Annotated in this window: 53 protein-coding genes and 1 pseudogene (2 of these 54 only partly in view); 17 read left to right on the top strand and 37 right to left on the bottom strand. The window is 60.4% G+C overall.

Annotation, left to right across the window (positions count from 1 at the left end):
- Positions 1 to 6: the final stretch of a DUF4192 domain-containing protein gene (locus tag TV39_RS09060; protein ID WP_043480738.1), read on the top strand. It extends 1,026 nt beyond the left edge of the window; 6 of the gene's 1,032 nt are visible here — the last part of the coding sequence; its start codon lies beyond the left edge, outside the window; it ends in the stop codon at positions 4 to 6.
- A gap of 10 nt (positions 7 to 16) precedes the next feature.
- On the opposite strand, the gene TV39_RS09055 is transcribed toward TV39_RS09060, so the two are convergent.
- The 5 genes from TV39_RS09055 to TV39_RS21375 form a co-directional block, all read right to left on the bottom strand.
- Positions 17 to 1,201, bottom strand: coding sequence for an alpha/beta hydrolase (locus tag TV39_RS09055; RefSeq protein WP_043480736.1), 1,185 nt, complete (start codon positions 1,199 to 1,201; stop codon positions 17 to 19).
- On the bottom strand, positions 1,194 to 1,643 hold the full coding sequence (locus tag TV39_RS09050) for a hypothetical protein (RefSeq protein ID WP_043480735.1): 450 nt from the start codon (positions 1,641 to 1,643) through the stop codon (positions 1,194 to 1,196). The genes TV39_RS09055 and TV39_RS09050 overlap by 8 nt, the downstream gene beginning before the upstream one ends.
- Positions 1,640 to 2,668, bottom strand: a complete 1,029-nt coding sequence (locus tag TV39_RS09045) for a hypothetical protein (RefSeq protein WP_043480732.1) — start codon at positions 2,666 to 2,668, stop codon at positions 1,640 to 1,642. The genes TV39_RS09050 and TV39_RS09045 overlap by 4 nt, the downstream gene beginning before the upstream one ends.
- Complete coding sequence (locus TV39_RS09040; protein ID WP_052500538.1) at positions 2,665 to 3,153, bottom strand: hypothetical protein; 489 nt, start codon at positions 3,151 to 3,153, stop codon at positions 2,665 to 2,667. The genes TV39_RS09045 and TV39_RS09040 overlap by 4 nt, the downstream gene beginning before the upstream one ends.
- A 256-nt stretch (positions 3,154 to 3,409) precedes the next feature.
- Positions 3,410 to 3,901 (bottom strand): hypothetical protein, encoded by a 492-nt coding sequence (locus TV39_RS21375; RefSeq protein WP_052500537.1) that lies wholly within the window; start codon positions 3,899 to 3,901, stop codon positions 3,410 to 3,412.
- 71 nt (positions 3,902 to 3,972) lie between these two features.
- On the opposite strand from TV39_RS21375, the gene mobF reads away from it, so the two are divergent.
- The 3 genes from mobF (at position 3,973) to TV39_RS09020 (ending at position 10,632) form a co-directional block, all read left to right on the top strand.
- The gene (gene mobF, locus TV39_RS09030) at positions 3,973 to 7,545 is read left to right on the top strand and encodes a MobF family relaxase (RefSeq protein WP_052500536.1); all 3,573 of its coding nucleotides are present in this window, start codon (positions 3,973 to 3,975) and stop codon (positions 7,543 to 7,545) included.
- A 2,135-nt stretch (positions 7,546 to 9,680) separates the two neighbouring features.
- Entirely contained in the window at positions 9,681 to 10,373 is a 693-nt protein-coding gene (locus TV39_RS09025) for a helicase associated domain-containing protein (protein ID WP_235347319.1), read from the top strand.
- 4 nt (positions 10,374 to 10,377) lie between these two features.
- Positions 10,378 to 10,632, top strand: a complete 255-nt coding sequence (locus TV39_RS09020; RefSeq protein WP_043480723.1) for a hypothetical protein — start codon at positions 10,378 to 10,380, stop codon at positions 10,630 to 10,632.
- Between the two features lie 86 nt (positions 10,633 to 10,718).
- Here TV39_RS09020 and TV39_RS09015 read toward each other — a convergent pair whose 3' ends face one another.
- The 3 genes from TV39_RS09015 to TV39_RS09005 all read right to left on the bottom strand — a co-directional run bounded on the left by TV39_RS09015 (position 10,719) and on the right by TV39_RS09005 (position 13,408).
- On the bottom strand, positions 10,719 to 10,898 hold the full coding sequence (locus TV39_RS09015; protein ID WP_043480720.1) for a hypothetical protein: 180 nt from the start codon (positions 10,896 to 10,898) through the stop codon (positions 10,719 to 10,721).
- A 158-nt stretch (positions 10,899 to 11,056) separates the two neighbouring features.
- Positions 11,057 to 12,799, bottom strand: a complete 1,743-nt coding sequence (locus TV39_RS09010; RefSeq protein WP_160292492.1) for a hypothetical protein — start codon at positions 12,797 to 12,799, stop codon at positions 11,057 to 11,059.
- A gap of 420 nt (positions 12,800 to 13,219) precedes the next feature.
- A complete protein-coding gene (locus TV39_RS09005; RefSeq protein WP_043480715.1) occupies positions 13,220 to 13,408 on the bottom strand; it encodes a hypothetical protein in 189 nt (62 codons plus the stop codon).
- 238 nt (positions 13,409 to 13,646) lie between these two features.
- Here TV39_RS09005 and TV39_RS22250 point away from each other — a divergent pair, with 238 nt between their 5' ends.
- The 3 genes from TV39_RS22250 to TV39_RS08995 all read left to right on the top strand — a co-directional run bounded on the left by TV39_RS22250 (position 13,647) and on the right by TV39_RS08995 (position 15,002).
- The gene (locus tag TV39_RS22250; RefSeq protein ID WP_160292491.1) at positions 13,647 to 13,811 is read left to right on the top strand and encodes a hypothetical protein; all 165 of its coding nucleotides are present in this window, start codon (positions 13,647 to 13,649) and stop codon (positions 13,809 to 13,811) included.
- 67 nt (positions 13,812 to 13,878) lie between these two features.
- Positions 13,879 to 14,475 carry a hypothetical protein gene (locus TV39_RS09000; RefSeq protein WP_043480712.1) on the top strand — a complete coding sequence of 199 codons (597 nt, stop codon included), beginning with the start codon at positions 13,879 to 13,881 and terminating at the stop codon, positions 14,473 to 14,475.
- A 245-nt stretch (positions 14,476 to 14,720) separates the two neighbouring features.
- Positions 14,721 to 15,002, top strand: a complete 282-nt coding sequence (locus TV39_RS08995; RefSeq protein ID WP_235347318.1) for a hypothetical protein — start codon at positions 14,721 to 14,723, stop codon at positions 15,000 to 15,002.
- Between the two features lie 629 nt (positions 15,003 to 15,631).
- Here the strand turns inward: TV39_RS08995 and TV39_RS08990 are convergent.
- Positions 15,632 to 16,189: a hypothetical protein gene (locus tag TV39_RS08990; protein WP_043480706.1), complete on the bottom strand. Its 558-nt coding sequence runs from the start codon at positions 16,187 to 16,189 to the stop codon at positions 15,632 to 15,634.
- 122 nt (positions 16,190 to 16,311) lie between these two features.
- On the opposite strand from TV39_RS08990, the gene TV39_RS08985 reads away from it, so the two are divergent.
- From TV39_RS08985 to TV39_RS08970, 3 genes are all read left to right on the top strand, one after another.
- Entirely contained in the window at positions 16,312 to 16,620 is a 309-nt protein-coding gene (locus tag TV39_RS08985) for a hypothetical protein (protein ID WP_043480703.1), read from the top strand.
- Between the two features lie 150 nt (positions 16,621 to 16,770).
- Entirely contained in the window at positions 16,771 to 17,817 is a 1,047-nt protein-coding gene (locus tag TV39_RS08980) for a hypothetical protein (RefSeq protein ID WP_043480700.1), read from the top strand.
- A gap of 616 nt (positions 17,818 to 18,433) precedes the next feature.
- Positions 18,434 to 18,721 (top strand): hypothetical protein, encoded by a 288-nt coding sequence (locus tag TV39_RS08970; RefSeq protein ID WP_043480696.1) that lies wholly within the window; start codon positions 18,434 to 18,436, stop codon positions 18,719 to 18,721.
- Between the two features lie 38 nt (positions 18,722 to 18,759).
- Here TV39_RS08970 and TV39_RS08965 read toward each other — a convergent pair whose 3' ends face one another.
- On the bottom strand, positions 18,760 to 19,386 hold the full coding sequence (locus tag TV39_RS08965) for a hypothetical protein (protein ID WP_144406370.1): 627 nt from the start codon (positions 19,384 to 19,386) through the stop codon (positions 18,760 to 18,762).
- Positions 19,387 to 19,438: 52 nt separating this feature from the next.
- Between TV39_RS08965 and TV39_RS08960 the strand changes: the two genes are divergently transcribed.
- From TV39_RS08960 to TV39_RS08950, 3 genes are read left to right on the top strand one after another with little or no spacing between them, the layout of a single operon-like run.
- Entirely contained in the window at positions 19,439 to 19,930 is a 492-nt protein-coding gene (locus TV39_RS08960) for a hypothetical protein (protein WP_043480691.1), read from the top strand.
- Positions 19,869 to 20,945: a Clp protease N-terminal domain-containing protein gene (locus TV39_RS08955; RefSeq protein WP_082049585.1), complete on the top strand. Its 1,077-nt coding sequence runs from the start codon at positions 19,869 to 19,871 to the stop codon at positions 20,943 to 20,945. The genes TV39_RS08960 and TV39_RS08955 overlap by 62 nt, the downstream gene beginning before the upstream one ends.
- On the top strand, positions 20,942 to 21,916 hold the full coding sequence (locus TV39_RS08950) for a hypothetical protein (protein WP_144406369.1): 975 nt from the start codon (positions 20,942 to 20,944) through the stop codon (positions 21,914 to 21,916). Before TV39_RS08955 ends, TV39_RS08950 begins: the two co-directional genes overlap by 4 nt.
- 225 nt (positions 21,917 to 22,141) lie before the next feature.
- Here TV39_RS08950 and TV39_RS22245 read toward each other — a convergent pair whose 3' ends face one another.
- A complete protein-coding gene (locus TV39_RS22245) occupies positions 22,142 to 22,300 on the bottom strand; it encodes a hypothetical protein (protein WP_160292490.1) in 159 nt (52 codons plus the stop codon).
- 702 nt (positions 22,301 to 23,002) lie between these two features.
- Between TV39_RS22245 and TV39_RS22050 the strand changes: the two genes are divergently transcribed.
- A complete protein-coding gene (locus TV39_RS22050) occupies positions 23,003 to 23,593 on the top strand; it encodes a hypothetical protein (protein WP_144406368.1) in 591 nt (196 codons plus the stop codon).
- A 631-nt stretch (positions 23,594 to 24,224) separates the two neighbouring features.
- Here TV39_RS22050 and TV39_RS22045 read toward each other — a convergent pair.
- From TV39_RS22045 to TV39_RS22235, 16 genes and pseudogenes are all read right to left on the bottom strand, one after another.
- Positions 24,225 to 26,120 (bottom strand): hypothetical protein, encoded by a 1,896-nt coding sequence (locus tag TV39_RS22045; protein ID WP_144406367.1) that lies wholly within the window; start codon positions 26,118 to 26,120, stop codon positions 24,225 to 24,227.
- A 238-nt stretch (positions 26,121 to 26,358) separates the two neighbouring features.
- Positions 26,359 to 27,987: a hypothetical protein gene (locus tag TV39_RS22040; protein ID WP_235347317.1), complete on the bottom strand. Its 1,629-nt coding sequence runs from the start codon at positions 27,985 to 27,987 to the stop codon at positions 26,359 to 26,361.
- Positions 27,988 to 28,052: 65 nt separating this feature from the next.
- Positions 28,053 to 28,844, bottom strand: coding sequence for a hypothetical protein (locus TV39_RS22540; protein WP_235347316.1), 792 nt, complete (start codon positions 28,842 to 28,844; stop codon positions 28,053 to 28,055).
- A gap of 249 nt (positions 28,845 to 29,093) precedes the next feature.
- Positions 29,094 to 29,396 (bottom strand): annotated as a pseudogene (locus TV39_RS22845) (site-specific integrase); the annotation flags it as partial.
- A 577-nt stretch (positions 29,397 to 29,973) separates the two neighbouring features.
- Positions 29,974 to 30,507, bottom strand: coding sequence for a hypothetical protein (locus TV39_RS08930; RefSeq protein ID WP_144406365.1), 534 nt, complete (start codon positions 30,505 to 30,507; stop codon positions 29,974 to 29,976).
- Between the two features lie 72 nt (positions 30,508 to 30,579).
- The gene (locus TV39_RS08925) at positions 30,580 to 31,386 is read right to left on the bottom strand and encodes a zinc finger domain-containing protein (protein ID WP_043480679.1); all 807 of its coding nucleotides are present in this window, start codon (positions 31,384 to 31,386) and stop codon (positions 30,580 to 30,582) included.
- A gap of 111 nt (positions 31,387 to 31,497) precedes the next feature.
- Positions 31,498 to 32,646, bottom strand: coding sequence for an AAA family ATPase (locus TV39_RS08920; protein WP_043480678.1), 1,149 nt, complete (start codon positions 32,644 to 32,646; stop codon positions 31,498 to 31,500).
- Positions 32,636 to 33,409 (bottom strand): DUF6414 family protein, encoded by a 774-nt coding sequence (locus tag TV39_RS22380; protein WP_052500535.1) that lies wholly within the window; start codon positions 33,407 to 33,409, stop codon positions 32,636 to 32,638. Before TV39_RS22380 ends, TV39_RS08920 begins: the two co-directional genes overlap by 11 nt.
- 34 nt (positions 33,410 to 33,443) lie before the next feature.
- A complete protein-coding gene (locus TV39_RS08910) occupies positions 33,444 to 35,990 on the bottom strand; it encodes a DEAD/DEAH box helicase (protein ID WP_200890982.1) in 2,547 nt (848 codons plus the stop codon).
- A 354-nt stretch (positions 35,991 to 36,344) separates the two neighbouring features.
- A complete protein-coding gene (locus tag TV39_RS22375) occupies positions 36,345 to 37,358 on the bottom strand; it encodes a hypothetical protein (RefSeq protein ID WP_052500534.1) in 1,014 nt (337 codons plus the stop codon).
- A 113-nt stretch (positions 37,359 to 37,471) separates the two neighbouring features.
- Positions 37,472 to 38,467: a PASTA domain-containing protein gene (locus tag TV39_RS08900; protein WP_043480677.1), complete on the bottom strand. Its 996-nt coding sequence runs from the start codon at positions 38,465 to 38,467 to the stop codon at positions 37,472 to 37,474.
- Positions 38,468 to 38,555: 88 nt separating this feature from the next.
- On the bottom strand, positions 38,556 to 39,353 hold the full coding sequence (locus tag TV39_RS21365; RefSeq protein ID WP_144406364.1) for a hypothetical protein: 798 nt from the start codon (positions 39,351 to 39,353) through the stop codon (positions 38,556 to 38,558).
- 563 nt (positions 39,354 to 39,916) lie between these two features.
- Positions 39,917 to 40,366 carry a hypothetical protein gene (locus tag TV39_RS08885; RefSeq protein WP_235347315.1) on the bottom strand — a complete coding sequence of 150 codons (450 nt, stop codon included), beginning with the start codon at positions 40,364 to 40,366 and terminating at the stop codon, positions 39,917 to 39,919.
- Positions 40,367 to 41,126: 760 nt separating this feature from the next.
- The gene (locus TV39_RS22840) at positions 41,127 to 41,405 is read right to left on the bottom strand and encodes a helix-turn-helix domain-containing protein (protein ID WP_200890981.1); all 279 of its coding nucleotides are present in this window, start codon (positions 41,403 to 41,405) and stop codon (positions 41,127 to 41,129) included.
- A 2,033-nt stretch (positions 41,406 to 43,438) separates the two neighbouring features.
- A complete protein-coding gene (locus tag TV39_RS22240) occupies positions 43,439 to 43,594 on the bottom strand; it encodes a hypothetical protein (RefSeq protein WP_160292488.1) in 156 nt (51 codons plus the stop codon).
- Positions 43,595 to 44,945: 1,351 nt separating this feature from the next.
- Entirely contained in the window at positions 44,946 to 45,296 is a 351-nt protein-coding gene (locus TV39_RS22235; protein ID WP_160292487.1) for a hypothetical protein, read from the bottom strand.
- Between the two features lie 345 nt (positions 45,297 to 45,641).
- On the opposite strand from TV39_RS22235, the gene TV39_RS08865 reads away from it, so the two are divergent.
- On the top strand, positions 45,642 to 46,073 hold the full coding sequence (locus TV39_RS08865) for an SHOCT domain-containing protein (RefSeq protein WP_043480672.1): 432 nt from the start codon (positions 45,642 to 45,644) through the stop codon (positions 46,071 to 46,073).
- Positions 46,074 to 46,164: 91 nt separating this feature from the next.
- Here the strand turns inward: TV39_RS08865 and TV39_RS08860 are convergent, their stop codons facing one another.
- From TV39_RS08860 to TV39_RS08820, 9 genes are all read right to left on the bottom strand, one after another.
- Positions 46,165 to 46,503 carry a hypothetical protein gene (locus tag TV39_RS08860; RefSeq protein WP_043480671.1) on the bottom strand — a complete coding sequence of 113 codons (339 nt, stop codon included), beginning with the start codon at positions 46,501 to 46,503 and terminating at the stop codon, positions 46,165 to 46,167.
- 315 nt (positions 46,504 to 46,818) lie between these two features.
- Positions 46,819 to 47,331, bottom strand: a complete 513-nt coding sequence (locus TV39_RS08855) for a single-stranded DNA-binding protein (RefSeq protein ID WP_052500532.1) — start codon at positions 47,329 to 47,331, stop codon at positions 46,819 to 46,821.
- A 62-nt stretch (positions 47,332 to 47,393) separates the two neighbouring features.
- On the bottom strand, positions 47,394 to 48,557 hold the full coding sequence (locus TV39_RS08850) for an ArdC-like ssDNA-binding domain-containing protein (protein WP_144406362.1): 1,164 nt from the start codon (positions 48,555 to 48,557) through the stop codon (positions 47,394 to 47,396).
- 89 nt (positions 48,558 to 48,646) lie between these two features.
- A complete protein-coding gene (locus tag TV39_RS21360; protein ID WP_052500531.1) occupies positions 48,647 to 49,156 on the bottom strand; it encodes a hypothetical protein in 510 nt (169 codons plus the stop codon).
- Positions 49,143 to 50,954 (bottom strand): type IV secretory system conjugative DNA transfer family protein, encoded by a 1,812-nt coding sequence (locus tag TV39_RS08840; protein WP_043480669.1) that lies wholly within the window; start codon positions 50,952 to 50,954, stop codon positions 49,143 to 49,145. The genes TV39_RS21360 and TV39_RS08840 overlap by 14 nt, the downstream gene beginning before the upstream one ends.
- Before the next feature lie 9 nt (positions 50,955 to 50,963).
- Positions 50,964 to 52,424 (bottom strand): hypothetical protein, encoded by a 1,461-nt coding sequence (locus TV39_RS08835; RefSeq protein WP_043480668.1) that lies wholly within the window; start codon positions 52,422 to 52,424, stop codon positions 50,964 to 50,966.
- Positions 52,421 to 53,911, bottom strand: a complete 1,491-nt coding sequence (locus TV39_RS08830; protein ID WP_043480667.1) for an SCO6880 family protein — start codon at positions 53,909 to 53,911, stop codon at positions 52,421 to 52,423. Before TV39_RS08830 ends, TV39_RS08835 begins: the two co-directional genes overlap by 4 nt.
- Positions 53,904 to 55,295 carry a type IV secretion system protein gene (locus TV39_RS08825; RefSeq protein WP_043480666.1) on the bottom strand — a complete coding sequence of 464 codons (1,392 nt, stop codon included), beginning with the start codon at positions 55,293 to 55,295 and terminating at the stop codon, positions 53,904 to 53,906. Before TV39_RS08825 ends, TV39_RS08830 begins: the two co-directional genes overlap by 8 nt.
- Before the next feature lie 12 nt (positions 55,296 to 55,307).
- On the bottom strand, positions 55,308 to 55,595 hold the full coding sequence (locus TV39_RS08820; protein WP_043480665.1) for a hypothetical protein: 288 nt from the start codon (positions 55,593 to 55,595) through the stop codon (positions 55,308 to 55,310).
- Positions 55,596 to 55,824: 229 nt separating this feature from the next.
- On the opposite strand from TV39_RS08820, the gene TV39_RS22835 reads away from it, so the two are divergent.
- Complete coding sequence (locus TV39_RS22835; RefSeq protein ID WP_082049581.1) at positions 55,825 to 56,337, top strand: HNH endonuclease; 513 nt, start codon at positions 55,825 to 55,827, stop codon at positions 56,335 to 56,337.
- Positions 56,338 to 56,421: 84 nt separating this feature from the next.
- Here the strand turns inward: TV39_RS22835 and TV39_RS08810 are convergent, their stop codons facing one another.
- On the bottom strand, positions 56,422 to 56,997 hold the full coding sequence (locus TV39_RS08810; RefSeq protein WP_043480663.1) for a terminase small subunit: 576 nt from the start codon (positions 56,995 to 56,997) through the stop codon (positions 56,422 to 56,424).
- Between the two features lie 641 nt (positions 56,998 to 57,638).
- Between TV39_RS08810 and TV39_RS08800 the strand changes: the two genes are divergently transcribed.
- A protein-coding gene (locus tag TV39_RS08800; protein WP_043480661.1) for a hypothetical protein crosses the window boundary here: on the top strand, positions 57,639 to 57,671 show its beginning. The gene runs 207 nt beyond the window's last position; only the first 33 of its 240 coding nucleotides appear in the window; the start codon lies at positions 57,639 to 57,641; its stop codon lies off the right edge, out of view.

The raw sequence follows: 57,671 nt of genomic DNA, 5'->3' as shown, positions 1-57,671 counted from the left end.
TCATAGGCCCGCAGGATCATAGGAATATGGACGACGACGGCGGGACGTTCAGGAGCCAGTTCTCCACCGCTGCGTCCCAGCCGTCCGGGTCGGAATTCCACTCCTGCGTATGCTCCGCGGAAGGAAAAGTGAGCAGCATTGCCAGCTCAGGGCGCCGGCTCACGAACTCGCGGGAAATGGCAAAGGGCGTCGAGCGGTCCGCTTCATTGTGGATGACAAGGAGTGGAACACTCAGTTCATCCGCCCGCGCCAAAAAGTCCAGCGCATGAAAGCTCAACGGAGCATCCAAGCCCGTGATCCAACGCATCCTGGATGAACTCAGCATCTGCAGTCCAAGCCGCGCAACCCAACCGGGAAGTCCACCGGACCGGGCGTTGGCCAGCAGCGTGCTGCTCCAGTCGATAACGGGGGCATTGAGCACGAGCCGGGAAATGAGGTGCCGGAACTCCGAAGATGCCGCCAGCTGGAGAGCGATCGAGGCACCGAGGGACCAGCCGAAAAGCACTATCTGGTGTGCACCTTGCCCGACGGCATACGACACCGCAGCTTCAACATCGCGCCATTCGGTCTGCCCCAGGTGATACCTACCATCCGACGATGCAGGCGAATCGCGGTCGTTCCGGAGTGAAACAACCAGAGATGTGTATCCCAGCCGGTCCGCGACGGGCACGCCCCGGAGTGCGCCGGCTTTCGATCCGCCCAAGCCATGGATATGCATGGCCCACGTGGAAGCATCCCGCGACGCGTCTGTCGGTGTGAACTTCCAGGCGGGCGCAATTCCGTTCTCCACTGGAATCTGAACGTCAGAGTATGGCAGCCCTAACGGTTCCGGCGTCGAATAGACGTATCCGCTCCAAATGCCGGCCTTTGCAGTCCAGAGATCGCCGGAATCAACCCGTTCAACGACGCGGGTTACCGTCCCCGCCGCATCGTCAGAGGAGACGATCTCTCCGATGCAGGCATGCCCTGTGCCGTTGGCAAACCAGATGCTGTAGCGGCCTGGTGCCGTGGTCCGCTCCGATGCCGACAATTCCACCATCAACGTTTCGTCGGCGTCGTGGAACACACGACGGATTTCCAGATCTTCTTTCCGCAGCGTCTTTGGCACCACAACTTCCCGAGCAAAATAGGCCGCCACGAGGATGGCGGCAGCGCCGGCGATGCCACAGCCTATGGCCACAGCTATGGCGGCCCTACGCATCGGCGTCGCCCTCGGGAGCTTTCAAGCGTTCGTCTATGGCCTTGCGTAGGCGCAGTAGGGTCTCCGGAGAAATCCCTTGCAGTTGTCTTGCAGCGAAGTTTCTCACCCGGTTTTCCCGCAGGGTGCGGAGTAGTTCGAGCTGTGCCTCCACCAAGTCGGGTACCTCGCCGTCGTCGTCCAAAAGGTATCCGGGGTCAACGCCGAAGAATTCGGCGAGGTTCCTCAAAAGCTGCGGGTCCGTGGCCATGGAACTGTCGCCGGCACGCATGTAGGCCCAGCGGGAGCGAGACAACGGTGTTCCGCGGTCCGACATGTGCTTGCTTATCTGCGGATATGTCAGGGGCGCTGAACCCTGGGCCTCAAAAAGATCCAGGAGGAGATTCAACTTCCGCGCGAGTCTCGCCTGCGGCTGCTCGGGGATCCCAGCGTCGCTGTCGGTCACGGCGTCGTGTCCCCCTTCCGTGAAAGCCACAGTGGTCGGCGCCCCATTGCTGCCAACCGGGTCCCGAGATGCCGCTCCGCTTCTCGGAGAACATCCAAATCATTCTGACTCAGCGATTGGGCAAGGTGCGGGTCCACGAATAATGCGTCCTGGATCTCCACCAGCATCCGATGCAGCCGCCGCTGGGGTGCATCGTGGCGGTCAATAGTAGTTTGAGCCAAATCCAACCGGATCTCGGATCGCTCCGACGTGATTCTGTCCCAGACACCAAACAGCCGCTCGACGAGAACAGCTGCGGCCCGGGCATCCGATCTCCGCTCTAGCCGACGTGCGACGGGCGGCAAGGCCAGGCCCACGCAAAGGAAAACCATGGCCCCCACCAGCGCGGCGTCGTAGACGTAGGAGAGACGCGTCATGGCCTCAAGCTCCCCCAGGAGATGAAGAATGTTCATCCCCAACACGGCAAGGACCACCACTACAGCCAACGCGCAGCCCAGGCCGATCAACACAAAAGCGACACGGAAGTACGGCCTCGCCATCTCGCCGCGGAACCTGAAACAGGTAAAGCCGGTGATGGCCACAACCACGCCGATGTAGAGGAACTGAACACTTGAGTACACGGCCGCCGGCCACTGGCTTCCGAAGTCCCTCATGAATGCAGTGGAGGTCCGCGGAGCATCAACCAGACTGAAGCTGACGATGAGGGCCACAACCACAATCCCGAGAACCGAAAGCCCTGCTCTGCTGTGAATGTCCACCGTCTCGCTAACATCGGCGGCGCGAAGGATCGCACGGGACAGGAAGTAGATACCGACAACCATGAAGATATTGGCTATGAGATCCAGGAGATTCCGGCTGCCGAGGACGTGGTCTCCCGCGATATAGATGCTGTCAACGTTGAGCGTGAGTGCAGTGGCGATGGTTAGGGCCGCCACCAGGATGCTCTTGTCTTTGCGCCGCTTCAGATCCGGCAGGAGGCACAACGCCAGACACCAGATCACGGCTGCTGCAATGTCCTGAATCATCCGAAGATCCGTTCAAACGACCGCGGCTCGAGGCTGCTGTCCCGGATTGCAGCGGCAAAGAGATCGGCCAAGGTTTCGGCAGCGGCCTCGATATGGTCCAGGAAGTCACTTCGCCCCAGGATCCGCGACACCTTATCGCCGGACAGGTTGGGAAACAACGTCTCCGCATAGTTTGAGGACACCACGAGCTCATCGTGTCGGAGCACCATGTGGCCCAGTTCGTGGAGGATGAACTGCTGCCGATGTAGTGGCGACGACGTCGGCGCGTGCAGGATGATCTCCGTGTTGTCTGTGGACAGCCACAGCCCGCAGACCGACCCTCCGTTCAGGGACTCGGAAACGTCGACCTCAATCCGCCGACGCCGGAGGTTCTCAACGATCGATATCAGCCGCTCCAACGAAAGACGGCTCGGCAGATTGAGTGCCAAAAAGCCTTCTACAGCGCATCGCGCCGGCGAATATTTGGCGGAAGCTGTGCCGTCCATCGGAACCCCATCCTGCGGCCGCCGGCGTTTGCCGCACGGTCGCCATCTGATTTATCGGTCCGCTCGTCCTGGACCATCAAGAGACGCCTCAGTTCCATTGAACGCCCAGGCTCTGGACATGTCCAGAGCCCATCAGACCGATCGACTCCCTGGCCTGCTGCTCCAGGCGACTCAAGCCTCGGACGGCACCCGGCCCCCACGAACCTCACACCTCTGGCATCCAAGGCATTCACCGTGAGCGCGGACTCACGGCAAGTCATGTCGTCAGTAGAGATCTCAAAGATGAACCAACGTGAGCGGGAAGAAGTGCAGGGAATGTGGCGAGAGGTTCGAGCCGTCGCGCTCGTCTCAGCGCTTCTGTTCCACGCGCTGCGCCAACAGACAACGCGATCGACGACGGCGGCAGGCGGCTGCCGCAATGGGCCCGGTTCCTGCTGCGGCAGTTCGACGCCGGGGTTTCGATTCGAAGCTCGGCCAAATGGAGACTCACCGCAAGGCGTCGGTAAGGCCGGCTGCTGATCTGGCCAGCAGCCGACAACGCCAAGAATCCCTCCGCAACCAACTCCGGTCCCAAGCTGTAGACATCGACCGGCTCGAAGCCGAGAACACCGAGCATCGCGAAGTCATCCGAAACCTTCGTTCCGACGTCGCGCGCCTTCAATCTATTCAGCAGACAGATGCTCATGATCTGGTCCACCTCGGCGGCAAGCTGCTGGCCCTGACCCAGGCAACCGGAGTCGAGCTCCACGACAGCACAAAAGCACTCTTCCGCCGCCGAGGCTGGACGGCCACCAAACGGAACCCAGAAAGCCAAAGCCAATGACCATGTCCATCGCCCGGCTCTCCGCTCAGTCGGGCCTGAAGTATCTCTTCAAGACCACCATGATGGACGATCTGACAATCACCCCAGCCGACGCGACCACGTACTACATGAAAGCCGGAACACCGCAGGGCCGCTGGCTCGGGTCCGGCGTGCGAGGCATCAACCGGACTGCCGGGGACGTCGTCACGGAATCGGACGCCAAGGCAATCTTCGATCACGCCACTCACCCGGACTCCGGCGCAACTCTGGGCCGCCCCCACGGCCACCCCACCATCGTGCAAAACAGCCAGGGTCGCACAGAGACGCGGCACGCCGTCGTCGGCCTTGACCTGACTTTCAGCGTCCCCAAATCGGTGTCCGTCCTCTGGGCGCTGAGCCCCCGCACACTCCAAGACCAAATCCTCGAGACCCACCACCAGGCGGTCAATGCCACCCTTGAGTGGCTGGAGACTTACGTCATCCACACAAGGGCCGGCCGCAACGGTGTCGCCCACCTCGGCACACGTGGAGCTATCACTGCTGCCTTCGACCACTGGGAGTCACGTGCTGGGGATCCGCAGCTCCATACGCACATGGTCATCGCCAACCGCATCCAGCGCATCACTGACGGCGCATGGGTCACGCTCGACTCACGGACTCTGTACAAGGCCGCGGTAGCTGCCAGCGAGCACTACAACGGTCTCCTCTTCGACGCCCTCCACCGTAACCTCGGCACCGACACGGACATCCGCTTGCCGGCCGCGAGCAGCCGCAACCCCAGCCAGCAACTGACCGGCGTCGACGATGCGCTGATCCGCGAATTCTCCAACCGCTCGCGTCTCATCGATCTCGAAACCGACCGGCTCGTGGCCGAATGGACCGCCAGTCACGGCACTCCCCCAACCGCGACAACCACCATCAAGCTCCGACAGCAGGCAACACTTTCCACCCGGACCGCCAAACCGGAAACAGCCATCCCCCTCCGCCAGCTCTCCGCCCAGTGGAGCGCACGGGCGGCCGCCCAGGGCTTCGAATCCCGAGAAGTGCTCGCCAACACCATTAGGTGCTCCCGGGCAGCGCCCTTCCGCACCTGCGACTTCACACCAAGCTGGGTGGACGCGGTGGGCTCCCTGACCCGCGAGCGCGTCGCCACGAAGCGCGCCACCTGGAATCGGTGGAACCTTCTGGCAGAAGCCGAACGTGTCTGCGCCGAAATCCGCTGCCACACACCGGCGGACCGACACACCCTGATCGATGCCATCGCCACCGCTGCCGAAACCCAGTCCGTCCCACTCAATGAGTACCGATACACCCTCCCTGCGAACGCCCAGGCCGATCTCCGCTTCGCAGGCCACAGCATCTTCGACTTCCACGGCTCCCGCCTCTACACGGACGCTGCCACTCTCGCCAATGAGGACATCATCTTGGAAGCAAGGAACGACGACGACGGCCCGGCAGTGAGCGCCGTCGTCGCCATGGAATCACTCGCCAGCTACAAACACGGCGGCCGGCTCGATCTGCACTCCGACCAACTGTCGGCGGCAGCAAACGTTCTGCTCAGCGGCCACCGGCTCGACGCCGTCGTCGGTCCAGCCGGAACCGGCAAGACGACCACCCTCGGTTCGGTCAAGGCTGCCTGGGAAGCTGCGTTTGGCGCCGGTACCGTGGTCGGGCTGGCGCCGGCGGCTGCGAGCGCCGAGGTCCTTGGGCGGGAGCTTGCACTGACTACGGAGAATGTCGCCAAGTGGCTGTACGAGTCTGTCGGCCAGGGCGCCGGCAACCGGGCTGCACAGTTCTTCGACACCGAGCAGCGGCTGGCCAATCACGTGGCGCCCAGAGGCCCGCACGCCACTCGCCTCGTCCAGAGAGCCACCCGGCTTGCTGCCGAACAGGACAGGTGGCGTTTTCATCCCAACCAGCTCGTGGTCGTGGACGAGGCCTCCATGGTGTCCACCCTTCAACTGGCGGCATTGGTAGAGCAGGCGCGCGACGCCGGGGCTAAGCTGCTCCTGGTTGGAGACCCGGGGCAGTTGGACGCCATCGACGCCGGCGGTGTCCTCGGCTGGCTGGACCGACAAGGCAAAACAGTGCGGCTGAGCACGATTTGGCGGTTCAAGGAGGCTTGGGAGCAAGACGCATCGCTGAAGCTTCGTGCCGGGGACTTCGCCGCCATTTCCGACTACGACAGCCACGGGCGCATTGAGCACGGCGTGTATCTCGAGATGGTTGACCGGGCGTACCTCCGATGGCAGGCCGACATCCACAGCGGCAAGACGTCGATTCTCATCGCGGCCGACAATGATACGGTCGGCATGCTCAACCAGCGCGCCCAAGCAGATCGCGTCGTCCAAGGTGCCGTAGATGCGGAGAAATCGGTAGCGCTCAGCGACGGACTTCACGCCGGTGCTGGCGACACTGTCATTGCCCGCCTCAATGACCGCAGCATCACCGACAGCTGCGGTGACTTCATCCGGAATGGAGCCATGCTCGACGTCGTCCGTACGGGGCGGCGCGACGGCTCACTCACGGCGGTTCGCCGGGACAACGGCGCAACGATTTGTTTGAGCCGTAACTATGTTGAGGCTTCGGTTGAGCTGGGTTATGCGACGACGGCCCACCGTTCGCAGGGCATCACCGTGGACACCGGCCACACCGTAGTGACACAGGGCCGACTGACGCGTGAACTGCTGTACGTGAGCATGACGCGGGGACGCGCAGGGAACCATGCCTATGTCAGCGAGAATGACCCCCTGGATGACGAGCCCCTGGATCCCGCTTTGCAAGCGTCGTGGCGCGAGATCCTGGGCGAGGTCCTTGCGGCCGAAGGCGCCGAAAGGACGGCCCACGAAGTCCGTGATGCCGAGCTTTCGAAGGCGGACAGCCTGGAGCGCCTGAGTGCTGAGTACGACCATCTCGCGCAAATGGCCGCCTCTGATGATCTGGCCGGGTTCATCGAGACTCACTCAACTGGCGGAGCTTCAGCGCTTCAGCAATCTACTTCGTGGGGCGCAGCTGTAGCTGCGTGGCGCAGGTCAGTTGGAGTCAGCCGTCCAAGTGCCCAGCGTGTTGTCGCTGCGGCACTGGATAAAAATGCGTCCGCCCGAGATACCGCGGCAGTCATCCATTCCCGGCTGCGGCAGTTCATTGCCGCGATGTCTGCCGGCGCAATTGATCCATTGACCGAGGTTCTCCGGACTGCTCGTCCCGACGTCGCCGACATGGTCAGCCAAGTACGGGACCGGATGCAGCACAGGCGCGATCATGTCATCAGATCCGCACTGATGAACGACGCCGCTTGGAAACGGAACCTGCTGGAAGGTCTGGGTCCTTTCGTCTATCCAGATGAAGCAACTGCTGTCATCCGGCAAGTCGCCATCTACAGGGACCGTTGGGGCATCCAGGATTCGTCCCTTCCCCTTGGTCCGCTTCCGGCCGCCTACGAGTGGGAGCAAGTGGCGCAGCGAGCAGATATGGGTCGCCTCATCGATCAAGCAGCTCTTCCCTCCCCCAGTCCTGTGGAGGCTCCGACGTGGACGGATGACCCGAAGACTTGGGAGGCCCGCCTTATCAATGTCGGCTGGCAACTCTAAACTGGTCGAGAAGGTAATCCATGGATACGAACCCAGTCCTGAAGCCGAAACTTGCGACACCTGCTTTGCTTGTGAGCAGCGTGGCGATAGCTGTGTGCGTCGTCTATCTCGTCGGAGCGGCGGCCGCCCATGGGCCGACTAACTTGTTCTTGCTACTGATCGTAGCTATTTCACTCCTCGCGGCCGCAGTCGCCGGGGCGGTCTGGTTGGTCCGAGCACGGCGGCGGCGTTCATGGGTGGCTGGCGCTACCGAAAAGTGGGATCACTTCAACGACATGAAGCGAAGCAGTGGCACGACGGCAGAGGTCACCGTTGTGAGCGTTGACGCCCTCGAACCCACAGGGTCGTGGATCACCATCAAATGGAACCGCTTCGACCACGTTCAGCCAGCATGGATCGCAGCTCTGCCGGAGCCGATCTGGCCTGGATCGGTTCTGCTTATTTCGCCGGATCCGGCACAAGTCCGACCTGGAGCACCATGGCCGTCAACTTATTACATACGGGCTTCAGATTCCCTGGCCTGGGCACCTGGCAGCGAGGCTTGATCAAGACTCGAGCCCGACCCTCGGAGCGCGTGAATGGCTGGAGCCGTCATTATCATCCTCGTGCTCAGGGGGTGAGGTCCCAGTTAGCCAAGCGCACCGGATGCATGGGCAAGATTGGCGTGGAACGGCCGACAGTGGGAGAGTGCAGACATTGGTGACACCATCAGGGATAGTGCAATCATGACGTGTACTAGATCATTAGGCTATGCCCGCCATTGGAATCGTCTCACTCGTAATGAAAAGGTCATCACTTCGATTCTGATAGGAAGCTCGGGATAGACCCCTAGAAACCATGGTTTTTGGGGGGGTCTTTTCGCTGGCTCTTGACAAATGTGGATTCCTGAGAGTTCCCTCGATTTTCGCGCGATTCCCAACGTCTTCGTCATTTTTTCGTCACTGCTTCCAAGGCTTCAGGGCAGAGACGCGGGACCGGCTCGGTGCAGCCAAAAAGCTTCGTACATGCCTGTAGGCTAACTGCACGGGTGGAGTTCGGCACGTCGTAGCTGAGTGCCCTCCCGACGTCGTAGCTGCCGACCGTCGCCACGTCGTGTGCTGCGAGGGCCAGCATGGCCCATGCTGTTCTGGAGGTCATGCAGGGCGGTCCCTGAATCCAATGCCAGTGTCGCGAACGTGTGTGGCCTGACCCGCCACTCGATGCCAGCCGGTCGCGCCAGCCGTTGTACGGTAGGAACGCCTCAGGTGATGCCCACTGCCTGCCCTGCCAGCTCCCGGTCCGTGGTTCCAAGACAGGCGTTCAGTGCCTCCATGGCGGAAGCCGGCACCGCCGCCTTGCCACCCTTCCCGCCCTTACGCCGGATGCCCGGCGTCTTACACCCGGCGTCGTGGCCGTAGTCCGTACTGGCGCCCGGGGCCTAACAGCTGAGACCGAGCCTGCAGACTAGGAGATCACCCTCCTCGAAGTGAACCGTTGCCCGGGATGACGGACCACTCGCGATCCAGATTTGCGCCGCTGCGGCCGTTCCCTAGCGGCAGTGGATTCTCACAGAAGGACGACGATGCTTTGGACGTCGCGCAGGACAATGCAGACGGCCATTACCGCGCTCGTAGTTTGTGGTGGGGGCTGGTGCTTAACTTCGCTGCGCTGGTCGTAACCAAGAGCGTCGGTGGCGCGGTGGCTTGGGCTAACCCGAACGAATTTCAGGGACAGGCGCAGGATTCCGGAAACGATACTGTTCGACCAGCATCGCTATTCGCCGTCCAGAGAAAATCTTACCGAGGCAGCGTGGGAGACATGGCCCGACGTAACCGGCAGCTGGAGGCTAAGGCGTGACGCAGTTCCGCTCATGCTCACGCAACGTGAGGCCTGAGAGGAACATCCCGCTGCGGTGCGCGGCTTTGCCACAACACCCGGGGGTTCCGGACAGAAGGCTCAACAACAGGCGGCGAACAGACCAAATCTGGCCGGGCGCGCCCAGCGGGGCAGCCCAGCCGTACCCTCGCGGCCAGCGTGCAGTGCGCTAAACGGGTCGTGCCCCCGGCGGGCGAGGAACCCCTCATGCAAAGTTCAAACTGGCCCTTACACGGCAAGGCTCGCCGCGCGAATTACAGGTCGGTGGCAGGATGGCATCTGTGACGAGCAGAAGCCAGCGACGCGCCCCTGATGCTGAGTGGGTTCTGATGTACCGGAAGGGACTCACCCGTGCACGGATCGCTGAGCTCGAGAAGGTTCCGATCAGCACGGTCGCCTACCACCTCGCCGTCGCCAGGGCGCAGGATGCGGGGCTGCAGGAGGCGCACGAAGTGGCGGCCGGAGGAGCGCCGGCGGCCCGGGTCACCGTACAGACGATGCAGCGGATGAACGATCTCATCGCCATGGTCCGGACCGAAGGCAGATACCCCTCCTCCAAAGCCGATGCAGCGGCGGAACGGTCGCTGGCCGTATGGCTGCAGCGGCGCCGCCGCGACGCCGCCGAAGGACGCCTCGCCCCGGAGGTCCGGGACGGGCTGGCGTGCCTACCCGGATGGCCGGGCATCCCGCGCACGGTCGCCGACGAGGAACGCTGGCAGCGGGTTCTGTGCGATCTGGCCGAATACCTGGCGGCGGGCCAGGATTGGCCCCGCCATAAGAATACGGACACGGAGACGGAGCATCATCTGGGCGTGTGGTTGCACGCCCATCGGTACAAGCTACGTCGCGGCGAACTCGACCCGGCCAAGGAGAAGGCCCTGGACGCAGCTGTGCCGGGCTGGTCCGCTGGCCGGCCCCGGGGCAGAAAAGCGCGTCCCGCACCGGACAGGCAGGGCGAGCCGGGGCTAGATTGATCCTGTGAGCGACGAACTGGTGATCAGACAGGTCTGGCCGGCCCCGCACGGGCATGCAGTTCTCTCACCGTTCGAGGCATCAGAGGACTTCACCCAGGCCTACTGGCAGGCCAAAGAAATCATCGCCACCTCCCCAACTGACCTTTTCTACACCTTCACTAGCGCCGGGCAGGAAGTCGTCCGCCTGGCCGTCGTCGATCACGCGGACCTTGATCCCGGCTTTCTTCTGAGAATTACAATATGGGGGTGCTTTTGGTGAGGCTGCTTGAGAAAGCGGACTTAGAGTTGGCAGACTCCAGCGGTGGTCGCAACGGTTAGTAGGGGTTTAGGGCTCCGCCGCTCAGGCTACTTGACGAGGCGCAGTGCCGGGCGACGGAACCGGAGAAGCGCGCCGGGCTGGAGGAAGAACACGGTCGGGAACGCGAGGAGTGCCAGCAGCGACAGTCCGTTGAAGACCGGCTGGCTGATGCCGATGGCAAGTGCGGAAGCGAGGATCAGGATCTGAAGTGCTTTGCGGGTTCTCATGCCGTTGATGTGTGCGGCGCTTCACCCTCACGTCACCGTCGCCGCCGCGACCCACTCGAACTCGATTACGGCCGCATTTCCCTGCCTGGCATCAAGGTAGCGGTCACTCCGCGACTTTGATTGCAGACCGGATCGCGCGCGGCCGAAGTTCCTCAGACCTAATCGACCTGCAGTGACATGATCATTTGCTCGACGGCAATACGGTCTGACGTTTTCATCCAAGCTTCCGCTTCACCCATCGAGGCGAATGACTTTACCGCACGCCACGCGAACCAAGCTGAGTTCCCGTCTCCACTTTCCACATTAACGACGGTCTCGACCAAAGCGAGCTGCATGGAGGTGGGGGGCTTTGAGGGGTTTCCCAGGATGGTCATCACCCGGACCGGCGGGTCCCATTTTGGATCAAAAACAGGATAACTTTCGAGGCTCTGTCCAGCCACAGGTGTAGCTTCGCGGTAGTCGAGGGCAAATGTGTAAGGCCGCAGCTGGCAGGGGGAGCATCCGTTCATCGATGTCTTGAGGTCCACACTTCCTACCGCTGGCGGTTGCAGGAGTCGCACAGGAGCGATCATGTTCCGAACCGGTTGAAAGTCCAAGGGAAAATCTAATGCGGCAATTTCTTGTCCGGCTGAGTCTTTGACCTTCAAATTGCCATACTGGTCGGGCACGACCCGCCAGTCGCTTCGGTGCTTGAAGCTGTACGGCATCCGGAACTTCTGAGACGCGTTGTTGTACCGCTCCTGTGTAGCTGACTCGTAGGTCTTATCGAGGAAACTTCCCTCAGCCTTCTTCCGAGCTTCAATCTGACTCTTGATTTCAGCCAAGGACGGGCTGAAGGTCAGTTGTCGCAAGAAAGGATCCAAGGTGAGGTCGCCTATGACTGCCCCAATCGAGTACGTCCCCTTGATGAGGGCGTACCAGCCGCCGGCGGCGCGGATCACTCCCCCAATCCTTTTCCCCGCAGCGACCGATTCATCCCACGACGCCGCCGGATTCATCTTCAGCCATGCTTTAGCGGAGGAAACGGCGATGGCATCTTTCCGGTCGTTCAGGCAGGGCAGCAAGGCGCCGAAGGCGTTGGGTACGGATTCCCCGGCAGACCCGACAAGGTTGCCTCCGCATTCGAGGAGCGAGGTCATGATGAAGACCCCAGCCATGTTTCCAGCCGCTTTTCCTTCGGCTGCCTGGTACATCAGCCCGGCCACTGTGTAGGTGATGGTGGAGTCGACCTGTATCAGCGGCGTGTTCTGGTTCTTGCTGTAGAACTCCATGAGCTGCTCGCGGTCAAAGCCGAAGCGGTACTCGCCCAGTGGCTGTAGAAGGTACTTCTCCCCAAGTTGATTCGAGGACGTCGCTGTCTGGGCCGCCATTTGGGTCCAAGTTAGTGGAGAAAGGTTCTGCCAAAGGTCACTCCATGCCCATGCCGGTTTGATTGCCGTCATGAGTGACCCGGCGCTTGGGCGATTCATTTTCAGCCGGACTTCCATGATGTCGCGGTTGTTGCCGTCGGTCCCGACACACCACAGGATCGGGGCGTTGATGTTGTCCTCTGAATACGACGGGTCGGCCCACTCCGGCACACCGCCGCTGCACTTTGGCGGGTCGGTTTTGTCCCCGGTCACCTTGCCAATGCCGTTGTATAAGGATTCGATCCAGTTGTAGTCAGAGAAGTGCTTCACATGGCTGGTCAGGGTGAGTCTGTCCGCGGACAGAGAGCTCTCGATGGGTTCCCAGGCTTGGTCTGCAGGGTTCCAGTAGACAACGGTTCCGACACGGTCCTCGGCGAGGGGTGCATCCAGCCTGAACGTGACGTCCGCCCCGCTCTCCGGGAAGTCCCCTGATGCCATGGCCAGGGAGACTCCTTCATGCAGTTGGGCTCCGGACGGCAGGGCGTCTGTCATCTCGTGGCTGCTCTGCAGGGGCTCGACTTTTGCCTTCAAGCTCGCGGGTGCCCCGGGGAACACCACCTCGACCTTCGGCTCATCAGCGTTTGACGATGTTTTGGTTTCCCACGGCCAAGAGCAAGAGGTAAGCGCTACAGCAAGAACAACTAATATGCATCCGACGCGGATGCTCTTTCCTCGCAAGGATGTGCGGTCTCTCATTGATTCCCCCATTGAGCATCGCCGGCGCTTGATGTGGCAACGAAAGCGCATTTTCGCCTGATCATACGGCACTAACCGTGGGCCTCATCCCTGGGCGGCAAAGGTTACGTGAGGGCGGGAGTTGCCAGTCCAGACAGCCTTGAGCTCAATGCCAAGGACAGCAAATTCACGGCTGTTGTCAGCGCCCCTGGCGCCGCTGCCCTCCAACCCCATCGGTCAGCTGTATTCGTGACGCAGGACAGCACGGAGCTGGGCGTTGCGGGTGCTGACCCGGCTGGTCTTGCCCACCTTATGGTGGCGGGTGTTCTGGTTCGCGTGGACGCCGGCGGCACCCGCTCCGGCAAGCCGCCCCCGCGTTGGTGCAGGTTCGGTGACGTGGGTGTGGCGGTTCTTCAGGGCAGGCATGGCAGGTCTTCTCAGGGATACAAAGGGAAGCGTCTGCTTCCACGCTGATGATATGTACGGCAGCGGCGGCCGCCGGCGCCACGCCTGTGAGGGCCTCGTTCACTGGCACGCCTTGTCAGGACCATACGCTGAAGGGACGACAATCAGGGACGACTGAAAGAAATCAACGTGAGCACCTCTGAGATGACCGAATTGACTGTCGACGGGAGCGCCCTGCTGCGCGGCCAGGACGTGCGGGGTGCGGGTCGGCTCCGTGAACCTGGGGACGCGCATCGTGGATGACCTGAACGAGGGCGGCACCATGGTCTGGGTCGTCTTTGGCGGCGCTGTCCCGGGGCGCATGTTCATTCCCGAGGACGAGGCGCAGTACACCGTCCTGCCGCCGACATCCTTGCAGGACTAACAGGCCGGTTGACGCCGCAGCCTGCGCAGTCCACTGATCGGTGCCCGCCGGGATCTACAATCACCGTATGGGCAGTTTTGATGGCATGGGGGCCCTCGAGTCAAGGCTTGAGGAAGCGCGACGGAAAAAAGTCGAGCAGGAAAGAAGGGCAGCTGCTGAGGCTGCCGCCCGACAAGCCGACCGGGACTCCCGCGACGGCGAGTCTTCAGAGCTGGTCAGGGAGTTTATAGCACGGGCCAGAAAGCTTCAGATTCGACCCACCCACCGGCTGCTTGGCTCAGTCGAACAGACCTGGGCCGGGGGTGGCGGCTTGGACTCGACCGCATACCTTAAGTCGGAAAAGATTCTGGACAGGACGACAACAAATTGCTGGCATCTGGGCGGGCAACCGTTAGGTAAAAAATCCATCGCCTACCCCGACGGTCTCTCGTTTCATTACTACCTGACAGAATCGGGAATGAATCTTATCCCCCAGGAAAGTAATGGGACGAGCAGGTTCGCTTTCATCAAGGCCGAGATGAGGGCAAAGCGAATCGTCACCTGGGTCCCCCGGAAGCCTCATGTTGACGACGTCGTAAAGAGCATTTGGCCCTACGAATCCCAGGTGGACGTCATGCTCGGGGACGCCATGGTGGAGTTCTTCCAGGACCATCCAGGTTCCTAGGCAGCGGCCTTGGGCTTGACTGAGCGTTCGGCGATTCTGCGAGCAAGCTCCTCGTCCGATGCCACGATCCGGGCAGTGACTTCGAGCCGCCCCTTGCAGCCGAAGCTTTATCGCGCACTGTTCGCGGCCGGCAGGCGCGCGGACTCCGCAAGGTGACTCCTGATTAGTGCCTAATACAAGTGGCTCTGGACAGGCTGCGCTGCATAGCGCATTCCGCGAAAGCGAATCGGCTGCTACGTTCAACCATGCGCGTATACATTCAGCAGGACGCTGGTGACATGACGGCGTACTACCCCCTGCAAAGCTTTGAAATGCTCGTCATCCATCGCAATGGAAACCAGTCATGGATCAAGGCTGCTTTCCCCAATATCGAGAGGAATCCGCCCTCGTTCAGCCTGGTGGAAAACATCGATGAAGCTACAGCGACGCAGGCGATGGACGAACTGCTGTCGTTGACAGAGCCCAGCGATGCCGGAGCAGTTGTGATCAGCTGGGACGGGAGCCACTTCACTCGACGCAGCCTGTGACCTGCCGGGCAGAACTGTCAGTGCCATGAACAGCTGTCACAGGCGGCGTCACTGAAAGGTACGGACCTTGAAGGTGGTCTCCGGGAGGGCCGAAGCATGTTCGAGCTCAACTCCTACGCTCCGCCCGGGGTCGTGGAATCAGACGCGGACCGATGCCTCCTGGCTTCCCTGGAGTTCCAATCGGTGATCGTCTCTTCGTCTTCTGGTGGGCGCCTCCACCTGTCAGGGATCCTGACCGCAGCCGAAACGTAAGGACAGGACGTCCACGATCGGATCGCCGCGGGCGCCCTGCTGGAGGAGATTGCGGAGCTTGCGGGCGACTACGACGACATCCGGTACCTGCCGCCCCGGTATGAACCGCTGAGTGACTACTTCGGCTGGGAAGCAACGGTCCGGCTCATCCCCCGGGACAGCAAGTAAGCACCACCGGCCGCCGGCCCAACCCGGCGGCACCCAACGGCTGATAGTTCAACCAGGCGAGGGCAAAGCAGGGCACAGGGCCGGATTCTAGACACTCACGGCACCGCCGACATTGCCAGCTCCAGAACACCGCGAGTAGTCGCGAAGATGAGGTTCAAATCCTCGAAGCCGACCAAAAGACAGCCCGCCGAAACACGCCGGGCCGTTGCCTACTTCCCGTCTGACTCCGAGTGGGCACCGTAGAGATGTGCCAGGTCGTTGAGCGTCTGCAAGGCCATGTCCCGGGCCTGAGAGATCGCATCCCTCCGCTCTTCGACGTTCAGACCGTCATCGAGTCCGCCTTTCAGCAGTGCGGCCGAGAACTCCTGGTCCTTCTTCAGGTCTTTCAGGTGCTCAAGCTGCAGCCTGTCACGGACGGAGTGGGCCTTGAAATACAAAGTTGTCACTGCCAGAAGTGCATAGGCGACATGCTTGCGCTCCCACCAAAGCCGCCTCTTCCAAGCGAGACGGAAGAAATCCCTCGCGTCATGTGCTGCCGGCGCCGACACCGTGCCCACGTACACCTCAGCGTGAGTGCCCCACTTCTTGGACTCCACCCACCGATAGCCAATGGGGATAAGACGACCACGCCTGGTGCGGTACTGGGCGGAAACGCTCAAGAAAGTGCTGCCGATGCCCGAATAGCCCACTTCAATATCGGCCAGCTTCTCGTGTTTGCAGGCCTCAATGAACTCCTGTACGTCCTTGTCCCACAGACGATCAGTCATGCCGTTTTCCATAGTCCGCTTCCCCCTGATTCAACGATACCGGCCGTGATCGACGGAGGGATCCGGCGACTCGCCCGGAAGCGCGGGGAGGTGCTGGGCCGCCGCCGCACACATGAGCTGGCATGAGCATCCACATCCGCAATATCCCCAACGACGACCTCGTCACCCTCGGACCGCAGCTGTCCGGCCTGCACGTCCAGACCAGCTCCACCGACCACAACGGCCGCCCCGTCTCCGGCACCATCCAGGACGCGAAGCTCATGGATGACCGTCTCCGAATCGCAATCAAGCTGACCCGCTACGTGAACGGACAGCACGTCCTGGACAACATCACCGTCCCGGCCGGCGCCGACCCCCTCGGACACCCGTGGCGCACCGCCGTCCACGTCCGCGAAGGCAGTATCTTGTTCGCAGCACTCGAGGCGGCCTGACCCATGGACATCACCAAATTCATCTTTCGCATCCTCTTCAAATGCCTTGCCTTCCTTGCCCTGTGCACCGCAACCTACAAATGGTGCGATTCTGATTAATTAGTAAAAACGCCTTCCAAAATCAGGATAGTAAGGCCATGATCTTTGAACATGGGCGACAAAATATTCCTGGCGACCGTTATGACCGAGTCATCCCTCACTACAGAGCAGTTAGGGGCGTTGGCCGAGCATGGGTGGGAGCCAGTGCCCAACCCATCAGAAGACCATCCTGCGAGTCTTCTTTTTCGACAAGCCCAGAGCGACGAGGGCGAGGCTGTCGGCCAGTTTGCAGATTTGATCAAGGACGTACGCCTGTCAGGAATACGGGGCCTCGTATGGACGCCTTTTGAAAACTCGCGAGGCTATGCCTACATAACAAGGCCAGAAGAGGCCGGGGCCTTTTTTAAGGACCTCTTTGAAGCGTCACAGGCACCGGGGAAGCCTGGAGACCCGCCAAAACCAGACGACGCTGCCGAAAAGCGTGCGCAAGAAGACGAAAAGCCAAAGAAAGCGGCCGCTCTACACGCAGAAACCTTCCCGGCCATCCCGGAGTACGTTTGGAAATCCCTTAAGCCAGACACCAAGGATGAGCTCGCAAAGAAACTTGTCGAGTACACCATCAACCGGCCGGACGCGGCGGCATACGCTAGCAGCTTTGAGGATGCAGCCCTCTTCGTCCACACGGAAGCCGGGGAACGGGCAAACCTGGCAAAGAAGATCCTCGAACAGAAGCACGGCATGACTGCTCAGCATGTCAGGGGCGAGACGCTGGTCAACGACTCCCAAGAACAGCGTGTCGAACTCATGAAAAAGGCGGTCGCGGCCGCAGGTGAAATTAATGAGCATCTGATCAAGTGGCGGGACCTTTCAGGGAGTGTCCTACCCCTGTTGATAGCAACTACCATCGCGGCCGGTGTATTCGTACTGGCCTCGCTCGGGTTGGTTTTTGTCGGCCGCATCAGCGGATGGGAGATGGCGGTCTTGGCCTTCGTATTTGCTTTGATGGCTGTCTCGCCAGCGACCCTCCTGCTCATCGGCCGGCCATTGAAAGGTTTGGACGAGTGGAGCCCGAACAAGCAGGCGGAGAAGGCAGAAGAGGCCTCAAAGGAAGAACCTGCAAAGGACAAGGGCAAGTCCGAGGAGAAGGCAGACAAGTAGATCCTCACAAAATCTCCGCACCACGTCGCTGGTTGAGGGGATGAACAATAGAGCGGGGAGGTCCGCGTTCCTCTCCGCACACATGTTGAGCATGGAACAACTAATTGCCGAGCTGGAGAGCCTCCTTGCACGCCATGCTTCCTCGCCCAACCCCGATTTCTATGGTTTGCTCGGCAGCCTGAATATCATCGTGCAAGTAGTCGAGGCAGCGCCTTGTGAGTACCACAACCGGCACATCCTGGGGTGGGACTCTACCTGGTTGGACCTCGAGGAATCCCAGGTCGCCCATGTTCCGAGAAAGGTCCACCCCGTCGAACGACGCCCGATCGCGCGCGTGGGGGACAGTCACAGAGGTGCCTCAAGTTTCCCTTTGAAGATTGGCCCCTGCCTGAAACGCTGAGCGGATTCGCCATCCATGGAACTCCACGACGCCTACGCGCGCGACGAGGAATGGACCCGGACAGCCAGTGCATGAGGCGTATGTTCCGTTGTTCCTGGAGTCACTGAACGACGCCATCCCCGCCCTGAACGACCGCTGGAACAAAGGCTGCAGGATCGGCCCATTCCTTGACTCTATTGCCGTCTCCGATGAATTGATGCGGCCAGGGAGTCCGCTTTGAAAACGGCAGAGGTGAAGCTGGGGAGCTTCAACACCCACTCTCGCACACATGAGTACTTCGTCGCCGTCAACCGCGGCGGGCTTCCCGTGACCGCGGCCGGCCGCCATCTGGATTTCAACCGGGCACGCAACGCGGCGGACGCCGCCGGCGCCCGCGTCCACATCGTCGTACCCCCGGTCAAAGCTGTCACCGCCGAGACAGCTGCCGGAATCGAAGTGACTCTCGCCGAGCACATCGTCTGGGAACCCGTACCGCTCGAAACACGGGTTGAAGTCGTCGCCTAGCCCTCAGTCAGGCGCCGGGGCACGGCTGGCCTTACGGGTCAGTCGTCCCCTCGTTCGGCGCGGACGAGCGTCTTGGCCAGAATCTCTTCGGCATTGCGGGGCAGATACGTGGAATTCACATGTTGTAAATACATAAACCCTCTGACGCGACCCGGGTCGACGTTACGCGGCAGCCCGTCCACTTCACCCGAACACATGCCAGTCCCCCCGGAGCAGAGATTGATCCACGGCCCCTCCCTCATCACCACAAATCTTGTGCGTGAAACTCCCCAGTCATCGACGTTGTCTGGGTCAGAAACTTCCCATCCCTCACCGATTAGCTCCTGGAAGCGGTGAATCGTCTTCGAATGGCCAGAGGCTTCTCTTATCCTCTCAACGCTCCCCGCAATGACAATCGTCAGTGGTTGGTAACCCATGGCGTCTGCCCGGTGGCTGAACTCGCTAGAAAGCTCAGTCATTCGTTCGATGGCTGTGGCCGCAGTTCGTCGCCATCCCTCTGCGGCCTGCGCGTCATCATCGATCTTCTCTTGAACCGAGCGTCTGGCACTAGCCATCACGCCGTCGAAGCCGCCGACCGGCGGCGCTGCACCTGCAGCTGCTGCTGCCTTCTCGCGTGCTGCTTGCTGCCGCGCTTCGAAGGCTGCCGTTCCGTCCGAGAATCCCATGGCGCAATCGTAGGCGATGAGGGCAGTGCGGCGCTCCGTACACATGACGAGCATGAGCCATACAGCTGACCCCCGCGCCAACGGCATCTCCACCGTCGACTACTGCGCGCTGTTGCCCCGCCGCCGGTACACGCACGAAGCCCGCGGCCGCGTCCTGCTGTTCCCCCGCGCCGGCCTGGTCGTTGTCCCGTTCGAAGAGCTCAAAGGCGGCGGCTGGTATGTCGCCGTCATCGAAGGGCACGGCGCCTACCCGGTCGGCGGCTACCACCTGCACGCCTGCGACGCGGAAATCGAAACGGCTGTCGAACTCACCTTGGGCGAACCCGTTCCCGACGCCATGGTCAGCACCACTGCGGAAACCGACGCCCTGGAGGACGGGGTTTTCATTCGGACCCGCGCCCACGGCGGCCTGAGCAAGGAGACCGTCGACGGTGAAACCAAATCGACCCGCACCATCCTCAGGAAGGTATCGCTGCGAACGGATGAGCTCGCCGACCAGCTCCCCGTCGTCGTCCGTTGCAGCAAGGAGACCGCCGGTATTTGAGAAGTTCAACGACACCGCCCGGGCCGCCATCCTCATGGCCAAGGACATCGCCGAGTACCGCGGCATGGACCACCTCAGCACCGGACACATGCTGCTCGCCATCGTCGGCCACCCCGCCGCGACACCACACTGGAAGAACTGGCAAGGCATCTCCCCGAAGACAGCGGCAGTGATCGCCGCTCTGGGCACGACAGCGGAAGCCATCATCGGCCAGACTGTTCCGGTGCTGACGTTCGGCAGCGGCCCGGTGCCCCGACACCTGCCCTTCACGCCGAACCTGAAGCAGGCTCTGGAGTATGCGCTCCGCTCCTCCATGATCCTGGGCGACAACCACATCGGACCGGAGCATCTGCTCGCCGGCCTGGCGCGCAACAGGTCGGGTATGGCAGGTGCTGTGCTGTCACGGCTCGGCATCACCGACCTCAAAGTCCACTCCGCCATCCAGGACTCCACGCCCGCTCCGCCACCGACGGCCGAACGAACCTGCGACGTCTACCTGCCGGCGGCAAGTCCATCTTCAAGAACGGCGCGAAGGTCTACGCGCCGACCGTTCTGGACCAGATCGCCCAGCTTGCCGGTCTCCGGGACGCAGGAGTCCTCACCGCCGAAAAGTTCGACGCCGAAGGCCGAGTTGCTGAGCCGCCTCTATCCCTCAGGGTACGGCCGACGCCAAGGACAGACCGAGATCGGCGGCGGCCCGGCGCTAGGGTGTTGCGAAACCTGTAGGAGTCTTTCGCCAGTAGCACCCGAGATTTGTGTCCGAGCAGGCGCCTCTAGCGCTTTCGGACTGGCGTTATATCAGCGGTTGTGCGCGTTCAACCAGAGCAAAGCTGGTCTGCCGCGGATAGCGGCGAGGGTGGGGCCGACTGCGATCAGAATCTTCGCTGCAGGGCCAAGGAGGTCCCTCGACACAAATCTCAAGTACGCGAGACGAAGGTCAGATTCGGACGGCGCTGTTTTAGTATCAGACGACACAGCGCACCTGTCCGGTGCAGCGGACAGGGGGACACCATGATTCGACACTCACTCGCCGGTGCCGCAATGGCAGCCAGCCTCGCGGCCAGTCTGGCTGGATGTGGAACACCCGCTCCCAGCATCACAGCCACAAGCCCCGCCGATCAGGCAACGGACTTCTGCGGCACCGTGGGCAAGCATCGGGACCGCTATCTGGAAACGATGAACCAGCGGACCGGGAGTGACCTGGCTAAACTCGTCACCACGATCTCGGCGGTCGGGGACCTGAAGCTAATGTGGACCGACATCGCAGCCGTCGCACCTCCTGAAATCAAGAGCGACGCTGATGCCACCCGGGACGCCTGGTCCAACGCCGAGTCCGCAGGAGTCAGCGGCAATAAGATCGAGGCCGTCGGGAACGCTCTCCTCAACTCCGGCTCGATCACCAGGGTCAACGCTTACATAGCCGCCCAGTGCGGGGCGGAATATGCGCCGCTGGGGGTGCAGCCGCCGGCAACGACGGCGCCGGCCGCCACCAGTGTCGCCGCTGAGGGCGAGTGGACCGACCGTAGCGGCTACAGATACCGGATCGTCATCAACGGCCCCGTGGACTATAAGTTCACGTCGGACATTAAGAATTCGCCGCCCGGAGAGGCGGTCATCTCCTTCATGCATTCTACGACCGGTACGATCTACAACCTGACGCCGGGACGCAATGCCCCTGTGCCCAAGGACTTGAACTTCATGACGGCGTGGAAGGGCGGCATCGCCTGCGACACCCTCTTCGAGAAGTCTGCCGATAACAGCAGCGGATTGCCCAACGGGGCGTGCGGCCGTGCCTTCCAGGTCGGCGTTGAAGCAAAGCAGATCCCCGAAGGGGGTTCAGTGACGTACCGGGCGGCTTCGGGCCTAAACCTGCCCGTTCCGGTCGCGGAGTCGGCCGTAGAGCAACTCCGCGCAGCTTACGGAGCCCCCGATCAGATCACTCTCGTCGCGGGTTCATCATGCACAGTCAAGGGAGCCCTCTGCTAGATCTCTCGGCCTGCGGGGCCCAGTCTTGAATGTACATCTGGCCAGGCAGTCAGATGGTCGCAAAGTCGATCTTCCCACGCCAAGAGTAGATGGCCCTGCACCGGAAGGAGGTATCTGCGACGGCGTCCTAGTCGATACCACCCTCGCCGATGGCTATGAGCATGTAGGTACCGACGTCGAGCAGGTGCATCGAAATGGAGTCGGCCAGGTTGGACGATGCCGTGTTCAGATAGGGCCGGGACCGGTCATGGCGGCCAGCTGCTCGGCAGAGACGATGCGCCAGGAATCGATGACACCCCACGCGGCCAGGCGTTCGCGGCGGCCCTGGTTGACGGTGAGAAGCCGCATCGCCTCGTCCTCATCCATCAGGAACCGGGAGTTCACCAAGGAAGGCCTGGCGCCTTTGCGCTGTGCCAGCAGCGGCCGGTCGGACCAGGTTGCCTGGGAGCCGGGTGCCCAGAGCCGGTCCCAGTAGCGGTCGCAGGGAGTGGGTGGCCAGCTCGTCGTCGGGGCACGCCGACGGGACGAGTGAGGCGTGGATCGAATCGGCTGCCGTCGTGCGGCGTGCGGTCAGCGTGGCGATGATATTGCTCCTGCGGTATGGCCGGGTGATCCAACCATGGCGCTGGCCTTCACCGCGTGGCGTATCGCAAAGGGAGACAACCGCAACTTTGACATGTACACGCCAGGTGATGCACAGCGATCCTCGTGTGCCCATCTGGCCCCCACCGGCTCAGCGTGACTTTCCCGAGCATTGGCCCTCAAGCCCCTATCCCGCCTCGAACGAGGCCTCATCCGAAACGACGCCTCGCCACGACCTACCGCCAACGGCTGGCCGAACAAACAGCCACAAACCCGATTTGATGAGAATGCCAATTTGGTCACTGAGATGGCCTGATTCGTGAACCAACCCATGTCCCAGCAGTTTCACTGAAATCCCTATCCGAGGATTCCTATAGGGACTTTTTGGAGGCATGAGAGTTGACCCAGCCACCTTTAGCGCCCTTGCCGATTCACCGGTGTTACTGTGAGCCATCCGCGTCATGGCTTATTGGGGGACGAATGCACAGACGATACACCGGCGTCATGATCTTCACTGCAGTAACACTTGCCGCTTCAGGGTGCTCCGCCGCCCAGTCCAACCCTGATGCGCGAGTGTCTTCTCCGTCGGTACCTGCCTTTGCAAACTTCACACCCTCGGCACCTCAAGAGACCTCCAAGGCCAGCAGTCTGGCTGAACCGCCCGGCACCACGCCATCATCAGGGACGCCGAAACAATCATTCTGCGCTGCGGCTGCTGGCTATCTCAGCAAGTTCCCGGCCATACCTGGCGACGGTGGCCCCGGTAGCGAACAGCAGGGCAGCCGTGGCTGTGGATTTGGTGGCGGTGACCCCAGTAAGCCAGCGGTACTTCTGGGCGCGATCAGCCTGACCACCGGTCCTCTCGCTGCTACTTCGAAAGGTCAATGTGAGGCCAGAGAGATTCCCGCACCGTTCGTCAAGGTCACAGACTCCTGGATTCAGGCCCCGGGATGGTCGGCTTTCGTTTCCACAAACCAAGGCATTCATTACGCGAAGCTGTGCACGGGCAGTCATCTGTATAACTCGACGATTCTCAACGTCGCAGGATCCACTCAAGACGACGCTCTAAACCTCATTCGTGTGGTCATCGACTGAATTGACGTGCAGCAGCACGTGGTGCCGTCTGCCCATGGGCGGCATGAGCCAAACCGCCAACACCATCGCATCATCAGGACACACCGGTTCTTTGGAGGGTTCAGAGGTGTCCTCGATCAGCCCTGTTCCGGATCGGAACAACGACTTCGTGAATGCCATTCCGATCCACTTGACGGAGCCGGTTCACTAACCGTTCTGACTTGACTTGTTCCAGTCGGAGCTCCTCCTGCAGAACATTGACAACGCGCTCCATGAGGAGCGACAGGTCTTTCCACTGCAGGGCACTCTTCTGAGTGCGAAGTTGGAGACTCTGCAAGCGCTGGACCTCGTCTGTGAGCTTCGCTATTCGAGTCTGAGCCTTTGCCTCGTTAGCCGTTGGCTGCTGAGATTTGTCGCGAAGGAACTCGAACCGTTGCTTGAGATCCGGCATTCTATAAAGCGCTTGGCGCGGGACATCCGCTTCTTTGGCTAGGTCAGTCACAGTCATAGCGCCAGCAACGACCCTTTTCGGCTGCCCGGAGAGCATCCTTTGCATGGCTGACAGGACGGCCTTCCGAGCTGGAACATTTTCGGAATCAATGTCTTTGTTGCTGGGAACCGTAGCTTTCATGATTGTTGCCCTATCTTCACGTCAAATCGACTGAGAACTTGATTCGTTATCGCCAGCAACTCGTAAGTTGCGCTCCGCTCGAGCGATGAAGGCTTGAGCCAGCGGTAGGGGCGATAGTTTTGCCTGACGCTGAAAGTTCTCAGCATCAGCAAGCAATATCCGGTTGTGTTCAGGGGTCCGAGCGCAGTTGTGGCAGCCATCGACGCACCCCAGCAAGTCGGGCCTGTCGTCGCGGTCACTTTGCTTTAGCTTGTGGCAGAGGGCTCGGGTCTCATCGAAGACACATAAGGCAACCGCTCCAGGGTTCTCGTAAATGAGAAGTGTCTTGTCCCTTCGTAACCGCCGTTCGTCACCAGGAGTCAACTGCCTTGGCACCCTTTGCACTGCCGCTACGGCTCTTTCGGCCGCAGGGCCGTTCAGCGTTCTACCTTCAGCCAAAATGTCCTGAAGATGGGCTATCGTCTGCTTCCTATGGAGCCAGTCCTCCTCCAACAGCAGATCTTGCATGCCAGATTCTTTAGTACCGGCGTAGCCGCCAGAGATCACCACTGAGAGGTGCTGGTATTGGATCGCGGCTGTTGCTTCACCGTTTGGTCGATTCCTTATGAACCAAGCGAGCGTTCTGCGAAACCTGCCCAGTGTAACGGTGCCTTCCGGATCGGAAGGGATTAGGAAGGCCTGAGGACTCGCGGTGTGGGGCACCAGTCTTTCGTTCACGAATGTGATGAAATCTGTTATCCAAGTCGTAGACGTTCCACTTGCAATCATTCGCCCAGTGTCTGTGAACAGCAAACCAGCAGGGGTTCCAGAAACCTCTGCGATTCGTTCAGCCACTCTTATGGCCTCTGTGGCTACTGGGACAGTCGCCCAGACAGCTTCCCTTCCTTGGCGCGGAGCCCCGTCCTCACTTGCGCTGTAACCCTTAGATACTTTCCCTTTGATCAGGTGGACGCAAGATCCACCCGGCTCCTCTAATGGATCCGGCGCAGCACCGAACTCCCAGGCCCTCACTTCCTCGGAACGAGCTCCTGTCAGGTATGCGGCGACGATCATGCAGGCTGTTCTGAGGTGCCCTAATAGACGTCCCGGCAGCAGGTGATTGTGGAAGGTTCTCGGTCTTAGATCTTCCGCTTGAATGTAGGGAATCCACGGTTGCTGGTGAAAGTGAGCGGTGATGTCGCAGTCGATCGCTGTCAGGGCGGGGTCGGAAGAAAGCACAGGCCTCACAGGCATCTGACCGAATACAGCACTGAACGTATTCTCGTGAATCAAATGTTGATATGCGAGTGCTCCCCAACTTACTCTGTCAGGGTCTCCCCTACGACTTGTGGAGGATTGGGCAGGGACGGGAAGCCCTCGATTTACGTGATCCTGCAGGATTTCTTGCGCCAGTCGCCGAGCATTTCCGGCCTTGGCAATCCGACCTTCTCGCTCCTGAAAGCGATCATGAGCTGCGAAAATGTCGTCGGCAAATCGCGTAACGAAGGCTATTGACCACTCAAGCAGAGGACCCATCGCATCCTGAGTCAGTCTCTTAGTCGAGTTTTCAATGGCTTTCCTCTGAGGTTTCCACTTTTCCTCCCGCCAAATCGGTTCTGGCCATTGCTGATCCTCAGGCAACCACGGGTTCAAGTGCCACATACGCACGAGCTGTTCCAGCTTGTTAAATTTTGTGGTTGCAGCATAGTCGCTTTGTTCGATGTGACGTCTGCAGTCATCTAGGTGCCCTGAGTCCAGATCTCCAATGTTTCGCACAGGAACCTCCGGATGGGCATCAGACCATTTGCCAACCAGCCAGTCAATCTGCGTTTTAAGGCCATGGAGAATCTTGTGGATTGTGCCTCCGCTCGGCCAGCGCACGTGATTGCCCGATGCAAGATCGAGTAAACTCGGAGGGTTGCCGTGGTTGATCAACACGTAGGCCACATGCTTTGCGAATAGCCGGAACCCAGGCGTCCATTAATCGAAGCGCAACCTCACACGGGATTTAGACGAATCATCAGTTAGAGCGTCCAACGGCCAGACATCTGCGCTGAAGCTAACAACCTCGCTTTGCTGGTGGATTCGGTGGGCACCTATAGAAGGCGTTGCGGCAGAGGGAAGTCGGAGAGCAGGCCCGTCCCCGTAATCGTCGCCGCGCGTGGCCTGTGAACCTTCAACCAATGGTCGGGCTTTCACTCCGGAGAGCGGCCATGATCGTGGGAATATATCGCTCGCTTTCTTGCATCGCCGCCCGCAGCTCTTCGTCCGAGTGCCGTTCAGTCATAGCTCGCAACATGTAGTAGTGCCGCGCGAATTTCTTCTCCCATAGTTCTGATAGAACGCCACGCAGTTCAGAGAGCACGCTCAGTGCCGCAAGCTGTCTGGGTAACAGTCGACTAACCGTTGCAGCATTTGGACAGTCAAGGCAGTCGAGAAAGGTGAAATAGCCTCGATCGCATGCAAGGCCAGTTTCCGGGTTCCGGCTTGGGTCTTCACAGTTGACGATAAGAGCGTCATTGCCTTCACCAGTATCATTTCCTAGCTGGAGTCGACTGTGGACCACTTGGCGTGCCCGGTCCATCGCATCTTGTATGCCAAGCGACGCTGAAATTTGGTGCGCCTTGACCGAAACGGGGTCGGAAAGCACGTAGCGCAGATACGTATCGGGATCGTGATCAGTTGGCTCTTTGGATACACCTTCATTGGGAACGCTGCGTCTCAGCCGACGAAAGTCAATAACCGCGCCTTCTGGAAGCCACGGAATAGTAGTTCCGCCCCTACGAAGTGGTATTCCCAGCTTTGGCTTCGAACCTGTGCTGCCCCACCACATGAAAAGCCGATTGGTTTCTTCACCGGAATTGCTGAACCACGTTCTCAGCGGCTCCGTCATCTCAGCGACCATTAGCACAGCTCTGGCATAGTCACCGGCGTCCTCCTCGTCCGGTTCTATGGGGCCTGAGACCAGCTCCGGCCAAAATCGTTGAGACGGGCCACGGCGCGGTTTGTCCAAGTCCAGCTGGGCGAGGGCACCATGGTACGAAGGCACCACCGCAGTGCTTAGCGGCGACAGATTTACACCCCGGCGGCATGCCAGCAGGACTGCGGCAGCCATTACTTCTGTAGCGTCCGGAAAAAGCAGACGCCGGGTCGCCCAGGTGACTTTAGCACCCACTCTCCAGGCAACAACATGCGCGTAATCACTTCGGTTTTGGGGCGCACCGAAGCGCATAATCTCGTAGAGGACCCTCTCACGTTCTGTTGCCGTGGAGGGATCATTCTTGTAGGCAAGGGCCTCCAAGTGCGCCGAATGTATTCGTTCATGAGCAGTTTCAAGAGCTCGTCGAGCCGCGTTGCGGATGGCCGAAAATTCTTGCGGTGAGTACCTCTGTATAGGATTTTTAGCGGGCACGATCCCGACACGCCGCCGTGCTTCTACTCGTGTCAGTTCTGGAAGCTCAGGACACTGCCTCAAAAGAGTTCGTAGATCTCTGAAATACCCGTCTGAAGTAGCCGGAGACAGTGTCACGCGCAGGAACTCTTGATATTTGCGTAAATGAAATGGGGTTACTTCGCCAAGTGAAGCGAAGCTCTCCTCTTCTTGGCTGTTTAGCCATCGGGCGAATGCCGAGACTGCTCGTTTCATTGCCTCAACCGAGGCACGACGACGACCACCGTTGAAGCTGGTCGTCCATGCCAAGAAGCCCATGGCCAGTTCGTAGGCCATGCCTTGAGACAACCGCAGCCGCGTTAGGTCAAGCTCGTAATGAGGTGCATCTTCGAGGGACAGGACCACCGTGCTCACGTGTTCTCGAATGGGAACGACCTCGATTGGCAAGCCGACAGAAGGCTGATATGCCTTTCGCCCATTCATGAACCAAATCCAATCCTAGGATTCTCCACGGCCAAATTTGTCCAAAACTCATCAAAACTGGAGCCGCGGAGCATTGTAGAACGCCTTAGTCCCTTGACAGGTTCCAGGTAGATATTTTTAGTAATTTCAACAGTGGAGTGACCTAGCAGGTCTCGCACCTCATCGAAGGCTTGCGAATACATCCTCGCCAAGAAAGGCGTTGAAGCATCACTGCCCAGACGCTCGTCAATCGCTTGTACTCCAGCAAGTAGCACGTATAGGGCAAACGAAAAGCGCAGGGAGTGTGGGGTGACCAAAACTGTAGGCGACGAAGAGCCAAGGGCAGCCCGGCATCCGGTGACCCGCTCATTCGCTGCATCAAAAACTTTGTCCCAGGAAGCGGGCTGCAGAGGCTTACCATGCTCAGTGAGCCACAACCAAGCCGGCTCGACTTCGCCTCCAACCACAAGAAACAGCTTCTGCCGTTCAAGAATCGAGAGTCTATCGAGTGGAAGCAAACGTCCGTTTACGAGTCTTGCCTTCTGCTGAAATCGACCTGGAACCAGTTCCACAACGTCCAGACGCCCCCGCACTTCGTCGAACCGCCGTGCTCGCTGGGCGCGACTTACAATGTCTCGCCGCTCCCCGTCCATGTACTGCCGGAGGCTAATTAGCGCTCTTTCGTTCATCACTCTGTAGTGACGCCGAAAACCTCCCTTGCCGATGATCGGCACTTCTTGTCCGACAGAGGTGGGAAGCTCGGGAATGAGCAGAGAACCGGCTTCCTTTAGACGGAGCCCTGTCATCATGACGAAGTCAGTAAATCCCGCGTTCCTCGACGTGTTCCTTGACCTCGCGGCGTCATCCGGCTGTCCAACTGAGAAGACTCCCGAATCGCTCAGCCCAGCCCGATACCCTCGCAAGCCCACGTCCCGCCAAAACTGATAGTCACGAGGAGTTATCCAACGGTCCCGCGAAGTCCTTGCATTCTTTTCTCTGTGCCCACCCACGCGGTTGGCATCATGAAGGCGTAGCTGGTCACCCACGGGATTCTGTGCGACCCAACCATTTCTTTCGGCATAACGATAGAAGTGACGAAGCGCAGCCCATCCCTTGTTCCACGTAGCCGGAGAAACAGTGGCTGGGTTTCTAGCGTCGTACACACGCCAGACCTGGAACGCTCTTATATCGGAGGGAGTCACTTCATCCCAGCGGATTTCGCGTGTATCAAGAAAGGTCAGCAGTATGCTCAACTCTCTTGCGTAGGTCACAGCTGTCGAATGGCGGTCAGAAGAAAACGCGGTTCTGAAGTAGTCCCCTAACCTATAGTCGACGAATCTCGTCGACAAGAGAATGGGCATGCCCGCTGTTATGCCTGCGTGGCTCTCCCTTGCATCGATATCTCGCCATGCCTTAGCGAGAGGATGGAAATCAGGATCTACCCGAGGTGGCCCACCGGTGGTGGCAAGAACCCAAGTGGGCCTATCTTGCTCCGAGTCACCGACAGTGGTGCGGGCTGTGAATTGCTTGGAGCTCCCAACAGGAGCATCCGATGGATCTGGACTATGCATGAGTTACCTTCTTGACGTTTAGAGGCAAGTGCCTCTTATCGCGGAAGGTGTGGTGACAGAGATAGGTTATCGCGGCTTGAATCCTGGCTTTGCGTGACACACTTACTGGCCTTCAGGGTCCCGCCGTGACTCCAGCTTTTTTACTCCCTGCCCGGAGCGTCTGCGGCTCTTGTCGGTCCGGATTATGCGCGTGCCATAGATTCACGCCATCATCAGACACGTAACACCACTTGGGGAAGCGTGCGTGTAGTGAATTATAAAGCGGGCGCCGTGTCAGCGACACAACGCCCGCTACATTCTCCCTTACCGCCGAGTAGTAACAGGCACCCGAGAGTGTGATCTCGACGGCGCGTCAGGGACTATGCAGTCAGTCCTCCTTCGCCCCCTCATCCAGCTTCCGGTGAGAAGCACTGGCGGAGGTTCCGAACAAGCCCACGCCGATCAAAATCAGCATTACCAGAACGCCGACCACGACCAGATAAATACCGCCGTTGTTCCGAAGGGTCTCGTCCGCGAGGACTCCTGCCATAGTGGCGACAAACCCGGACGTAACCAGCAGTATTCGGAAGAACTTCACGTCCGCGGGACGGAGGCTGCCACGCCCCGTCACAGCATCTGCCCTCTCCCAAGCTATCGAAACCAGCAGCAGGATCGCCCCCATTGCGGTGACAAGCGACGGATAGGTATCTGACGGCTTCGCCTCGGCGTCGGCCGCTGGCGCGACGGGGACGATTAGCCACCTTGCAAGCATTGCCAAACCAACGGCAACGGCGGTACCGACGGCATACTTTCCCAATACCTTCCCCGCGAGTTTCCACCAGGACTTACGCCTCCACCACGGCACCTCCAGCTCGGCGGTTGGCGATCCCCCGGACATTGTGGATTCCTCTGCTGCTTGCATGTAATTCCCCCTTATTCTCGCCATTTGATGTGGCGTCATGCGATGTTCTAGGACAGGTGATTTCCGTGTCCCTCAGTCGTACTTCGGTCTGAACCCTTCAGCGAGTTCTGTAATGACGTCCGCCAGGATTTCTTTGTCTTCCTGGGCACGCTGGCTTGCTTCCTGGGATGGCGCCTGCTGCGTCTTCCAGGAGTCGTCTTCGCGTTTGGCCTGCTTGGCTTCCCGGGGGTACTCTGTGGCATACGGTGAGAGGTCGCGGCGGCCTGCGTGGGGACCTCCGATGCGGCCTGTTCCGGTCCGGCAGTACTCCCCCGCCTCCACTCGGCAGTACGGGCAGGGTCTGGACTCGATGTCTTGCAGGATCTTGTCGACCAGCTGCGCCTCGTTCTCCCTGGCTTCGTCGTTCCTGCGTTTCCGCTGCGCCCTGGCAATCACGGTGGGTACCGGCACTTCGTCGGCGGCGTTGATCACGGCCCGGTAGGTGACGAGTTCGCTGGGCATGACTTCATGGGCGGTTTCGGCCAGGAATACGACCTGCTTGGGAGTCAGTACCGGGCTTTGGTGCCGCTCGAACCACGGCATTTCGCCGTCCTCGAAGTTTCGGGGCAGCGGGAAGTCCCGCTCGATGTACTCGACTGCCTTGCTCATGTGCTCCTGGTGGGTATCGAGCATTGGTGTGAAGGCTTTGATGTCATCGACGATCTTGGTGAGGTTCAACGGTGTCGCGCAGCCGATCAGGGCGTCCTGGGCTTTGCCGAGGGCGTCGACGGCGGCCTGCAGGGCTTCCGCGGCTTCCCTGAGGGGTGCCGGGGCGAACCCGTCGTTGGTGGTGTCGTAAATGTCGAGGGGGCGTGGTTCTGCCTCGGCCGGGTTGTTCATGCGGAAAGCCTATCGGGGGGCCGCAGGGAGCCCTGTCCCGGCTCCCCGCGCGACGCAGCGGCCCTTCAGCTTGAGAGGTGCGCCGGCGGCCGTGCAAGAGTCGTAAAACAATCATTCCGAAGCGGAAAGCTCTGTGTTAGACGGCCGAGTGATTAGAGCTCGAACAAGCTGCAGTGAGAGGACCTCGTCAACAAACTTGGCGAGCTTGCGGACGTTCTTCACATTGGATGCCATGCCGTGCAACTTTTCCCTTAGGCCGTCCTGATCCAGCAGTTCAAGCTCCTTTTCCGTCAGATCGTTGAGACGCCGGTCCAGAATGATGTCAATGATTCGGACCGTCTCCGGGCGACTGAGCTGTCTGAAGCGAATCAGGGCATCGAAACGCGAGAACAACGCATCACCAAGCGCCTCGCGAATCTGATCCTCCGACTCATAATTTGAGGTACATATGATGACCTCTGGACCGACCTCGACGTGATAATTCTTGTCCTCGAATAAGCCGCCATCAAACAACTGGTAGAAGGCGCTGTGAAAGATGGGGTTAGCCTTATCGAACTCGTCAATCAAGATGACGCCTGAGTCCCGGTCCAAGAGATCTCTCGCAAAGGAGCCCTCCGAGTGGTGCCCACCGAACAGGTACGAAGCAAACTTGTCGCTGTGAAACATGGAGAACTGCTTTCGCATCAGCTCCCCACCCAGAAGACTGTTGACAAATTGTGCAGTCTCTGTTTTCCCAACGCCTGAAGGGCCAAAAAACATAAGCACCACGGGTCTGGTTCGTCCCGAGGCCGTGAGCGGATATAGCGCAGCGAGGAGGGATTCTTTCACCGCGTTCTGGCCGACCAGATGCGCGGCGAACCCCTCATTGATCTTGACAAGAGTCTCCACCGTCACAGCTGGATAGTCGTAGCGTTCTACGTTTACCCCAAACAGGCGCTGTACCTGAGCTTGCACTATCGCAGGCGGATTGTGCAGCCAGAGCTCCTCAGGATCAATGGAACGAATCTGGCCGGCGAAGTTGGTGATGAAATGTTCGTTGAAGCTGGCGTAGTCATTAGATTCCGCGACCACCAATGCGGGCCTCTGGCGAGAAGACTCGAGGGGCTCCTGTTGCCCGTGCCCAACGAGTCGAAATTGGCGACGCTCCTCGTCAAGCTCATGGACAAGCTCGAGGAGGCTTTCGTGCTCCAAATCGCCGAGTTCTTGTTTGAACCAGGACAGTGGGCCGTAGAAGATCGAAACAGTGGTGTCAGCTGACATGTTCCACACCTGCGAAGAGAACGTCATATACGTCCAGCAGGCCCCCGTCGCCGTCTTGGACGCCATCGAGGACGTCTGCGGCTGACAGGGGTTCAGTAGTAGCTTCCTGAATAAGTTCAGTATTGAAGTTCAGCCCGTCTTCACTTGCTTTCCCCACAAGTATCCCGTGGTAGGTGAGGTCCATGCGCCCCAAATCTGCCAGTCCGTAGCTATTTCGAAAGGCGCGTATGTTGAAGCGGAGAATGCATTTCTCCCCACTTGCACGGTTCTCAGCCAGCATCTCGTAGTAGCCCTTGGCGCTTGTAAGGGCCTCGTCCATGCGGGCGAGGTCAACCCCATGCTGCTCCGTTTTTGCAATGATCATGTAGGGGGTGTACATCTTCATGTAAGCCATAGATTCCTTAGGAGCAGTCACGCGGAATCCGTGCAGACGAATGATTTGTTCTTCATCCGCCTGTCCCAGGTAATCGGTAAGAATGGTGTTCGACAATGTCTTACGCAGGATGCTCTGCCCTGCAATTGAGCTTTCAGTGCCAAGCCCAGCTTCTGCGGACACCCCGATAAACGGAAGCCAGCTTAGCTTTGCGAGCAGCTTTCCTTCCATCGTTGCCCTAAGCTTGTTTGCCCGCTCTGTGACGTCCTCAGCAGTTGCGACAATCTTTCCGCCCGATGAGACGTCAAGGTAGTCCGAGGCAGAATCTTCGTCGAAGTAGACGACCTTGATCACGGACTTCACTAGCTGCTCGTTCCGCTTGTTTTTCATAAGGTCCCCTTCGCTCGCGCCGTGTTCATTGCCGTCAAAGTTTGCTGCTGTGCCGGTGGATTACGTGGGCTGCGGTCAGTTGGTTGCGCTCCAACTGGCTCGCGACCGCTGTAGCGTCAGCCCATGAGGCTGCAGAGGCCAGTTCACTTATGAATGCCTCAACATCTACCCTCAAGTCCAGAAGGTTGGTTTTAGTGATCACTCGAGTCCCCAGAGGGACCTTTGCCTCAAAGTCCAAGGTGTCTGACGGGTGCACTAGAACAGGTGTTGGCTGTCCCGAATCCGGGTACTGTTTACCGAACCAAACCACAGAGTGAACAAGCTGCGCAGCTTCACTCTTGATGATCAACGGATTGCTACGCGACACGTCTGTTTTCAGCTCAATAACTGCGTAATTGTTTGGAGCGAGAGCCCACAAGTTGTCCGGTCCACCGTCTCGGTTTTCCTTCTCAGGACGGATCGAACCGAATCCGAGGTGAAGCCCCAGGAGTCGCATCTGCTCCTCAGCAAGGTCAGCACCCTGCTCGACCCCCCACGCAATGTTGTCAAACAGAGACGCCACTGCAAGTTCCATGTTGCGGGCGTCGTGGTACAGATTTCCCAGGTACTCTGCCGCCGCTCTACCCTGAGCCATGTGCCCTGAAAGTTTTTTCCGTGGTGGAGATACGGCAGGTTTTAGTACTGCCGAATTAAGTTTTCTCGCCGCGGCCTGCGTTTTTTGCGCGGACATAGGGTTCACTAAATGCTCGTAAGTGGCTAGTTCTTCAAGGTACCAACCTTTGACCAACGGGTCAGTGACCGAGTCAATTGCTTTCCGTAGGACCTGAACGGCGCTGTCAGCATCACCAGCCATAGCAAGGTTGAAGGCTTTGCGGCGCCCCTCGGCCAGGGTCGTAACCGTGCCCCAGTTGTCGTAGGTGACGTCGGCAGTTGCTTCCAAGCTCTTACTCACCCATTGAGTCGCGCGCTCCAGGAATGTGTCAAGCAGCTCGGCGATCACGCTGGCTCCTTCACCTTCAATCTGTTCCGCGATCTGAAGACTGAGTTCTATCTGGGCTCGGGTTGCCGGGGAGTAAAACTGACGCGACTGGGCATCCAGAAGAGTCAGGGCGGCGTCACTGGTAAGGACAAGAACAGCACAATAATCGCTGACATCTCTAATTCCCCGCCCCATTCCCTGCTCTATACGTTGTACTTCGCGAGCTTTGAACGATGCCGATCCCGTGAGGGCTGCCGACGCTCGCTGCTCATGCGGCGTCAAAGGGGTGGGAATTCCATCGATTATCAATAAACGGCAAGCGTCTCCGGGAAGATCAACTCCGTCGTACTTATTCACGAGAACAACCAGGCCAATGTGCTCACCGTTCTTCATGCGCTCAATCACGGGCCTCATGTCACCCACATGGAGCGTTGCATCGGCTACCAAGCGCCAGCGCTCAGCGGCGTAGTCTCCAGGGACAAGAACCACGACGTTGACGGGGACGGACTCGGGCCGTCCGTCTCCGTCACGATCCCCGTCAGCGAAATCGCGTGCCAGTTTGGTTATTGCGCTACTGTCAAGCCTCGGGTTGATGGAAAGCGGAGCCAGGATTAGTCGATCACCCAAGTCAGATGCCTGATTTGGTGTGATGGGTTTCCTGACGGCATCCGGATCTGCGTCAAGCTCCGTTACCAGCACCCCTTCGTCCTCAAGCGTGGCCGTGAGGTATATGCGGCGTTTGGCCTGCCGAAAGGCAGGAATCATTGCAACCTCAGGACAAGGAGTTTTGATCTCGACACCACCGGAAGTGAAAGTGATGGTTGCAAGCTTCAATGAGTCCGCAACAAATGGCCACGAGAAGTACAAAGACTTGATGCTGTCATCGCTCGCATACGGCCTGACTATGCTCATAACTTCATCGGCTCTGTCCGCCACAGCTTTAGGGGGAACACGGATGGGTGCGCCATGCTCCCCTGCTTCGATCTCAGAAAAAGCCTTGGGGCTTTGCTGGCGAAGCTCCGATGCAAACAACTTAAGGAGCTTGGTGAAGGCGGGTACTGAGGATGGGATTACGGCAGCAAAAAGACCGTTCGTGGCCGCTAAAGCTGCATGTGCGTCATCCACGACGACTGTTCCGAGTGGACGCACCCTTTTGACGCCTCGCACGCCAAAGGCACTTCGGCCGTTCAACAACTTATGAAAGGTGGTTATGAGAATCGAACGAGATGACCGGAAGTCCTCCGCATCCACGTCGACGGTCACGGGAATTTGCGCTTCATGCGCCTCATCGACCACCTGTTGAATGAGGAAACTGTCGGGTACGAGGAAAACCGCAGGCCCGACACCCTCATGCAAGCTTGACTGTGCTATAAGAAGTCCCGTGAGCGTCTTGCCGCCACCAGTATTCTGCTTGAGCACGAGGTCGGACTCCTGCCGCCGCCGGTACCACTCTTCTAGAACTTCATTTTGCTCCGGACGCAGGCGAGCCCATTTTCGTCCCTGTAGCGAAGCATAAATCTCCCTCGGCCGAGTGAGTTTAGCGCCCTTGTTAGGGTTGATTTCGTCCCAACGGATCACCATCTGTACCGCTTTCACGATCATTCGTGCTCATGCACGAAGCCAATAGAAAAGTCAAGTCGAAGCGGCCTACCCCCATTTTCATGAGCTTAACTTAGTGCCAAAAGGCAATGCATTTTCAAAGCGCACTTGGGACTCAGCAGGCACGGCACGGCTAGTTTGCGTGGACGCGTCAGGCTGTAGAAAACGAGGCCGCCTGGAAGACCAAACTGACAAGAAGCTGACTCACATTCCAAATCCTAAAGACCCTAAAACATCCTAAAACTCAATACTCATGTCACACCGACACGGCAGAACTTCGTCGTGAGGCGGCTGATAGGCACTTCATCCGAGGTCGGAGTCCTTTGCTGCCCACTCCTAGTGAGTACCAAGGGGTGTTTAGCCAACCCTCGACCAAGTACCACAGCTGCTGGACTTGAACCCTTCTCCCGGGTAGACAGTGACGGTCACACCGTCTGGGGCGAAGTCAATGATGTCGTTTGCGATGATGGCTCCGCCGCCCGTGTTCCGGGACCAGTAGCAGAGCTTGACGCCGGGCTTGGTCTTCCAGGTGCCGGGTTCCATGGTCTGGCCCACAACGAAGGCCCCGTCTACGATCCTCGGTGAGTTGACGGTGCTTTGCAGGTCCGCGGCGTGCGGGGCGTCAGGGCATACTGTGAGAGCCGCGGCCGCTTCCGCCCTCGATACCGGCGTTGTGGGTTTATCCATGTACGTGGCACCCCACGTGTTGTCGACTTTCGCGCAGAGACCCATGATCCTCGTGATCGTGTCCCCGGGGTCCTTGACCTCTCCGCCTTTGGAGGTCACAACGTCCACAAGTTTCTGTTCGGTGGGCAGCAGATCGGATTTCGATGTAATGGCGCCAACGACCCTCACGGTGCAGGCCGCTCCTCCGTCTTTGTATTGGCCGCCTCCCCAGACTTCCTTGTAGTTCTTGTATTCATGGCTGGGGTACCCGCCGCAGCTGTACTTGTAGCGCGTGGCGATGTTCGCTTCCGCGTCCGCGGTTTCCTTGGCCGCGGCGCGCTCCTTGGCGCCCGCCAGGAACTCCGCCTCGTTGGTGTTGACCTTGACGTCCACTACGTCGTTTCCGGAGAAGCCGCCTGCCGCCGGTTGGGTGGAGACGATCAGAACCGTGTCGTCGATCTCCGTCGCGCCGGACCAGCTCTTCCCGTCAGGGCCGATGAAGCGGGGGTAGTAGCTGAGCTGATTGAGGTGGGACTTGGCCTGCAGGGCCGTTTTGCCGACAAGGTCAGGGACGATGGCCCGCTGCTTTGCGGATGCTGATGCAGTAGCCGTCTTGGTCGGTGTTGATGACTGCTTTTCACCTCCCCCGCATCCGGTGAGTGCGATGGCCAGGATTGCCGCAAGGGCAGGGATTCGGAGCTTCATGTCCCCCAGTTTTCTGTTCAGGTGCGGTGATGATTTCAGGCCCGGGCAGGGCAGGTTCGTTGGTGATGGCACAACCCTAGCGGCCGGGCCGCGGGCAGTCGGGTGTGAGGCAGCTACCCGATCTTCGTCCAAACGTCGCAGCGTTCGGACTGGAAGCCCTCCCCGGGGTACACGGTGACGGTGGCGCCGTCCGGGGCGAAGCTGACGAAGTCGTTGGCGATGATGCCACCCCCGCCATTGGTTCGGGCCCAGTAGCAGTCTTTGATGCCGGGCTTTGTTTTGTACGTGCCAGGCTCCATGTCCTTGCCGACAACCTTGGTGCCGTCGAAGACCTTCACAGCCGTCAGCGCCTCCCTCAGGACACCGGCATGCGGGGCGTCCGGGCACACCGAGAGGGCACCTTCGATCTCCGCGCGCCGCCAGTCCATGCGGGCGACGAACTCGTCAGCGAAGTCCGGGGCGATCTTCGCGCACATGAGCATGACCGCCCCGATGGTCGCGGTTGGTAAGCTCACGTCCCCGCCCTTGGAAGCTATGAGGTCGATGAGCGCTTGTTCCTTAGCGAAGAGGGGCTGCCTGGTGCTCGGGTGTTTCCCATCGATGGCTACCGAGCATGTGGTGGATCCGGTGTAGTACTTGCTCGCCCACACTTCCTGGTAGGAACGCAGCGTGGGGGCTTTGGAGTCGTAGGCCGGGCACTGGTACGTGTACCGAGACTTCAGCATCGTCTCCTCATTGGCCAGAATGTTCTTGGCGCGCTGATCCTCTTCGTTCCTGTTCACGGTGATGCGAACCGACTCCTCCGACGTGGAAACCCCAGCGCCAGGATCCGAAGAGACCGCGAGGACGTCGTTCCCGGGATTGAGCGTCACCCACTTTTTCCCGTCAGGGCCGACAGGGATCGTCGTCCGGAAACCCATGCCCGTCAAAGCCTTACTCGCCTCCGGGTAGGGCTTCCCAGCGAGGTCAGGGACAACCTTGGGAGGCTTGGCGCTGGGCGAGGCGGACGCTGACGGTGTTTCAGCTGATGCGGATGGGTTGCTGGTTCCGCAGGCCGTGAGGCTCAGGATGAGAATTGCCGCCAGCGCGGCAGGGATGCGTGCTTTCATGTCCCCCAACTTTCTGCTTTTGCTGGGGCCCGCAGCCATTGCGGCCCCCAGGTCGCCTGAGCCTTTGACGGGGCCCAGGCGGATGTGGTCACCCTATCTTGGTCCAGACGCCGCAGCGCTCAGACTCGAAGCCTTCTCCGGCGTGAACAGTCACGGCCACCCCATCCGGGGCGAAGCCCACGAAGTCGTTGGCGATGATGTCCCCTCCACCGGTATTGCGAGACCAGTAGCAGTCCTTGACCGCGGGTTTTGTTTTCCAGGTGCCGGGATCCATATCCTTACCAACAATTTTGTTGCCATCGCTGATCTTCACCGAGTCGACTACTTCCTGCAGGACTGCGGCATGTGGAGCGTCGGGGCAAAGGGCTAGGGCGGCTTTGGCTTCGGCTTTCTTCCACTGGGGCTTCGCGGGTAGCTCGTCGGCGTAGCCGGGCTTGTTCTGTGCGCAGAGCGCGAAAACGTCTGCAAATGCGTAGCCCCGCAGGCTTGCATCCCCGCCGTTGTTGGCGACGATGTCCACGATGGCCTCCTCGTCCTTGGACAGCAAAGGATGGTCGGATGCCACTTCCCCGTCGATGTAGAGCAGGCAGCGGTCCGAGCTCTCGTAGAACTTGCTCTTCCACACGTCCTTGTAAGACTTGAAGTCAGTGCTCTTGGATGTCGCACTGATACTGATGCCGCAGGTGTAGGTGTACCTGTTGGCGAGCTTGGCCTGCTCGGCGGACCTCGTGACCCCAGCCTTTTGCTCTTCCTCAGTCACGCTCGTAATCAGCTTGACCACTTCGTCGCCGCTGTATGAGTTCGCCGCCGGGTTTGTTCCCAGGATCACAACGTCCTTGCTGGGGTACGCCCTGCCCCAAGGCTTTCCGTCCTTATCGACATACATGGTTCGGAAGCCCAGGTCGGTGAGCTTGATGCTGGCTTGGGACGCTGCCAGGCCGGATACGTCCGGGATCTTTGTAGAGGTCCGTGTGGGTGACGGCGTGGGCGCCGCCGTAGGTGTGGGTTTGGTCGTGGCAGTTGCCGACGTATTCGCGGCTGGTGTTGCCGCGGGGCCGCAGGCGGTTAGCGCGGCAAGTAGAACAGCTGCCACGGCAGCCGCAATTGGGTATTTCATCTGTCCCCATTTGTGCAGTAATGCCACCATCGGGTGCGAGTCGACGGCGGCTTAATAGATTGGCCCATCCCCGGTGGCGGCAGCAATTTGAAAAGGTTATCTTGCCACTGGGGGGGGTTGAAAGATCTTTTGGAGGGTATCGCACGCCTCCGACCACCGCTCCATGCGTTGGACCAAGGGCAGCTCTCGGAGCACCGATGCAGCCAAGCGGTGCCGGATTGGGCGATCCGCGCGTCCCTTCTTCCAAAGCGCTTTCGGCGGTGGCCGCAGAAGTATCCACGGTAATGCGGGGCGCCCGTATTACAGGCTTCAGAACGATATGTCTGCCAGCATCAATTCTTCTTGAGATTCACGGTCGTGGTGGTTCCAAGTGCACTCACCTTGTAGCTAATGAGGCCGCCCTCATATCTGAACTCCTTAGTCGCGTCACTAGACGCAAGGAGTGCCGACTTGGTGGCCTCAACATCACGCTGTGACGTCCAAGTGTAGGGCTCGCTGGCGCTGGTCGGCCCCGTAAAAGATCCAACCCAATAAATCGACGTCGTATTGCCACCGTCGGAAACCCACTCGATGGTCATCTTGTCGGCTGTGATGGTGGCTTGCTGGAACGACTTATCGCTGGTTGGGTTGCCCTGCTTCCAGGCGCCGGCCAGGTCAGGAGCCTTCGGAGCCTCCTGAGGCGAGTTGGAGCTGCCAGCATTTGCCGTGGTGTTGGCAGCCCCGCCGCAAGCGGTCAGGGCCAGAATGGCAGCGAGAGCCAGAGAGACGGTGAACTTCTTCAAGGATTCCCCCAATAGAAAAGCGGATGATGCATGGAGAATCATATGTCGTCATGGCGTGTCATCGGGTATACCGGGCATTTGTTTCGGTTTAGCAATGTTCACCAACTCAGCCGACAAATTCGAGCCTTATTACGAATCAAGAGTGCACACAGTCATAGCTTCGGGCTAGAACGTTGTTCGGTCGTGGGTCGACTACGCCTTGGCCAAGCTGCATTAGCATGACTTCATGAAGTCTGGGCACAGGGGCTTAACCGCCCGAGTTGCTGCCACGGAGATCGGCGAGGAACTCAAACGCGGCGATCAAGACTTCGCCCTTCGCATTTTGGCAATGGCGATATCTCATTTTCGAAGCCTTCCTGGGTGCAGATACGAGGACTTTCTGCAGCCCCCAGGCAGTACAGGATCCATAGAATGGGACACCTTACTTGCAGTCGCAGTAGGTATCGAATGCGAGCACCTGCTCATTGACAGACCCGCGTGGACCAACCCGAAGAAGCTCGAACAAGATTGGGTGGCCACTGCCCTGCCTTCACCCTCGAAGGCGTGGGTAACCAGGGTCAAGGCAAGAACACCACCCGAATACTCCAAGGTTGGCATCTGGTTTGACCCGCGAAATCTGGAGACGGCCTGACCACACGGCGCAGTATCGATGGCTCAATTCGGTTGGTCCGTTAACGCTCTGGTGTACGGTGCTGAACATCGGCTGCAGCTGGTTCGCCGCGTAGAGCAAGAAGCCGGGCCGCCCACGGCGTGACCCTCACTACGTTGCGGACGGTGGAGCCGACTTGCGAAGGCGCGCGCTACTCTCAGCACTACCGCGACGGGTGGGACTGACACTTGCGTTGTCAGAGGGAGTCTCGAAAAGCTCCGAAATATGTACGCCAAGAACATCCGCGATATCCCAAAGCCGCTCGTAGGCAATCGTTCGCTTGCCCCATTCGATACCAATAATCATCGTCCGATCGACACCGGCCTCTAGTCCGAGCGCTTCCTGACTCAGGTTTTGTGCCAGGCGCAGCTCGCGAATTCTGGCTCCCACCTGCCTGCGGCGGTCAAGCCAGTGCTGGGTTCGAGCTGGGGAAGTCTCGGTAGGTCTCGTGGGCACGTTCCATGTCACAAGCAAACAACAAGCTTGTCTGTCGTACTAGTGCAACATGGAGCACAATTGAGATCACTATCACTTGAGTTGCACCTATGGAAGGACGTTCTATGACAATGTCAGTCGTACTCGATCTAAGCGAAAGCGTTAGCGTCAACGACCTCCAGCAGTTCCTAGCATTTGCCCCTCTGTGGCACGACAACGACCAGGACATTCGAGTTACCGATGAGCGAGGGTTATCTATTCGCTTTCTCGAACTCCAGCTGCCACCCAATGGTCCTTCTGACACCTCCAAGTCGAGACTCGCCCACACCGAGCACGGAAGCTAAAAGAATTTCACCACTACATAACACGCAGCGTCGGGGGGACGAATGGGCCCCTAGGACTCCACATAGTTTCCTTCAGCACCTTCCCGTAAGACAGTCCAATGAGCTCGAGGGTGGAAAGCCGAAGACCCCCACTACATGAGCCCACATATTCTGGGCTGATGCGGCTGCGCAGCATCAATATCGAAAGTCACGAAGCCAAAATTGCTTGAAAGGACTGTACGCTCGCCTTGCGCTCCCGGGCGTGTCCTAGCTCGAAGAGTTCCTGCAGCACCTTGGGAGAACTAAGTGGATGCCGTGGTTCTGCTGTACGACTCTCCGCGCTAACAATTCACACCAATCGCGCGCTCCGAGGCCAGGAGGACCGCATCGGGTTCGTGCATGTGATCTACCGGCAGATTGCATTCTTCGWCAATAGGCGTAGCGACATCATGCATAACACTGTGGGGAACATAGACGAAGATGCGGCATTCAGCAGCGTCAACTGAGTCATGGGTTCGTCCGTAGCCAAAGCTGCATCAGTTGTTCGTCGTGACCCTGCGCATCTGTCGAGAGTCCCGGCCGTTAGATCTCCTAGGCACTCTTCTGCGCGGCCGGGCGACTTCGGCTGCGGACACGGTATGTACAGATGCAGGCCGTACAGGGCCTTTTTACACAGAACACAATGGGACATCATGAACCATTCGCTTGCCAGACTCTGCGTCATCGCGGCCATCCTCTCATCCGTTTCCGGATGTTCAACCCCGCAGCCACAAGCGGCACCGTTCAGCGCAATAGCTTCCGGTGCAAGTCCGTCATCAACGCCGTCGGCACAACTCAGCAAACCGACGGCGGCGCCGGCTGCCTCATCGGCGGCATCCGGAGTTCCCGTCGCGGACCTTTGCGCTGTAGGGGAAAGGTACCTGACAAAGTTTTCCGGGCTGCCTACATTTCACCACAACAACGACGCACAGGCCGCACCTGGAGCGACCGGCTGCAGCTACACTGTAGACGCCTCGGGCGCGGCACCTCTGGCTTTGCTAACTGTGGTGGACATCGCCGTCTTTAACGCCCAGGCTTCCCCAGGTATGACGGCAAACTGTGGCGCGAACCTCCAAGTCCCGCCGGGAATGGCGTCAGTGGACTCTTTCGCCTCACGGCCAGGCTGGTCCGCTTGGAAGGGCATCAACGTGAACGTACACCAAGCCGGGGTCTGCACGCCCACTCACGCATTTGCCTCAACGATTGGCAACGTTCCCGGTGCCGGCCCTGACGATGCCCTCGAGATGATCCTGGCTGTCATGAAGTGAAGGGGAGCGCCCGCCTGCAAACCACGCTGCCGTTACTCTCGCCCCAACGGAATCGGGGGTCGAGGACCACTGCGCGGAAAAGTGGCGCTAATAACCCCTCCCCGGTTGCCGAACGATGACGATCGTTCGTGAGACACTTCAAGCCCTTTTTTAGGAACCGCGCCGTGAATCGCAGCGACAAGTGGCGGCATTTGGCGGCGGTAAATGTCGCGCATGGTACCCGTAAGCCGTACCCTTGCGGGGCATTCGTCGACCTGGCGAGGAGCTCACGGGACCGGTCGTTCGATTCATTGACGATCCCCGACGGCTTGTCGGTCTTGACCTGATAGCGCTCGAGGATCCAATCCGCGGCAGGCTGTTAGCCCGGCATGTAGCGGCGGGCCTCGGCTGGGGTGGACAACAGGGTGATGCGGGAGTTGTAGATGACGCGGTTCTTGTCCCACGCGCCGGCTTTGCCTGCGTACTTCACCTTCGTGACCGAATATAGCGTGTAGTCGTCGTGGTCTACGAACAACCCCTGGCCAACTCGCTCAGCGCGTACGGCTCCAACGACTCGTATCGGGCAAGCGCCCTCGCCCCAACCGTTGCGTTCTCCTTCCCGTTTTCCCTTCCCGCTGTTCGTTTCCCTTTGAGTTCTCCTTCTTCACTGTCCGTTCTCTTTGCGTCGGCCTCGTCGGCCAGGGCGCTGCGCGCCCGGTGCTGCGCTCCTTCCGCTCCCCCTTGGTTGCTGCTTTCTCTCATGGGACTGGCCTTCCCTGCGAGGCTAGGCGGCTGCGCCGCCCGTTGCGTGCACTGGTCGTTGTCTTCTCGTCGAGCCTGGGCTGCTGGTTGGCGGGTAGGCGATTCGCGCCCGGGGGTGGCCCTCAAGGATGGCGTCTCGTGTCCCCGTCTCGTTGTCTGTGCGTTCCACGTGGAGTGGTCCTTGCCCGGCTGCCGCCGGGCTGTTCTCCTGTGCGTTGGTCTTCCCGTTGTCGGTCCGTGGTCCGGCTGCTTCGCAGCGGGCCTCCTGATGAGAAACCTTTCTTCAAGGACAAGGCCTTCGGCCTGGAGCCGGACTTCGTCCGTCCGAAGAGCTGGTCGTTGGGGAGGCGGATCGTGTACCGGTCCGCGCCACTCCGAGATGACGGTGAGGTTCTCCTCGCTGCTCGCGCAGCGCGATGACTGTCCGATGACTTGGCGTTCCACGCGACGTTGCCCCCTGCCTTCCCGGGGCGAAGCCCCTACCACCCGAAGACCATCTCGTCACTGGGCACTGGCCGTTCCACGACGAGCCTGCGCGCAGCGCTCCCTGTCCGGCTGACTGCAGGCCGAGGCCGGGACTGGATGGGGCACCCCCGGGGGCGGAGCCCCTTTGCTTGTAGGCCGCAGGCTGACGGGCCGGGACGCAGTCCCGTCGGATGGAGGCCGGCCGGAGGACCCTGACAGGTGAGGCTGAGGGCGGAGCCCGGCCACCGAAGGGGAGGGAGGCCAGCGGCGCGCAGCGCTGCTCTTCTGCGAGGGCTGCCGCACACAGGATTGGTACAAGCCGCGGCCCGAGAAGATGAGGGTTCCTATCCTGCACAAACCACACGTAGGAGAGGCCTGAAGCGGGGGTGAGGGGCCCGATCCCGGCTTCCGGGGATACGCGGGTTTTCCATAACCAAACCGGCAATCCAGAACGCCGTTTATCCCGCATATGGGGTTTCTCAGCAGCGGGGGCCTGTTCTACGCATGGTCTAGGGCATGGGTTTCGCCATTTAGTCTTTCAGCTGCCATCTTACGGAGCCGCGGTGAAGCGACTGCCTCGTGACCCACCTGCGATGGTGCAGGCAGTGGCTGACGGTGAAGGCATAGAAGCTCCCTGGACGTTGTCTGCGCTGCCGTCATTAGTCGGCGGGACTCCCCTCCTCCATCGTCGCCGGTCTGCCGATGTTCGGGCGGCTCTGGATCGTCGGATCCACCTCTCCCCTTAGGAAGTCGGCGGCGAAGACACTCGCGGCGCAACTACACATCCCCGCCAGGATCATCCGTGGCCGGAAGAGATGGACCGGTTCACCAAGGACAAGGAGCCGATCCACCTCGCGCTCGTCGAGCCCATTGTTGTTGAGGTGGCCGCTGACACCGCCTGGTCCGGTCAGGCGTTCCGCCATCCGCGCCGATACCTGCGCGCCAGGCCCGAACTGGATCCGGGCACCGTGGAGGTCCCGGATCACCTGCGCAGGTGGCGTCTCAATCACCGTGTAAATCTTGATCCAAAACTGCGCTGAAGCTAAGCCTCTGCTGCAGCATCGTCCATGTACCCTGTTGCAAACAAGCGGGTCCTGCCAGTCACACTTCTTCCGGCACTCCCCCGCTCGAATTATTGGGGGGCACAAATGCAACAGGGTTGGTACGCAGACACCCAGGAACCGACAACAGTCGCCTATTTCGACGGGACCGTCTGGGGGCCTGAGACGGATCGTTTCTCTTTGACCCGGGACATCCAGGCAACCATTTCCCCGTTGCAACCAGGGCACCCCGGACCCCGTGCGCCATTCGAGACGAATGCGGCTGCAGCCCCACGCAAACCTAAGCCCGCCGGCGTGGGATGGCTCTTCGGCATAGGCGCCGGTGTCCTGCTGATCTTCTTGGGAATCACGAACGGGTTCACGAATGCAGGGGACAACTGTGGCGCACCATTCAAGGAGAACAGCGTCGCCGAGTACATGGATGCTATCGCCCAGGACAGCGGGTTTGGACGGACCACGTACGCCGCCGACTGCAAGGAAAGCATCGCCTCCGCGACCGTGTGGGTTTGGGCCCTGATCCTCATCGGTGTCCTCCTGATCCTCGCCAGTGCCATCATCATGGCGATACTCCGGTCAACGCAGGCTTCCCGAGCTGCCACTCCCGCAGCTCATCCGATGCCGACGGCAGCCAGCCAAATCGAGGAACTGGCCCGCCTGCGCGACAAAGGCATAGTCACACCCGAAGAGTTCGAATGGAAGAAGCAAGACCTGTTGCGGCGTTCCTAGGCGCGAGAAGACTGAAGGACGCATGGGCACCCGGCCGGCAACATCCTGACACGCCGGTTGGCCACACCGACGATTGAGACTCGGCCCGGACCTACAGCCCTTTTTCGCAGCTGGCCTTGTTCACTCGGAAGCCGTCCGGGGGCTCCGGGACATGCCGGGTCTTCGTGACGTTCTCGGCGTCCACATAGACACCGTAACCGCCGGGACAGCGGCAGAGGTACCGCGTTCCGACCCTCGTCTCGATGTCCACCACGGTCAGCCAGTCGCCTTGGTGCTGGCGGTGGTGATGATCGGCGACGTTGCGGAAATCCCCTTTGATCTGCTTCACCATGGGCCCGCTGGGACGGTCGTGGCCACCCCTCTCTGAGTAGAGGGCCTTCAGCCCGCGCTTTGAGGCTTGCAGAAGCAGCCTGGTCCAGTCGATAGCCATGGTTCCCCCAGATCGGTGTGAGTTCTCCCCACCACTCTAAGGGGCGCCGCGCACCCGCCCCGAGGGGGTCGGGAAGTAACTTCGGCAAGCAGGATTCCCTTGCCAGGCGATCAGAAAACTACGGTTGGGGCGGACGAGGCGGGTGCGCTCCGTCCCGTACTGATTGGAGAACGCCACGGCAAGCATCCCTTCGCAGCCGGGGTGACGTCGGTGACCACCAGTACTCCGGCGCCTGCCATCACGGTAAAGCGGGTTGGTTGCTCACCAACCCGCTTTAAGTGCCTCAAGCCCGTCATGCGGACTGCCCTGCAGCTCTCAGAAACTCATCTCATTCCCCGCCGTGGCCCCGAAAGGGGGCACCACCACCGGGCTCTTCGAACTGACGTTATACGCCGGCGTAGCAGCCTCTGCTGCAACGGGCGATTCGAGGCCAGCACGCATGTCAGCCTCTGGCGCCGCAACCTGCGCATGAGACATGCGCTGGTACACTGCGGTCCCGAAACGGAGATCCGGGCCTATGGTGTCGGCGACAATGCGTCGGGCTTCGCGGCGTTCGCCGTCCTTCTCGTATGCGCGGAATTCCAACTCGCCCGCCACCGTTACCGGGTCGCCCTTTCGCAGTGAACTCGCCGAGTTCTCGGCCAGCGCACGGAATGCAGAGACATTGTGGAAGACAGGTTCTCCGTCCTGCCAAGCGCCGTCCGCGCCTTGGATTCTCTGGTTGACGGCGACCCTGAGCTTAGCGTGAGCCACTCCGCTTTCGCCTACGCTGAGTTCGGGATCGGCAACCAGGTTGCCGGCGATGCTGATCGGGATTTTGGTGCCCATGGTTCTTGTCCTTTCCAAAGCCGGCGGGACTCTCCCGCCGGACAGATTGTTGCCAGCCGGGTTCAAGGCCCGGCCATTACTGGTCCGTCAGGCGACCGCAAAGGTTGTTGCACGCCCGCATAGGACGCTGCCGGGCTCAACCGCGGGGCCGCGTCGACAGCGGTGATCTTGCCGCCGAATCCCGGCGGGTGTGTGATTTCGAGAATTCCCTTGCTGGCCGCGGTAACGCGACCCAGTACGGACTTCGCAATGTCTGCGCGGGACACCGGCAGCTTGCTGCCAGCGTCGCGCCCCATCGCATCCTGCTTCGCGTCAATGACGACGTCAGCCCATCCGGCGAGATACGTTGCAGACTGAGGTGCGCGGTCGATCCCGTGGGCCTTAAGCACCGTGTAAGCCACGGATTCGGCTTCCACCTCAGCCAGTCCCCGATGATCTGCGCTGCTGCCATACAGCCGGCCGACCGCATCGTCGGGACCATGAAGCAGCACATGTCCAAGTTCGTGTGCAAGGACAGCTGCACGCTCTTCCGGGCTGAGCCAGGCGCCGACCTGGACCCGGCGGTGGGTGAAATCCGTGAATCCGCTCGTCAGCCCGTACTGGGCGCCTGTCACGTCGACTTTGAAGCCATGGCTGCCCGCCACCGTGGTCAGAGATCCGCACAGCCCAGCTACGTCCAGCACAGATTCGGCACCGCCGCGGGGAACGAGCAGCGGCGTGCCCTGCGTTTGTGAGACGTCGAAGACTGCCTGGCCCCGCCAGCCTGTGATGACCGTCTTCTGTCCATCGTCGACGGCGCCATGGGGCACATGCTCACCTGCAGGGATCCGTTGCCGGGTACCGTCAGGAAGCGTGACCTGCTGGAGTCGGGCTGTGCGGGGAGCTATCACCCAGAGTGCATGCTCACCTCTCAGCACCGTGCGGCCGTGGCGGGCCCATTCCTTGTACCCGGCCACCAGTGTGGGATCGTCGGTACCGCGCTGGGCCATCTGCATCTTGAGAAGGGCGACATTGCCGCCCGAGTAACGCCACAACGTTGCGGAAGCATCCAACAGCGTCTGCCACTGCGACGGAGATTCGACTGCCTTTTCCAGGATCCTGTGGAGGCCATCCGTCAAGGCAGAGATGCGCTCCTCGGGCGTCATGCGGGAATTGCCCGATTCACTCCGGCCCGGCGCAGCATCTGCCGCCATTGCACTCGATACGTCCTCAGATTCAGGGGCCACGACAGCCGCCCTTCATGCTTCTTGGAATCCGGCCGGGACCACCCCGCGGATACTTGTTCATGTCCTGAGAAAGGGCCAACAGCATGACTTCAGAATTCGCCCCCGACCTGGTGGGAAGCCGCCTGCCACTCAACGAAGCCCGCCAGGTCGAGCCGGAGGGTTCTCACTGCGGACTCCTTGTGCGTCTGTAGGCCGACACACCCGGCAGTCCGGGTATGGATCCGCAGACGCTCGACAGCGTGCGGCAGCCGTTCGTGAAAGGCCAGGGGTCCGAACCCGGGATCGTCGCTGGCGTAAGAGGCCAGTTCCGCCCGCTGCAGAGCATACAGCTCGGCCACGATCTCGGAATGGCGCCACCAGCAGTCCGGAACCACCGACGTCGTCAGCTGGTACGTGGCAACAAGCCAGCGGACCCAGACCGCCAAAGAACGCCAAACGCTGCCGGCCTGCTCAGCTGTCATTTCCCGCCAACGGTATGTCACGCCGGATGCCCGCCCCGGTGGCCGGAATGCAGAGCGGAAGAGCTCCGCCGTCAGCTCATCGTCGTCAGCTCCGGCTGAAGGGATCTCAAAGCGTTCGACGTCGTCATGGCTGGCCATCGGCCGGCTCCTCAACTGCTGCCTGTCGCAGACGGTGCCCATCGGCCAAGGTCCGTTCAAGCTCCAGCTTTGACCGGCCGAGCTCGGCGGCGTCTTTGCGTTTGTGCCATTCGCGCAAGTCCAAGAGGATAGGCCGGGTTCTACGCCCCAGCATGAGGGCCGTGCCTGCGGGCAAGCGCCTGATCTCATGAAGCGGCAGGACCGGGCTCTCCCTGATCTGTTCGCCGTCCTGCCGGCCCTGTGCAGACCAGGAACGGGTGTTCAAGGTCAAGCTCCGCTCCCCCAGCAGCCCGGCCAGCGAGCGCAGGTCACGTTCGTCGGAGCCTCCGCCGAAGATCACCTTGATGATGGCCGAGTCCCAGATAGTGGCTGCTTCATCGATGGACCAGCCGGTACGGGCCTGGGACAGGGATTGGAGAACCACCAGCGTTGATATTCCGATGCCGCCGCCGTCAGAGAGGGCGATGGGCAGGCCCGGCCACGGTGCCAGGTTGGCAATCTCATCAAGAATCAAGGACAGCGGCGGATCCAGCCTTCCCCCCGGAGCGACAAATGCCAGTTCGCGCGCGGCGTTGTCGATGTCGTCGATCAGAGCAGACAGATACGGCCCCGCCGCAGCAGCTCCGGCACGGGTGCCGATCAGATACAAGGTGCCGCAGCCCCGGATGAAACTTTTGGGGTCGAATTCCTCCGACTCGTCCCGGGGATCCAGTGCGCCCAGCACTTTCGGTGACGACAGCGGTGCGACGGCAGCCGAGACACCAATCCAGGAGTTTGACGTGTTCCGCGGGTCATCCTCGAGGATGCCCATGAGATCGGCCTGCCACCCCAGCGCCGCCGCCGGTTGGCTCAGGACCTCCAACGCCTCACGTGCCAAGACCGGACTCGAAGACCAGCGCCGAAACGCGCGGACGCCCTCGCCGGACAGGGCCGCAGCATGAAGGAGGCATTGCAGGATGATCAGCGAGCGCTTTTGCCATGCAGCGTTCTCTCCCTTCATCTCCGTGTCAGCAGTGATAACCAGAGCGCGGCGAGTGGCTATATCTGGGTCCTCGCAACCGCGGACAGGAGACCAGCGAAGTGTTGAGGGCAGTCCGGACATGCTCTGTGGGTCGAACACGGTGACCGGCCTGCCGTGTGTAGCCCGGGCCTGCATCGTGACCACCAAGTTGTCGGCGCGGGTGGACGTCGTGACAACAGCACCCGGCGCATCGAGGATGGCATTGATGACCACGTAGAGGCCCTTACCGGAGCGCGGTGCACCTTGGATGACCATAGATTCCTCCGTGGAGACATGAATCGTGACACCGCGGGAACGGCCCAATGTCCAGGCCACGTCCTGGATCCGCGGTTTGGCGAGGCCTGGCCGCGTGAACTTGCCGCGCTTAAGAACGGCCCTGGCTCCGAAATCTTGGAGGATCTCGGTACGGCGCGCGATGCCCTCGCGGCTCAGGATGTCCTGGCGCAGCCATGAGCCCGATTGTTTCCACCTCCGCCAGGCCAACACAGAGCCCACGGCGAGCGCAGCAGCCAGAAGGAGGACCGGGCCAACGATCCACCAGATACTGCCGGTCCCGACGTCGCATCCCTGCGGTACCGGGACCACCCAGTTGATCCGGCCGATGAAAAGTCCGGCGGCGGCGGCCGGGTTGAACGGCGACGGCAGACTGCCGCCGCAGCGCCACGCCATCACGACGTTAGCTGCCCCTTGGACCAGGAAACACAGACAGACATAGCCGGCCACGGCGATAAGCCCGGCCGTGACCAACGGGCTGTCGGTGCCTCGCCGCGAACTCATGGGTGGCATTCAGATCATCCGGTCGTCGGTGCCGAAGACTTCAAGCTCATCGGTCGTGACCCGGTTCGCCACGATGAAGGAACGGTTCCCGACCTTCCAGAGGCCAACACCCTTGGGGAGGTTCTCTACGTGCTCGCATTCGGCCTCCGACAGGCCCAGGGCTTCTTTCGTCAGTCGCATGGCGTCGTGCTTTTGCCGGTAGATGATCCTGGTGTCCGCCTCGGTCAGCAGGCCGAGCGCCTTCTGACGGTGCCCGCTGGAGCTGTCTCCGATTTCGTTGAGGTCGGCCACTTTATGCATGATGAGCAGGTTTGCAATGCCGTAGGTGCGGGCTAACCGCCACTGCTCGCTCATTTTGGCGAGCATGTACGGGTCGGCCAGCATGCGCCAGCCTTCGTCGTACACCACAAGCCGTTTTCCGCCGTCGGGATTGGTGACGGCTGCCTCCAGCCAAGTGGCACCGCACGCGGCGGCCAGGGACAATGCTTGCTCCGAGGCGCCGATGAGCGCAGAAGTGTCCATCACCATCATGGGCGCATCGGCGTCGAAAGCGACCGTGGACGGGGCGTCAAACATGCCTTCCAGATCGCCGGAGACCGTCCGCCTCAGGGAGTGGCTGACCGCCAGTCCCCCATCCTTGCCCACCAGCCCGATCGTTTCCTTCGACGGGTTCAACAGATGGTCCAGAACCATCGGCAGCGTCGGATTCGAGTTCTCGGCTACCGTCTCCATTAGAGCCATGTCCAGGGCAGTGTGCTCCACGGGACGGAGGGGCATGCCCTGCCGCATGAGAGAAACCAGTGCCACTAACAGGTAGCGACGGCGCTGGCGCACCACGGCCTGCCACTGCGCCTCACTCAAGGCGCTGGAACGCGGCCCCGCGTCGAGTGGATTGACGCGTGCAGCGCGGCCGGGGCCCACGGAAATGACCTTGCCGCCAACCGCATTGGCGACGGCAACCCATTCGCCTTTGGGATCGGAGGCGACGGCGGCCTTCCGCCCCAGCGTTATGGACCTGGCCACCAGGGACTTTCCGCACATGGATTTACCGGTCCCCACGGTGCCGATGACAACGATCGAGGGTCCGCTGATGACGCCCTTGTCATAGAGAATCCACGGATCGTAGGAAAACGCCCCCGAGCCGAAGACGTCTGTGCCGATATATGTGCCTTCGTGGCCGAGGCCCGATTCTGTGATGAACGGATACGCCGCGGCGAAGGTCAGGGTGGACGCGCGGTGGGGTGCCGGCCGCAGGCGGTGCGGACCACGCAGCGAGGCGGGTTCCCGGCTCCCCCAATCGCCTCCGTGCTCGGCGGTGTCCAACCGGGTGCCGAGCATCTCGCCAGCCCGGTTCAGAGCGGCCGCCCATGGTCGGCTGTCAGCGGCAGCCGAGCGCCGCCGTCGTTCCTTCCTCTCCTTGCGGTTCGCGCCCGACGGCACGTATTCAACCGACTGGTTTGTACGCGTCATCGCAGTCCCCGTCCGAACGGGAGCGCACCGGCGACGAATGCAGCCCATTGTTGCCCGGCCAGTAGGCGCAATTCGACGAAGGCTCCCGCGGCCGCCGACTCCAGTTCCTGCCGGTGGCGGGCCAGGTCCTCCAGGGTCCCTGCAGTAACGGTCACGTAGGCAGCGGGCCTTACGTCTCCGTGTCCTGCGACGATCTCCTCCTCGCGCTGGGCGACCTCTTCTTCCTCAGCCCGTTGCTCCCGGGTCAGGGGCCTGTCGAAGCGGGTGTTGATGCGGCGCCGGGTTTCATGGGCCTCCTGGGCGGAGCGGATGTCCCGCAGCGCCTCGGTTGTGGGCACGGCCCGAATCACCTCTGTCACCGTGTGCCGGAAGTCGCCCACATAAATCAGCGGATGGAGGAAACCCGGAAATACCTTTTGCCGTGGCCACTCAGCGATCCAGAACGTTTGATGAAAGCCGGAATCCGTTCGTACGTATGTCCAGTGCTCTTCCACGGCCATGGGCCCCGCGGGCACGTTGCGGGGCATGGAGTCTCGGGGTTGTGATTCCTTGTTGGCCGGATTACCCGCCCCGCTTGCGACGGCGGCAGGATCGAAGGCGCCCCGAACGACGTCGAGGATCCCGCCCTCCGGCAGCCACTCCTCTACCTTGACGCTGTGCGTCCCCAGCGCGGTGGTCATGGCCTCGACCTCCAGCCGAAGCACCCGTTCAAGACCGACTAGTCCCCCGCCCGACTCTCTGATCCGGCGTCGGGCCTTGGCCACATCCACAACAAGTGCGATCAGGAGATCGTGGCTCATCGTGGATCCCGCTGCCGAAATCAGATCCTCGTACGCGCGCTGACCCCAAGTGAGTTCGCTGGAGACGCCCGTCGGCCGCGGTGACGCCATTTCGTAGAAGGACCGCAGGGCGGTGGACGGATACGGAACCGTGAAGTCCTGCACGACGATTCTCGCGAGACCTGTTCGCTGGGCCATGCCCGCCTGTACCCGCGACCAGGCCTGCACGGCCCATGCTTTGTCGTCGCTGTCTAGCAGCGCAAATGACCGGGTGCTGCAGCGAAGTACGGCTATCGCCTCCCTGCCGCGGGCGTCCACGATGAAACACTCCCTTCGCGAGGTCCGTCGCAATTCCAGGTTCCCCAGTCCTCCCGGAAGCGCCAGCCGTCCAGCCAGGACTGCTCGCTCAGGTCTGGTGAGGAACCTTGTTTGTCCGGCCACCGATCGGTAGAAGAACAGGACGGCGTGGCTGGCCCAGACCGGGTACGGAATCCGTGAATACTGCAGCAAGCCGAGGAGCATCAGCGCCAGCCACAGCGGTCCCGAAGCGAACAGGCCGATCGGTCCTTGAGCTGCCGATGCCAGACTTGCCACGACGACGCCGGCCGCGAGCAAAAGCAATTGGTACCACTTCAGGCCCATGAACAAGCCCCGGCGCTCGTAGCGGGGGAATTTTACTGCCTCGAGGGTGTGTGAAGTTTCAGACATGGAAATCACCGTCGGTTGGGGGCTGGATGACGCCTGGCCGGTGGATGGGAGGCTGGGCCGTCGGGGCGATCGGTGGCGCGTCGTTCGGTAGCTTCGACGACGACGGCCTTTGTGGCTCGCTGGGGGCCTTGCCCCCATTTCTGCTGCCCGATGCCGATGCATCTGGGGCTTGGCTTGGCTGTGCGCTGCTTGCCTGAGGCGGGGCCGGGCTGGCGGCCGAGGTGCCGGCGTCGAGCATCAACGCACCAGCGTTGCCAGCTGGCGTGGATGACGGCGTTGCACTCGTTGGCCTTCCCGGAAGAGGGGCACCGGTCGGCAGCGTGCGGGTGGGAAATTGGTGACGACTCGACTGGATCGGGCGGGTCATCGACGAACGGCCAGCCATCCCTGCCAGAGTGAAGCGGCCACCGGTCTGCCGGCTGATCTGCCGGGCGGTGAAGCTGGAGGTTCGAGTGAGGACGTGTCCACCACCGGCAGTTTGCGCGGCAGCGGCCAGCTCGCCTCCGGCGAAACTCACGAGCCGCAATGCCATCAGAGGCGCACCGCAGGCCAGTGCCATGCCCACAACACCAGCGGCCAGCCCGGCGAATGACTTCGAGTCGGCAAAGAGCTTGATGGCCACGGCCAGCACGGTTGCTGCAAGAGGTTTGGCGAGCAGCAAGGCAACGACGATCTCGCACCACCGACGGGCCCAAGTTTTCGTCTTCTCCCACGGCATCAGCATGAGAGCGACCGGAGCAACAGCGGCGAGCACGATGAGCGCAAAGGATCGGAAGATCATCGAACACATCAGAATGAAGGCCAGGATCCAGACGACAATGACAGCCATCACGGTGACGACGACGGCCCCGGCCGCACCGCCGCTGGTTCCCGGGGCCAACGAAACGACGTTCCATTCCCTGCCGGAGTCCGCCGGGGCCCGCTCGAAGCCAAAGAGCCGCATGAACACCAGATAGGGATCCGTCCCCATGGAATCAAGCAGTGCCGTAGCTGCGGAATCGCCTACCTTGGTGAGCTGGCGGACAAGGTAGACGGCACCGGCCACCAGGGGAATGGCCGTCGCGCCGCCAACCAGGGCGCGCACTAAGCGCCGGGGCTGTTGGCTGATCAAACCGGACAGGAGTTGAAGGATCATGGCCACGACCAGCGGCGTCATCATGACGACAACCCACCAACTCGTCAGCCCTTCAACGGCCGTCCACTGAGAATCATCGACGTCAGAAACACTAAACGCACCGGTGATGAAGGACCAGATCCAGGATGCGGTGCTCTGGAGAATGTTCGCGAAGAACGACGTGATGGAACCTTGGACACCGTCGTTCGCTTGCGAGACGAGACCGCAACCGGGCGGCCACCATCCGTCCAGGTCGCACTGAACCGGCATGACTGACTGGACCTAAAATCCGAGATTGAACGCCGACTGGGACCAGAGGATGTAGCCATTGATCCCGCCGAGTATCGCGGCCACCGGTCCTGTCCAAAGCAGGATCATGCCGCCGCCCGAGGCGAGCCTCGATGACTGGCTGAGCTTGCCGGCGAGGAGCATCGCGGCTCCGACGATCGCCACGATCGCGATCACAATGAAGGCCCCGACCAGGATGCCTCCGCCGATCTGCTTGAGTGATTCGAGAAAGGGAAAGTTCGTGTTCGGGGTGATGCCAGGGTCCACTGCTGCCAGAAACATCGCGCGCTCCATCTGTTGAAGTCGAGGGGAATGAGTGGTTTGGGCTCACGACTTCATGGAGACTGTGGTGTGGGGCTACATGACCTCGTGCATAGGCTGATGGATGCACTCGCGCAATGTTTATCCGGATCCGCTTCCTAACCGGCTGGAGCGTCGCCGAACAGGAAGCAGTTCCGGCCGAGCGGGGACCAAGTCGCCGCTTTGAACGGGTTTAAGCGGTACTAGGGACATGCCTTTCGTATTCCGTGGCATCAGCACAAACTCACAGAACATACCCCACTCCGATACGAGAAACCGCCCCATGCAGGCAAGCAATCAGATGAAGAAAATACCTCTATATGGACGAGGGAGTGAGGGCCACTTCGCATTAGTCGACGACGATGTCGCAGATTTACCGTATGTCCGCAACTATCGTTGGCAGTTTAGCGACGGTCGCCCCTCGCTGGGTCTAGGCATCGTTCTCGCTCGTAGGATCATGCAGGCACCTCCGCACCTCGAAGTGGACCACATCAACCACGACACATCAGATAACCGGCGAGCAAACCTAGGGTTGTCCACCCACGCTCAAAACCAGGCCAATAAGCGACCTCAATCCCTATATGGATACAAGGAGTATCCTTCCAGCACAACGGCTGGGTCGCGAAGATCCGGATCTATGGCACGTCTATCCCCTGGGACGCTTCCGCTGTGTAGAGGATGCTGCAGTTGCCTACGATATCGCCGCCATCCAATTGCAGGGTGATTTCGCTTTTCTGAACATCATTGGGCGACGGTCATGAGATGTGCCATCTACACCCGAATTTCCAGAGACCGCATAGGCGCTGGCTTAGGTGTGGAGCGGCAGGAGGCAGACTGCCGCGAGCTTGTTGAACGCTTGGGCGGACTGGTTGTGGCTGTTTACTCGGATAACGACATCAGCGCCTATTCGGGCAAGCATGAACTCCACAAGTGCCTGCATCGGCTTACCGTCAGTCGTGTGGTCTATCTCCTGCCGCTCTTTCCAGCCCCAGTTGTTCTTCAGGCTGAAGGCAGCGCCAGTGGCACTCTTCGTAAAGAGGGCGTTCTCTGCCCACTCGTGGCAGCGCTCTTTAGCGGCCTCTACCGTGTCGAGAAACTCAGGGCATTCTGAGTAGGACATGAGCGTGTCCCGCGTTATCCCCAGCGCTCTGGCTAGTCCGGAAACGGTGTACCTCTTCTGCTCGGTCATCACCTTGCGCTGGGCAAGGATTGTTTCGCCACGTTCTTTGATGCCTGACTCAACCAGTCGAGACTCTAGGTGTGGGTCGCACGAATCAAAGTACGAGTCGATAGCTGCTCGCAGCTCGTCGACATTCTTGAACTTGAGCGGTCGTCCGCCTTTGTTCTGTTCTCCTGCTATGTCTGCTGTTTTCGGGTCTGCCATATGTGCCCTTATTTATGACACAACAGCACCAAAATTAAGAGAGCCATCATCCAGGTGGGCACCGCGATAGGGTACTGTGCATGCTCAACTTCTACTACAAGCGAGCTAGGCTTCCGAGTTCAATGGAGGAACTAGAACGAGATATTCAGTTGCACAAGGAGCTGACGGAACTACGTCAACGAGAAGGCAACTTTCTGGATCATCTGGCTCGTGGGCTTATCAGTGCTTGTACTGAACCTGCCCATGACCCTCGGTGTAGGTCTGCCAGCCATTCTGGATGACTACCGCCTTCTCTTCCTGATTTCTTTTAGTTTGCTGGCTGGACTGGGTCTTATGGCTTACGCGTTCTACTACCGAAAGTCTTCGCTGGACTCCGCGAGGAACGAGCTTTGGTTGTCGGAAAAGCTTTTCGCCGACGAGAGTACTCGGCTTGAAATGAAGCTGTTGCACCGCGGAGACGGCGGGGCATTGTCGAGATGGAGTCGGCCGGAAACGGGCGATCTAAGGGGAACCAGACATGACCCCCAAGCCTGAGATCGTAAGAAAAGCGGAACAAAGGCGCAGCAGGAACGATCAGCCAGGCGCCTGAGGCAGCTGGACAGGTAGACGTCCATAGCAAACACCCAGAGCAACGTACTGCAGTGATTGCCCTCATAGTCTCCGGAATTGTCGGG

Origin of the sequence: Arthrobacter sp. SPG23 (genome assembly GCF_000876655.1) — a bacterium.
Classification (GTDB): domain Bacteria; phylum Actinomycetota; class Actinomycetes; order Actinomycetales; family Micrococcaceae; genus Arthrobacter.
This window is presented reverse-complemented; position numbering and strand designations above follow the sequence as displayed.

What these genes read in the sequence shown, in the direction of transcription:
- TV39_RS08910 (WP_200890982.1), bottom strand. Translation starts at nt 35,990, where the DNA reads ATGATCGTGAAAGCGGTACAGATGGTGATCCGTTGGGACGAAATCAAC.
- TV39_RS08840 (WP_043480669.1), bottom strand. Translation starts at nt 50,954, where the DNA reads ATGAGTTCGCGGCGAGGCACCGACAGCCCGTTGGTCACGGCCGGGCTT.
- TV39_RS08985 (WP_043480703.1), top strand. Translation starts at nt 16,312, where the DNA reads ATGAGCATCCACATCCGCAATATCCCCAACGACGACCTCGTCACCCTC.
- TV39_RS08810 (WP_043480663.1), bottom strand. Translation starts at nt 56,997, where the DNA reads ATGGCAGACCCGAAAACAGCAGACATAGCAGGAGAACAGAACAAAGGC.
- TV39_RS09000 (WP_043480712.1), top strand. Translation starts at nt 13,879, where the DNA reads ATGGGCAGTTTTGATGGCATGGGGGCCCTCGAGTCAAGGCTTGAGGAA.
- TV39_RS09015 (WP_043480720.1), bottom strand. Translation starts at nt 10,898, where the DNA reads ATGAGAACCCGCAAAGCACTTCAGATCCTGATCCTCGCTTCCGCACTT.
- TV39_RS08830 (WP_043480667.1), bottom strand. Translation starts at nt 53,911, where the DNA reads ATGTCTGAAACTTCACACACCCTCGAGGCAGTAAAATTCCCCCGCTAC.
- TV39_RS08920 (WP_043480678.1), bottom strand. Translation starts at nt 32,646, where the DNA reads ATGTCAGCTGACACCACTGTTTCGATCTTCTACGGCCCACTGTCCTGG.
- TV39_RS08835 (WP_043480668.1), bottom strand. Translation starts at nt 52,424, where the DNA reads ATGACGCGTACAAACCAGTCGGTTGAATACGTGCCGTCGGGCGCGAAC.
- TV39_RS08900 (WP_043480677.1), bottom strand. Translation starts at nt 38,467, where the DNA reads ATGAAAGCACGCATCCCTGCCGCGCTGGCGGCAATTCTCATCCTGAGC.
- TV39_RS08990 (WP_043480706.1), bottom strand. Translation starts at nt 16,189, where the DNA reads ATGACTGATCGTCTGTGGGACAAGGACGTACAGGAGTTCATTGAGGCC.
- TV39_RS08930 (WP_144406365.1), bottom strand. Translation starts at nt 30,507, where the DNA reads ATGCAAGCAGCAGAGGAATCCACAATGTCCGGGGGATCGCCAACCGCC.
- TV39_RS08980 (WP_043480700.1), top strand. Translation starts at nt 16,771, where the DNA reads ATGGGCGACAAAATATTCCTGGCGACCGTTATGACCGAGTCATCCCTC.
- TV39_RS09045 (WP_043480732.1), bottom strand. Translation starts at nt 2,668, where the DNA reads ATGATTCAGGACATTGCAGCAGCCGTGATCTGGTGTCTGGCGTTGTGC.
- TV39_RS22835 (WP_082049581.1), top strand. Translation starts at nt 55,825, where the DNA reads ATGCCTTTCGTATTCCGTGGCATCAGCACAAACTCACAGAACATACCC.
- TV39_RS08855 (WP_052500532.1), bottom strand. Translation starts at nt 47,331, where the DNA reads ATGGGCACCAAAATCCCGATCAGCATCGCCGGCAACCTGGTTGCCGAT.
- TV39_RS09040 (WP_052500538.1), bottom strand. Translation starts at nt 3,153, where the DNA reads ATGGACGGCACAGCTTCCGCCAAATATTCGCCGGCGCGATGCGCTGTA.
- TV39_RS21365 (WP_144406364.1), bottom strand. Translation starts at nt 39,353, where the DNA reads ATGTATGTCGATAAGGACGGAAAGCCTTGGGGCAGGGCGTACCCCAGC.
- TV39_RS21360 (WP_052500531.1), bottom strand. Translation starts at nt 49,156, where the DNA reads ATGGCCAGCCATGACGACGTCGAACGCTTTGAGATCCCTTCAGCCGGA.
- TV39_RS08820 (WP_043480665.1), bottom strand. Translation starts at nt 55,595, where the DNA reads ATGTTTCTGGCAGCAGTGGACCCTGGCATCACCCCGAACACGAACTTT.
- mobF (WP_052500536.1), top strand. Translation starts at nt 3,973, where the DNA reads ATGACCATGTCCATCGCCCGGCTCTCCGCTCAGTCGGGCCTGAAGTAT.
- TV39_RS22375 (WP_052500534.1), bottom strand. Translation starts at nt 37,358, where the DNA reads ATGAAGCTCCGAATCCCTGCCCTTGCGGCAATCCTGGCCATCGCACTC.
- TV39_RS08825 (WP_043480666.1), bottom strand. Translation starts at nt 55,295, where the DNA reads ATGCCGGTTCAGTGCGACCTGGACGGATGGTGGCCGCCCGGTTGCGGT.
- TV39_RS22380 (WP_052500535.1), bottom strand. Translation starts at nt 33,409, where the DNA reads ATGAAAAACAAGCGGAACGAGCAGCTAGTGAAGTCCGTGATCAAGGTC.
- TV39_RS08965 (WP_144406370.1), bottom strand. Translation starts at nt 19,386, where the DNA reads ATGGGATTCTCGGACGGAACGGCAGCCTTCGAAGCGCGGCAGCAAGCA.
- TV39_RS08950 (WP_144406369.1), top strand. Translation starts at nt 20,942, where the DNA reads ATGATTCGACACTCACTCGCCGGTGCCGCAATGGCAGCCAGCCTCGCG.
- TV39_RS08955 (WP_082049585.1), top strand. Translation starts at nt 19,869, where the DNA reads ATGAGCTCGCCGACCAGCTCCCCGTCGTCGTCCGTTGCAGCAAGGAGA.
- TV39_RS08995 (WP_235347318.1), top strand. Translation starts at nt 14,721, where the DNA reads ATGCGCGTATACATTCAGCAGGACGCTGGTGACATGACGGCGTACTAC.
- TV39_RS22540 (WP_235347316.1), bottom strand. Translation starts at nt 28,844, where the DNA reads ATGATGACAGGGCTCCGTCTAAAGGAAGCCGGTTCTCTGCTCATTCCC.
- TV39_RS08960 (WP_043480691.1), top strand. Translation starts at nt 19,439, where the DNA reads ATGAGCCATACAGCTGACCCCCGCGCCAACGGCATCTCCACCGTCGAC.
- TV39_RS09055 (WP_043480736.1), bottom strand. Translation starts at nt 1,201, where the DNA reads ATGCGTAGGGCCGCCATAGCTGTGGCCATAGGCTGTGGCATCGCCGGC.
- TV39_RS08860 (WP_043480671.1), bottom strand. Translation starts at nt 46,503, where the DNA reads ATGGCTATCGACTGGACCAGGCTGCTTCTGCAAGCCTCAAAGCGCGGG.
- TV39_RS09005 (WP_043480715.1), bottom strand. Translation starts at nt 13,408, where the DNA reads ATGCCTGCCCTGAAGAACCGCCACACCCACGTCACCGAACCTGCACCA.
- TV39_RS09010 (WP_160292492.1), bottom strand. Translation starts at nt 12,799, where the DNA reads ATGACAGACGCCCTGCCGTCCGGAGCCCAACTGCATGAAGGAGTCTCC.
- TV39_RS22050 (WP_144406368.1), top strand. Translation starts at nt 23,003, where the DNA reads ATGATCTTCACTGCAGTAACACTTGCCGCTTCAGGGTGCTCCGCCGCC.
- TV39_RS08925 (WP_043480679.1), bottom strand. Translation starts at nt 31,386, where the DNA reads ATGAACAACCCGGCCGAGGCAGAACCACGCCCCCTCGACATTTACGAC.